The organism is Limimaricola pyoseonensis (genome assembly GCF_900102015.1).
GTDB classification, from domain to species: Bacteria; Pseudomonadota; Alphaproteobacteria; order Rhodobacterales; family Rhodobacteraceae; genus Limimaricola; species Limimaricola pyoseonensis.
Genome location: NZ_FNAT01000007.1, coordinates 53,769 through 109,187, shown reverse-complemented (window position 1 = coordinate 109,187; position 55,419 = coordinate 53,769). Strand labels below are relative to the sequence as shown.

The following is a 55,419-nucleotide window of genomic DNA, read 5'->3' as shown; positions in this document are numbered from 1 at the left end:
ATACCTGCTCTTTCCCCATTGCGAGAGCCGCGGCGTGGAAGAGCTGTGCCGCTTCGTGGAGGGCGAGCGCCGGGCGGTGGTCGGCGGCTGCATCGTCGATCTCTACCCCGCCGACGTGGCCGCCCACCCCGACGGCGTCGCCCCCGGCGCCGCCTGCTTCGACCGGATCGGCTATGTCGCCATGCCGCGCCATGACGAGGCCGGGCAACAGCTGCCGCGGCAGGTCCGGATCCTCGGCGGGCTGCGCCGACGCTTCGCGGAACACGCCGACCCCGCGCGGCACGACCTGGCCCGGCCGATGCTGCTGCGGGTCGCGCCGGGGATGCGGCGCGACCCGGACGGGCGCTTCGCGCCGCCCGAATACGACACGATCGAGGGGCCGTGGCACCGCTCGCCCACGGCGGCGCTGGCCTCGTTCCGCGCCGCCAAGGCGCTCAGGCGCAACCCGGCCTCCCGCGCCGCGGCGACGCGGTTGCGCTGGGCCGGCTCGGCCCGGTTCGACGGCACGTCGCGCCAGTTGCTGGAAGCCGGGCTGATGGAGCCCGGTCAGTGGGTCTAGGCCCGGCCGTAGGCCTCGGCGATGGCGATCTGCAGCGCCGCCGCCGGGTCGCGATGCGCCCAGGACACCAGCTGGAAGGCCGGGTAGAAGCGTTCGCAGGCGGTGAAGGCCGCCTCGATCATCCGGTCGACCTGCTCGGGCCCGGCCACCTGCCCGCCGGCCAGCGCCAGCCCGTAGCGATAGGCCATCACCCGCCGGTCGTCCCACCACACGAAGCCGCCGACCCAGAGCCGGTCGTTGATCCGGTTGATCAGGTCGAGGATCTGCGGCAGCCGCGGCTCTGGCGGGTCCATCTCGAAGCAGCAGGCCAGCCGCAGCGTCTCGTCCGCCGGCTGCCAGGCCAGCGTCGCGCGATAGTCGCGCCACTGCCCGGTCAGGCCCAGCGCGATCTGGTCCTCGTCGACCCGTTCGACCTCCCAGTCGCGCAGGTCCGCCACCCGCTCGACCAGATCGATCGGATGGATCTCGTCGGCGTCGAGATACTGCTCTGAGAATGCCATTGCCGGCCTCGTGTGCTTGCTGTCATGGGCCGCGACGCGGTGGCGGCCCTTGCGTCATCGGGAGCCCTTCCGGCCCGCGATCTCGTGGGGTATATGATGAGTCTTGGCCGAGTCGCTGTAAAGCGCGCAGTTGGGGATAAGTGTCCCGATTCGGCCCCGGAACGAATCGCTTCCCGAATTTCTTGTGGATAACCGAATCGGTGCTGCCGCCGCGTGGCCCGTTGCCACGGCCCCGCCGCTGCGGCAGCCTCCCGCGCAAATCACGGGAGACATCATGAACACCGATCTACTCAAGCGCCTCTGCGAGACCCCCGGCGTGCCGGGGCACGAGCACCGGGTCCGCGACCTCGTCCTCAAGGAGATCGAGGGGCTGTTCGACCATGTCGAGACCGACCCGATGGGCAGCCTGATCTGCCGCCGCGACGCCGCCACGGACGGCGCGCCGAAGATCATGCTGCTGTGCCACATGGACGAGATCGGCTTCCTCGTCAGCCATGTCGACGAGAAGGGCTTTCTCTGGCTGCAGCCGGTCGGCGGCTTCGACCCGCGCAACCTGTTCTCGCGCCGCGTGCTGGTCTGCACCGACGAAGGCGACATCAAGGGCGTGATGAACCCCGGCGGCAAGCCGCTGCACATCTCCAAGCCCGAGGACCGCAAGAAGGTGCCCGACGTGGGCGAGTTCTTCGTCGACACCGGGCTCGGCCCGAAGGCCGCCGAGATGGTGAAGATCGGCGACATGGTGGTGATGGACGAGCCGTTCCTCGAGATGGGCGAGAAGTTCGTCTCCAAGGCGCTCGACAACCGCGTCGCCTGCTGGCTCGGCATCGAGGCGATCCGCCAGCTGGCCGACAAAGGCCGCGGCGCCGAGATCCACGTGGTCTTCACCACGCAGGAGGAGGTCGGCCTGCGCGGCGCGCGCACCGCCGCCTACAAGGTGCGCCCCGACATCGGCATCGGCGTCGACACCACGCTCGCCTGCGACACGCCCGGCGTGCCGGACAAGGACCGCACCACCCAGCAGGGCAAGGGCTTCGGCCTGCATGTGCGCGACAGCAGCTTCATCGCCGATCGCGGCCTCGTCGCCGATCTCGAGAAGCTCGCGCAGGACAGGGGCATCCCGTTCCAGCGCACCATGCTGGCCGCCGGCGGCCAGGACGGCGCGGCCGCGCAGCAGGCGGCGGCCGGCGCCCGCGCCGTGGGCGTGGTCGTGGGCACCCGCTACATCCACACCGTGACCGAGATGGTCGACCGCACCGATCTCGAGGCCGCGCGCGACATCCTCGCCGCCTATCTCGAGAGCTTCTCGGCCTGACACGCGAAGGGGCGGCCCGCCGGGCCGCCCCTTTCACGCTCGGCTCTTCGCCCGGGCTCAGTTCGAGGTCTTGGTCTCCAGCGCCTCGATCCGCGCCTTCAGCGCCTCGTTCTCCTCGCGCGCCTTCTGCGCCATGGCGCGCACCGCGTCGAACTCCTCGCGGGTGACGAGGTCGCGGTCGGCCAGCCAGCGGTCGAGCATCGACCGCATGGCGTTGTTGGCCTCGTCCTTCGCGCCCTGGGCCACGCCCATCGCGTTGGTCATCAGCTGCGACAGGTCGTCGAAGATCTTGTTCCGGGACTGCATTGCGGGCCTCCGCTGGCATAACGCTTTGTCCCTATATGGGCGGGCCGGCCCGGCGCGACAAGCCGCGCATCGCGGCGCCCCGGCCCGGCGGCTCGATTGACTCCGCCCGCGCGCGGCCGCAGACAAACCGCCATGAACGGCATTCCCTTTCCCGAGATCTCGCCCGAGATCTTCTCGGTCTCGATCGGCGGCTTCGACTTCGCGCTGCGCTGGTACGCCATGGCCTACATCGTGGGCATCATCCTCGGCTGGCGCCTCGCCGTCGCGGCGCTGAGACGCCCGCGGCTCTGGCCCGCCGACACGCCCGCCATGACGCCGCCGCAGCTCGAGAACCTGCTGAGCTGGATCATCCTCGGCATCATCGGCGGCGGCCGGCTGGGCTACGTGCTGTTCTACCAGCCGGGCCACTACCTGACCCATCCCTGGGAGATCCCGATCCTGTGGCAGGGCGGCATGTCCTTCCATGGCGGCTTCATCGGCGTGGTGCTGGCCATTCTGATCTTCGCGCGCCGCCACGCGCTGCCGCTCGGCGGCGCGGCCGATACCATCGCGCTGGCCACGCCCCCTGCCCTGCTGCTCGGCCGCATCGCCAACTTCATCAACGCCGAGCTCTGGGGCCGGCCGACCGACCTGCCCTGGGGCGTGATTTTCCCCGGCGCGGCCGCGCAGGACTGCCCCGGCATCGAGGGGCTCTGCGCGCGCCACCCCTCGCAGCTCTACGAGGCCGGGATCGAAGGGCTGTTCCTCCTGGTGCTGTTCGTGCTGATGGCCTTCCGCTGGGGCGCGCTGAAGCGGCCATGGCTGCTCTCGGGCACCTTCTTCCTCGTCTACGGCATCGGCCGCTTCCTGGTGGAGTTCGTGCGCCAGCCCGACGCGCAGTTCGTGACCCCCGGCAACCCTCTCGGCCTCGCGCTGCACATCGACGGCTGGGGCCTGACCATGGGGCAGCTCCTGTCGCTGCCGATGATCCTTGCCGGGCTCGCGGTGGTGCTCTGGGCGCGGCGGCGCCGCGTCGGGGTGCCGGCATGAGCGCGCTGCACGACATCCTGCTGCGCCGGATCGCCGCCACCGGCCCGATCAGCATCGCCGAATACATGACCGAATGCCTGCTGCATCCCGAGCACGGCTACTACACCACGCGCGACCCGCTGGGCGCCGCGGGCGATTTCGTCACCGCGCCCGAGATCAGCCAGATGTTCGGCGAGCTGGTCGGGCTGTGCATCGCCCAGGCCTGGATCGACCAGGGCCGGCCGGACCCCTTCGTGCTGGCCGAGCTCGGCCCCGGCCGCGGCACGCTGATGACCGACCTTCTGCGCGCGACCCGCGCGGTGCCGGGCTTCCACGCCGCCGCGCGGCTGCATCTGGTCGAGGTCTCGCCGGCGCTGCGCGCCGTGCAGGCCGAGGCGTTGCCGGAGGCGCGCGGCTGGCATGACCGGCTCGACCAGCTGCCCGAGGACGGCCCGCTGTTCCTCGTCGCCAACGAGTTCTTCGACGCGCTGCCGATCCGGCAGTTCCTGCGCGAAGGCGCGGGCTGGCGCGAGCGCGTGATCGCGCGCGACGGCGACCGGCTGGGCTTCGGCCTGACCGCGCCCGCGCCGCTGGCCGAGCTCGCGCACCGGCTGGACGACACCAGCGACGGCGACATGGTCGAGACCTGCCCGGCCCTGCCGGCGCTGGCGGGCGAGATCGGCCGGCGCATCGCCGCGCAGGGCGGCGCGGCGCTGGTCGTCGACTACGGCGCCGCCGACGCCACGGGCGACAGCTTCCAGGCGGTGCAGGGCCACCGCAAGGTCGACCCGCTCGAGGCGCCGGGCTCGGCCGACCTCACCGCGCATGTCGACTTCGGCGCCCTGGCGCGGGCGGCGGCGCCGGCGGCCTGTGCCGGGCCGGTGGCGCAGGGCGTCTTTCTCGAGCGGCTCGGCATCACGCCCCGGGCGCGGGCGCTGGCGCGCGGGCTCGAGGGTGCGGCGCTCGAGACGCATGTCGCCGCGCATCGCCGCTTGACCCATCCGGGCGAAATGGGCGACCTGTTCAAGGTGGCCGCGCTGCATCCGCGCGGCACCCCGCCACCACCCGGGATGGACCCGTGAACGCCGCGACGCCGCTCGACATCATCACCTCTGACAGCCTCGCCGAGCTGCGGCACGGCTTTTTCGGCCGCGCCGGCGGCGCGTCGTCGGGGGTCTTCGCCGGGCTGAACTGCGGGCTCGGCAGCTCGGACCAGATCGAGGCGGTGCGGATCAACCGCAGCCGCGTCGCCGCCGCGATGGGCGTGACGCCCGACACGCTGGTCGGCGTGCACCAAGTGCATTCCGCCGACGTGGTCGCCGTCGACGGCCCGCAGGACCGGGTCCGGGCCGACGCCATGGTCACCGCGACGCCCGGCCTCGCGCTGTCGATCCTGACCGCCGACTGCCAGCCGGTGCTCTTCGCCGACACCGGCGCCGGGGTGATCGGCGCAGCCCATGCCGGCTGGAAGGGCGCGCTGAACGGCGTGCTCGAGGCCACGGTCGAAGCGATGATCGATCTCGGCGCGCGGCGCGAGGCGATCCACGCGGCGATCGGCCCGACCATCAGCCAGCGCTGCTACGAGGTCGGCCCGGAGCTGCTCGAGGCCTTCATGGCCGAAGACCCCGAAGCCGCGCGCCACTTCGCGCAGGGCGAAGGCGACCGGCTGCTCTTCGACCTGCCCGGCTTCGGCCTCAGGCGGCTGCGCGGCTGCGGCATCGCCTCGGCCGAATGGACCCGCCACTGCACCTATTCGGACCCGGCCCGCTTCTTCAGCTACCGCCGCTCCACCCATGCGCGCGAGGCCGATTACGGCCGGCTAATCGCCGCAATCCGGCTCTGAGCCCGCCCCGGGCCGGGCCAGAAGCGGTCCTTTTCTCGCCCCCTTCGCCCGACATGCTGCCCTTGTCACGACAAGGAGACCGTCATGTTCAGGTTCATCCTGAAGATGTTGCGCGGCGTGCCGGCAGGCCCCGTCGCGCTACCGCCGCTGCCGTTCGAGGCGCGCCGTCCGCGCCGCCCCGTCGCCTGAACCGAAGGGCCCGACCGGGCCCGCCCTGACCCTCGCGCTCGCAGCGGCCGGTGGGGGCCGGCCGGGAGCGCCAAGACCGGATGTCGATCACATGGCCACACCCGTCTTTCCCCGCACCTCATCGGTGGCGCCGCCCGGCCTTCCGCAGCCGGAGGACGGCCGCGCGCCGCCGCCCGACTCGGTGGAGGCCCGCCTCGCCCCGCGTCCGGTCGGCGCGCCGCCGCGCCCCCGGCCGAGCCTCATGCGCCGGATCGAGATCCTCTGCGTCTGCCCCCGCCACCCGGGCGACATCATCGAACGCAGCGACACCGTGCCCGCCCTGCCGGTCTTCGAGGATGCCGTCTCGGCGATCGCCCGCGGCGCGCTCCTGCCGACCGATCGCGGCCTCGTCGCGATCGAGGATCTCTGGCCCGGCGACAAGGTGAAGACCGCGACGCAGGGCTTTCGCACGCTGCTGTGGCGCGGCTCGACGACCATCGTCGCCGGCGTGCGCGGCCAGGCCCCCGAGATGGGTCGGCTGACGCGGATCTCGGCCGACGCGCTGGGCATCGCCCGGCCGATGCACGACCTGCTGCTCGGCCCGGCCGCGCGGCTGGTGCGGCGCGGCGCGGCGATCGAGCGGATCACCGGGCACCGCGCCGCGGCGATCCCGGCGCATGACCTGCTCGACGGCTTGGGCGTGGTCGAGGTGACCCCGCCCTCGGGCGTGCAGGTCTTCCACCTCGGGTTCGAGCGCCAGCAGCGGCTGGTGGTCAACGGCGTCGAGATGGAAAGCTACCACCCCGGCCCGGCGCAGCTGGCACAGCTCGACGGCGAGACGCGCAGCCTGTTCCTCGCCTGCTTCCCGCACCTGTCGCGGATCGAGGATTTCGGCCCGCCGGCGCTGCCGCGTCTTAGGCTGTCGGATCTGGAGATGGTGGCCTGATGAGGGCCTAGACCCGCGCGCTCAGGCGCGGCGCGACAGCCGCTCCTCAAGCACGTCGAAGGGCACGCCCGGCTCTTCCTTGCCGTTGCGGATCACCAGGCTGGTCTTGACGCTGGCGACGTTCGGCGCCGAGGTCAGCTCACCGGTCAGGAAGCTCTGGAAGCCGCGCAGGTCGGGCGCCACGCATTTCAGGATGAAGTCGACCTCGCCGTTGAGCATGTGGCACTCGCGCACCAGCGGCCAGTCGCGGCAGCGCTGCTCGAAGGCGGTGAGCTCGGCCTCGGTCTGGCTGACGAGGCGCACCATCACGAAGACCGCGACGTCGAAGCCCAGCTCGCGCGCATCGACATCGGCGTGGTAGCCGCGGATGTAGCCCTGCTCCTCGAGCGTGCGCACCCGGCGCAGGCAGGGCGGCGCCGAGATCCCGACCCGGCGGGCCAGCTCCACATTCGTCATCCGCCCGTCGCCCTGCAGCTCGGCCAGGATCTTCCTGTCGATCTCGTCTAGCTTGGTCCCCGGCATGTCCCACTCCTGAATCTTGCGCGACCCCTACGTCACCGAGACGGCTTGCGCAACGATCTTGCACGTCCGCGCAACATCGTGACCAACCGGCATGGTTTCAAGGGAACGGTAGACCGCCCTGCGCGACCGTCATGGCCGGGCTGCGGGGGTTTGCACCGTCAGGCGCAGGGGCTATATGCAGCCGACTTCAGGCTTGCAAGGGGGTGTCCCATGACCACGGAGCGCGAAACCAGGGTGCTGATCATCGGCTCGGGCCCCGCGGGCTACACGGCGGCGGTCTATGCCAGCCGGGCGATGCTCAAGCCGATCCTGGTGCAGGGTCTCGAGCCGGGCGGCCAGCTCACCACCACCACCGATGTCGAGAACTGGCCCGGCGACGCCACCGTGCAGGGCCCCGACCTGATGGTGCGCATGGAGGGCCATGCCCGCGAGATGGGCGCCGAGGTGATCACCGACATCATCACCGATCTCGACCTCTCGAAGCGGCCCTTCACCGCCAAGGGCGACAGCGGCACGGTCTACAAGGCCGACGCGGTGATCCTCGCCACCGGCGCGCGGGCGAAATGGCTCGGCCTGCCCTCCGAGGAGGCCTTCAAGGGCTTCGGCGTCTCGGCCTGCGCCACCTGCGACGGCTTCTTCTACCGCGGTCAGGAGATCGTCGTGGTCGGCGGCGGCAACACCGCCGTGGAAGAGGCGCTGTTCCTGACCAACTTCGCCTCCAAGGTCACGCTGATCCACCGCCGTGACGAGCTGCGCGCCGAGATGGTGCTGCAGAAGCGCCTCTTCGATCACCCGAAGATCGAGACGCTGTGGTTCCACCAGCTCGAGGAAGTGGTCGGCGAGGACAGCCCCAAGGGCGTGACCGGCGTGCGCGCCAAGAACGTCAAGACCGGCGAGATCACCGAGATCCCGGCCAAGGGCGTGTTCATCGCCATCGGCCACGCGCCGGCCTCGGAGCTGGTCAAGGACCAGCTCGAGACCCATCACGGCGGCTACGTGAAGGTCGAGCCGGGCACCACCCGCACCTCGGTGCCGGGCGTCTTCGCGGCGGGCGACCTGACCGACCACGTCTACCGCCAGGCCGTGACCTCGGCCGGCATGGGCTGCATGGCCGCGCTCGACGCCGAGCGCTTCCTCGCCGAGGCGGGCGACGCGCCCGAGGTCGAGGGCCACGCCAAGGACGAAACGCTGCCGCTGGGCTACGGCGCGCCCGAGACCGAAGGCGTACAATGAGTTTCCGGGCGGCGGACCTCCGGCTCCGCCGCCCGAAGCGCCCGTCTCCGGCGCGTCCTGCCCGAGGGCGCCGACCCGCTCGGCGCGGCCGAGCATCCCGTGGGCCGGTTTCACCACGGTGGCCAGCGAGCCCTCTCCGCCTCGCTGAGCGCCGAAGGCATCGACGTGGCCCCTACCTCCTATCTGCGTGATGCCACGACCTGCGCGTTAATCCGCCCGACCCGGCGGTGCGCCATGTCGAGAACCGCGCCGCCCTTCACCGGGCCCGCAGCAGGCCCGCGAGCGGAGCCGCGGCGCGCAAGGTGCCGAATCTCACCCATCTCCGCTGTTGGGACGGGGCCCGCCCGATGGCGCCATGCTCGTCCCGTTCGGGCGGCCGACCCCGTGGTGCGCGGCGCGCGGCCGAGGGGTGTTCCACGGCGATCGGCACCCGGCGCATGATCGTTCTGCCTCGGCGCCCGAAACCGGAAACTTGTCCGTTTCACCCGCATCGCTCTTGATCCGTTGCGAACGCACGGTCTACGAGCGCTAGGAACAGTTCATTTTCCGGCCCCCGGAGTTGCGTCATGATGGCCCCCAATCTCGCCCCGATCCCCGAGCTCTACGTCTCCTACGACTCGGCCCAGAAGCTGAAGCTCGAGGCCGGCAACCTCGTCTCGCACGATCTGACCCAGCGGCAGACCTGCGATCTCGAGCTCCTGATGAATGGCGGGTTCAACCCGCTCAAGGGCTTCCTGTCGGAGGAGGACTACGACAGCGTGGTCGACACCATGCGCCTCGCCGACGGCCAGCTCTGGCCGATGCCGGTGACGCTCGACGTCTCGGAAAGCTTCGCCGAGCGGGTCGAGATCGGCCAGGACATCGCGCTGCGCGACCAGGAGGGCGTGATCCTCGCCACCATGACCGTCACCGACAAGTGGGTGCCGAACAAGTCGCGCGAGGCCGAGAAGGTGTTCGGCGCCGACGACCAGGCCCACCCGGCGGTGAACCAGCTGCACAACCACACCGGCAAGGTCTATCTCGGCGGCCCGGTGACCGGCATCCAGCAGCCGGTGCATTACGACTTCAAGGCGCGGCGCGACACGCCCAACGAGCTGCGCGCCTATTTCCGCAAGATGGGCTGGCAGCGCATCGTCGCCTTCCAGACCCGCAACCCGCTGCACCGCGCGCACCAGGAGCTGACCTTCCGCGCCGCCAAGGAGGCGCAGGCCAACCTGCTGATCCACCCGGTGGTGGGCATGACCAAGCCGGGCGACGTCGACCACTTCACCCGGGTGCGCTGCTACGAGGCGGTGCTCGACAAGTACCCCTCCTCGACCACGCATCTGTCGCTTCTGAACCTCGCGATGCGCATGGGCGGCCCGCGCGAGGCGCTGTGGCACGCGATCATCCGCAAGAACCACGGCCTGACCCACTTCATCGTCGGCCGCGACCATGCCGGCCCTGGCAAGAACAGCCAGGGCGAGGATTTCTACGGCCCCTACGACGCGCAGGAGCTGGTGCGCCAGCACCAGGAGGAGGTCGGCATCGAGATGGTCGACTTCAAGCACATGGTCTACGTGCAGGAGAAGGCGCAGTACTACCCGATCGACGAGGTGCCCGAGGGCGCGACCGTCTTGAACATTTCGGGCACCGAGCTGCGCCGCCGCCTGGCCGAGGGGCTGGAGATCCCCGAGTGGTTCTCCTTCCCCGAGGTGGTGCGCGAGCTGCGCCGCACCAAGCCGCCGCGCGCCAAGCAGGGCTTCACGGTGTTCTTCACCGGGCTGTCGGGCTCGGGCAAGTCGACCATCGCCAACGCGCTGATGGTCAAGCTGATGGAGATGGGCGGGCGGCCGGTCTCGCTTCTGGATGGCGACATCGTGCGCAAGAACCTCTCGAGCGAGCTGGGCTTCTCGAAGGAGCACCGCGACCTCAACATCCGCCGCATCGGCTTCGTGGCGAGCGAGATCACCAAGAACGGCGGCATCGCGATCTGCGCGCCGATCGCGCCCTACGCCACCACTCGCCGCGCGGTGCGCGAGGACGTCGAGAACCACGGCGCCTTCGTCGAGGTGCATGTCGCGACCTCGCTCGAGGAATGCGAGCGGCGTGACCGCAAGGGGCTCTACAAGCTGGCGCGCGAGGGCAAGATCAAGGAGTTCACCGGCATCTCCGACCCCTACGACGTGCCCGAGACGCCCGAGCTCCGGGTCGAGACCGAGGGCACCGATGTCGACAACTGCGCGCATCAGGTGATCCTGAAGCTCGAGCAGATGGGACTGATCGCCGGCTGACCCGGCCATTCATGAGAACGCGAAAGGCGCGCCCCCTGGGGCGCGCCTTTTTCGTTGCGGTCAGTGGGTCAGAGCAGCAGCTCGCCCCGCATCAGCATATGCCCCGTGCCCGAGACCCGGACGCCCTCGATCGCACCGGGCGGGCCCAGCACCTCGACCTCGGCCTGCCCCGGCCGGCCCATCCAGTGCCCCTGCTCCGCGGTGTAGCGCGGCGCGTCGATCAGCCCGCGCGCCCACAGATAGGCCGCCGTCGCGCCGGTGGCCGAGCCGGTGAACGGATCCTCGGGCGGGCTCGGCGGCGCCAGGAGCAGCCGCGAGAAGGTCCGCCCGGCTGAGGTCGCGCCTTCGAGCGTGACGAGGAAGGGCTCCATCACGTCGGCGTCGGGCTCGCCGCCCAGATGCGCGCGGAACCGGCCGAGCGCGTCGACGTCGAGCCGCGCCCGGCGCAGCGCGTCGTGATCCCTGAGCACGGTGATGCAGAAGGGCAGCCCGGTCGAGACCACCTGCGGCGGCGCGACGATGTCGCCGGGGTCGAGGCCGATGGTGGCGGCGACCAGGTCCGGCGGCACCTCCGGCCCGAAGCGCGGCGCGACCTGCGTCATGCCGATCAGCGGCAGGCCGGCCGACCGGGTCAGCGTGATCGGGATGATCCCGGCCTGCGTCTCGAGCGTCAGCCCGTCGCCCTCGATCAGCCCGCGCGACAGCATCGCCGCGACGGTGGCGATGGTCGGATGCCCGGCGAAGGGGATCTCGCGGCTGGCAAGGAAGTAGCGCACCCGCATGTCGGCCCGCTCCGACGGGCCGGTGAAGGTGCATTCGACGAGCGAGGTCTCGCGCACGAAGGCGCGGCAGGTCTCGGCGTCGAGATGCGCGGCGTCATGGACGACCGCGCATCCGTTGCCCCCGAAGGGCCGGTCGGCGAAGGCGTCGACCCAGTCGAAGGCGAGCGGGGTCAATGCAGCGTCAGCGGCTGCATGTCGTGCTGGCGCGCCAGCGTGAAGGCAAGGTCGCGATCGGCCACCAGCGCCAGCTGCTGGCCCTCGCTGTCATGCACCGCGAAGAGCACGTCGAGGCCCTCGGCCTGCTCTTGCACCTCGTCGGGCAGGTCGGCCACGGCGACGGGCTTGACGTAGACCAGGTTGCTTTCGTCGGCGGTCAGCTTGGGATGGCGGAACTGGGTGTTCATTTTCCACTCCTCTTGATGCGGATCGTCTGCACGACGCTGTCGGCGGGCTGACGGGAAAGGTCGATGTGCAGGAGGCCGTTCTCCATCACCGCTTCGCCAACCTCGACGCCGTCGGCGAGCACGAAGCTGCGCTGGAACTGGCGCGCGGCGATGCCGCGATGCAGAAAGACCCGCTCCTGGGCCGCCTCGGACTGGCGGCCGCGCACCACGAGCTGGTTGTCCTCGACCGTGATCGACAGGTCGTCCTCGGCGAAGCCGGCGACCGCCAGCGTGATCCGGTAGGAGCGCTCGGACGTCTGTTCGATGTTGTAGGGTGGATATCCGTCTCCCGACGCCTTCGCGGTGCGTTCGACCAGCCGCTCCAGCTGTTCGAAGCCCAGAAGGAAGGGGTGCGTCCCCAATGTCGACTTCGTCATGCGACACGTCCTTTCACAAGCGACCGTCCGTCAGCGGCCCCGGCATCGGCAGCCGCTTGATTTCAATATGGGAGGCGGAATTCCGCCTTGCAAGTGGCGGGGCTAGGCGGCGGAGGGTACAGCGAATATGCTGTCGAAAAGACCTGGGGCCCGGCCATGAACCAATCCGCGAAGATGGAGGAGATCGAGGTGCTCCGCGTGGAGCTCGAGGTGCTCAAGCGCGAGCACCGCGATCTCGACGAGGCGATCCACGCGCTCGAGGAGCGCGGCGGCACCGACATGCTGCGCCTGCGCCGCCTGAAGAAGCAGAAGCTGCAGCTCAAGGACCGAATCGCCCGGATCGAGGACCGGATCTTTCCCGACATCATCGCCTGAGCCGCGCTTGCCGTTGCGGCCGCCCCCTGCCCCGGTGTAACCCGCCCCCAAGACAGCGAAGGGGAGCGGCATGGATCCGAAGGTCGGCATCATCATGGGCAGCCAGTCGGACTGGGCGACGATGCGCGAGGCGGCGCAGATGCTCGACGAGCTGGGCGTCGCCTTCGAGACGAAGATCGTCTCGGCGCATCGGACACCCGACCGGCTCTGGGACTACGGCAAGACCGCCGTGGAGCGGGGCCTGCAGGTGATCATCGCCGGCGCCGGCGGCGCGGCGCATCTGCCGGGCATGATGGCCTCGAAGACCCGCGTGCCGGTGATCGGCGTGCCGGTGCAGACCAGGGCGCTGTCGGGCGTCGATTCGCTCTACTCGATCCTGCAGATGCCGCGCGGCTTTCCGGTCGCCACCATGGCGATCGGATCGGCGGGCGCGGCCAATGCCGGGCTGATGGCGGCGGGCATCCTCGCGCTGCAGGACGAAGGCCTCGCGCAGCGGCTCGACGACTGGCGCGCCGCGCTCTCGACCTCGATCCCCGAGGAGCCCACCGATGACTGACGCGCTCCGCCCCGGCCAAACCATCGGCATCCTCGGCGGCGGCCAGCTCGGCCGCATGCTCGCCGTCGCGGCCTCCCGCCTCGGGCTGCATTGCCACGTCTACGACCCCGCCGAGGGCGGCCCGGCCGCCGAGGTCGCGGCGCGCGCCACCTGCGCGGCCTGGGACGACGAGGCGGCGCTGCGCGCCTTTGCCGAGGCCGTCGACGTCGTCACCTACGAGTTCGAGAACGTGCCAGCGGAATCGCTCGACCTGATCGAAGCGATCGTGCCGATCCGCCCGAACCGCCGCGCGCTCGCCGTGAGCCAGGACCGGCTCGACGAGAAGGATTTCCTGCGCGATCTCGGCCTCGCCACCGCGCCCTACGCCACCGTCGACGACGCCGCCTCGCTCGACGCCGCGCTGGAGCGGATCGGCACGCCCGCGATCCTAAAGACCCGCCGCTTCGGCTATGACGGCAAGGGGCAGGCGCGGATCATGGCCGCAAGCGACGCCGCCGCCGCGCTGGCCGAGATGAACGGCGCGCCGGCGATCCTCGAGGGTTTCGTGGAGTTCAGCCACGAAGTGAGCGTGATCGGCGCGCGCGGGACGGGCGGCGCGGTGGCCTGCTTCGATCCGGGCGAGAACCGGCACGAGGGCGGCATCCTGCGCGAGACCACCGTGCCGGCGCGGCTCTCGGCCGCGCAGCGCACCGACGCGGTGCTCCTGGCGGCGAAGATCCTGACCGAGCTCGACTATGTCGGCGTGCTGGGGGTGGAGCTCTTCGTCACCGCCTCCGGTCTCGTGGTGAACGAGATCGCTCCGCGTGTGCACAATTCCGGCCACTGGACGCAGGATGGCTGCCTGATCGACCAGTTCGAGCAGCACATCCGCGCCGTGGCCGGCTGGCCGCTGGGCGACGGCGCGCGGCATTCGGACGTGGTGATGGAGAACCTGATCGGCGACGACGTCGACCGCATCCCCGAGATCGCGGGCACGCAGGCTGCGATCCATCTCTACGGCAAGGCCGAGGCGCGGGCGGGCCGCAAGATGGGCCACGTCAACCGGCTGACCGGGCCGGCGCGCTAGAGCATCTCGCGCAGGGCGGCGTCGAGGCCGCCCATGCCGCGCGGCGTCCAGCCCAGGCCCCGCACCCTGTCGCAGCGCATGGCGCTGACCCGCGCGGCGTCGGCCCGTTCGGGCAGCACCCCGCCCCGACCGGTGATCCGGGCCACGCGTTCCAGCAGATCGCGCCGGTCGAGCACGATGTCGGAAGCGTTGAAGCTGCGTAGCGCGAGCGCGTCCTCCGGCACTTCAAGCAGCAGCGCCACGGCGGCGGCGAGGTCGTCGCCGTGCAGCTCCGTCGCCACGCGCGGCGCGACGTCCTCGCCCGCCGCGAAGGCCGCGAACAGGCCCTGCCATTTGTGCGCCTGCCCCGGCGCGGGCGGGCCGTAGATGCCGGTGGCGCGCAGGCTCGCGGTGGCGAAGCCGGGCCGGGCCAAGGCGGCCAGCCCCTGCTCGACCGCCCACTTCATCTCGCCATAGAGCGTGTCGGGGCGCGGCGGCAGATCCTCGGCCAGTTCGGTACCCGGCGGGTAGTCGCCATAGACCGCGCGCGAGGACAGGAACACGGCGCGTGTGACACCCGCCGCCCGTGCCGCCTCGAACAGCCGCAGCGAGCCGTCGCGATTGCGCCCGAGAAACCCCTCAGGATCGTCCCCCTCGCCGCCACGATAGCGCCCCGGCGCGTGGCTGAAGGCGGCATGCACCAGCGCCTCGCAGCCCGAGAGCGGCGCGGCCTCGCCCAGCCGCCAATCGTGATGCTCGGCCCCCGGCACCGCCGTGCGGCCCAGCGCCACGACCGCGTGGCCGCGCGCGTGCAGGCCGCGCAGCAGGAATTGCCCGACCAGCCCCGAGGCTCCGGTCAGAGCGACCCTCATGTCGGGTCCGGCAGGTCCAACAGCTCCGGCACCGGCCCTTCGCCGGCGAATGCCTTCCACAGCTCGATCAGCGGCCTGAGCCGGTCGGCCTTGGCGTGGTCCTGCCACGGCTTCTCGTACTGGTAGTGCAGCACCTTGATCTGCTCCCAGCTCCACAGCTCGGGCAGGTTCAGCCAGACATATTGCAGCGTGTTGTAGGTCACCGGCAGGCCGTGCCAGTCGGGGAAGAACGCCTGCAGGAAGGTCTGGTCGGTGCGCCGCCAGAAGGCGCCGGGCCGGTCGAGCCGGGCCAGCATGGCGTCAAAAGTGGCCGGGTCGGGCCGCGCGGTGAAGACGCCGGAATTCATGCGATGGAAGTCGGCGAGGCTCTCGTAGACGTTCGGCGCGGCGCAGAACTCCGGGTAGTCGAACAGCGTGTCGATGTTGCGCAAGACCAGCGTGTCGGCGTCGAGGAACACCACCCGGTCATAGTCGGTCAGCTGCCACAGCCGCAGCTTGGCGAAGTTGTCGAGCGGGGTGTGAAAGGCCGGCTTCTCGCCCTTGGTGAAGGGCGCGGCCCCGTGCAGCGCCTCGCGCGCATGTGCGGCGGCGAAAGCGTCGGAGACCGGCAGCAGATCGGTCGCCACCAGCCGCGCGCCGCGCGCGCGCAGCGGCGCGAGCGAAGCTTCCCCCACCCCGCCGGTGTGCAGCACCACGAGGTCGGCCTGCGCCGCCGAGAGTCGCAGCGAGCGCAGGAGCGCCTTCGCCCCGAGCGCGAAATCGGCATTGGTGACGAGGGTGACGTAGGCCCGGCGGCTTCGCGCCGGGCCCTCGGGGCGCAGGCCCTCGGTCACGAGATGCGGCGCAGCGCGCGGCCCTCGGGGTCGCGCTCCACCCGCCGGGCGAGGTCGCGGGTCCAGGCCGAGACGGCCGGCACGCGGCTACGGTCGATCCGGTGCGCATATTTGCGCGCCACCTCGACCACCTCGTCCAAGAGGCCTTCCCGCAGGGTGATCGGTTCGAGGCCAAGCGCGAGAAACTGCTCGTTCTTCACCACGAGCTCGTTCTCCTCGGCTTCCTTGCGGGGGTTCGGCAGGTAGGCGATCTTGGCGCCGGTCTGCTTCGCCACCAGCTCGGCGAGGTCGCGCACCCGGTGCGTCTCGGTCATCTGGTTGAAGATCCGCACCCGCTCGCCGCGCTTGGGCGCATCCTGCAGCGCCAGCTCGATGCAGCGCACCGAATCCTGGATGTGGATGAAGGCGCGGGTCTGGCCGCCGCTGCCGTGCACGGTGAGCGGATGGCCGATCGCCGCCTGAATCAGGAAGCGGTTCAGCACCGTGCCGTAATCGCCGTCGTAGTCGAAGCGGTTGATCAGCTGCTCGTGCCGCCGGGTCTGGTCGGTATGGGTGCCCCAGACGATGCCCTGGTGCAGGTCGGTGATCCTGAGCCCGTCGTTCTGGGCGTAGAACTGGAACAGGATCTGATCGAGCGACTTGGTCATGTGGTAGACCGAGCCGGGCCGGGTCGGATACAGGATCTCCTGCTCGACTTTCTCGCCCGACAGCGTCTCGACATCGACGTTCAGGTAGCCCTCGGGGATCGCCGCACCGACGCTGGAATAGCCGTAGACGCCCATGGTGCCGAGGTGCACGAGATGCGCGTCGATCCCGGTCTCGACCAGCGCGGCGAGCAAGTTGTGCGTGGCGTTGGTGTTGTTGTTGACCGTGTAGACCTTGTGGCGGTCGGACTTCATCGAATAGGGCGCGGCGCGCTGCTCGGCGAAGTGGATCACCGCGTCGGGGCGCTCCTCGGCGAGCCACTGCTTCAGCCGCTCGTATTCCTTGGCGAGGTCGAGCAGGTGGAAGTTCAGCCGGCGCCCCGTCACCTCGTGCCAGATCCGGCAGCGCTCCTGGATCGAATCCATCGGGGTGAGCGACTGCACGCCCAGCTCGGTGTCGATCCAGCGCCGCGACAGGTTGTCGACGATGTGGATCTCGTGGCCCTGCTCGGACAGGTGCAGACAGGTCGGCCAGCCGACGAAACCGTCGCCGCCGAGGATCGCGATCTTCATGGGTCCTCCCCCGTTTCCGCTCATGCCGTTTGACTGCCACGTCCGCACGACGCGCGCATGACGGCCCGCTCCGCGGCGGAGTAAGGCATGGCGCGCGACCGAGCGCCAGCCCCGCGCGACGCAGCGGCAAGCGCCCGCCGAAGGCGGGCGACCGGAGGGGTCTGGCCGAACGGGCCGCCCGCATGGCGCGGCCCGTGCAGGCGGAGGACGCGGCGGCCCCGGCCAGTGCCGGGACCGCCTGCGCCTCACGGGCGGCCGGCGCGGCTCACTTGCGGCGCGCCGATGTCAGCACCCCGACCAGCGCGGTCGCGGCGAGGCCGACCGTCGCGGCGGCGGCAGCGGTGCGCCAATGCGGCGGCAGCGGGCGATAGACGTCGGCGATCCGCGCCAGCACCGCCATCGGCGGCGCGGCCTTCCACAGATCGGCCTCGGCCCGCGCGCCCGAGCGGCGCGTCACCTCGCGCATCACGCCGATCCCGGCGGCCATCGGCTTGAGCCGGGCGTGGCTCTCGCGCTTCTTCGGCAGCCGGCCGCGCGACACCGCCTCGAGCGCGTCCTCGAGCGGGTCGTCATCGCCGGCCCAGAGGCCCCGATAGACGATGGTGCCGTCCTGATCGGTGAGCCAGACCGCGTTCGGCTTGAGGTCGAGCTGACGGTGCAGCGTGCCCGAGACGTCGTCCACCGCGACCGACCAGGGCAGCCTGTCGCGGCGCTTGAGCGCGCGGGCATTGGCGATCTTGGTGTCCATGTCGCGCGGCTGGCCGTAGCGTTCGCCCGGATGCGCCTCGCGGACATGCAGCATGACGAAGACGATGCGGCCGCCATAGCGGCGATGCAGCTTCTTCAGAAGCGGGTTCGAGGCCGCCGTCATCGGGCAGGTGTAGGAGCCGGTGATCAGCAGGATCGGCCGGTTGCTGGTGATCGAATGGCTGCGGATGCGCCCGCCCGAGGCCTCGGGCAGGTCGAAGCCGGGCAGCCGGTCGCCCGGGCCGGGCGTTCCGGCGCTGAAGGCCATGTCCCTGCGCAGGGTCGAGGCCTCGACGTGGTCGTAGCTGTAGTCGTCGGTCACGGTCATGAGCGGTCTCCCGGTTCGGGTTGCGTCCTTGTCGGGGACACAACCCGCGAAAGGCTCAGCCGTTCGATTTGCGCGCCTCGAGCGCGCGGTTGAGATCGATCACCGCGCCGATCAGCCCGGCATGGGCGAAGGCCTGCGGGATATTGCCGAGCATCTCGCCGGTCCGCGGGTCGGCCTCCTCGGAGAACAGGCCCAGATCGTTGCCCTGCGCGATGCCGGCCTCGATGATCTCGCGCGCGCGCTCCAGTTCGCCGCGCATTACCCAGTACTGCGCCACCCAGAATCCGGCGGCGACGAAGACCCCTTCGGCCCGGCCGTCGGCCTCCTGCAGGCGGCGCCAGTAGAGCTTGCCGTCCGGGCTCCAGTCGCGCTCGAGTGCCGTCATGGTGGCGATCATCTCGGGCGTGTCGGCGGCGCAGTAGTCCCAGACCGGGAACAGCGCGGCGGTGACGTCGACCTCGTCCGAGCCGGCATGGACGGCATAGGCCCCCTCAGGCGTCAGGCAGTGGGCCGCCACCCAGTCGCGGATCTCGCGCGCGGCATCGCCCCAGCGCTTCGCTTCGTCGGCATCGCCGTAGGCGGCGGCCGATTCCAGCGCGCAGGCCGCGACCACCTTGCCGGAGGTGTAGTGCAGCCTTTCCCCCTCCTCCCAGATGCCGTGATCGGGCTCCTGCCAGCAGCCGGTGAGGAAGTTGCAGATGTCCTGCACCACGTCCCAATGCGCGCGCTCGTCCTGCTTGCCCTCGCGGTAGAGCAGCTTGGCGGCAAGCGCGACATTGGCGAAGGCGTCGAGTTGCAGCTGGTCGGCCGCGCCGTTGCCGATGCGCACCGGGCGCGCGCCGTTCCAGCCGGCCAGCGGCAGCTCGGTCTCGGGCGGCGCGGTCTGGCTGTCGAGATCGGTGAACACGGCCATCGGGTAATGCTCCGAGGTGCCGGTCGAGCGGCAGATGAAGCGCAGGTAGCGCTCGCCCTCGCCGTCGCTCTTGCACAGCCTGAGCAGCGCCGAGACGATCATCCCCGCGTCGCGCAGCCAGACATAGCGGTAGTCCCAGTTGCGCGGCCCTTCCGGCACCTCTGGCAGAGAGGTGGTGACGGCGGCGACGGTGCCGCTGGATTCCTCGTGGGTGCAGAGCCGGATCGCGCGCAGCGCCTCGTCGATCTCCGTCTTGAAGACGCCTTGGTAATCCACCGCCTCGTCGAAGGTCTTCCAGTAGGCGAGGCTGTTTTCGCGCCAGCCGTCGATCGCCGCGCGGTCGGGCGGCGGCAGCGGGCCGTCCGACAGCAGCATCCAGCCCGCCTCGCCGGCGGGCAGCTCCATCACCGCCGCGTCGCCCTCGATCCTGAGCGGGTGCGAGCCGTGCAGCGCCATCTGCTCGATCATCACCGCCTCGCCCGAGCGCGACAGCTGCGCCGCGTGGCGGCCGTAATCGGGGCGCGGATGCAGCACCAGCCGGACCGGCACGGGCGACGGGCCGATCTCGCGCAGCAGCACGCCCACCGGCGCATCGGGGCCCGAGGTCATCCAGTCGAGCAGCGTGACGCGCCCCGCGTCGTGCTCGAGCGTCGTCTCCAGCATGCCGCTGCCGTCGAGGTAGCGGCGCGGCCCGGGCCGCGCGCCTTCGACCTCGACCCGCCATTCGCCGCCATCGGGGTCGAGCAGGCCCGCGAGCAGGCTCGGCCCGTCGAAGCGGCAGGGGCAGTACCACAGGATGCGGCCCATGCGGTCGAGAACGGCGGCGCTGCGGCGGTCGCCGATCACGCCGAGGTCGCGGATCGGCACGGTGTTGCTCGCCGGGGTCCCGCCCGGCCTGTCGGTCTGCCTCTCGGGGCGGGGTCTGGTCATGCGGGCTCTCCTTCGCCGGACCAACCGGGGGCGTCGGGGGCGGTTCCTGTGCGCGACGCGCGGTCGCGGGGGCCGGTCATATGGCCGGCGTCAGACCGGAACGTCGGTGGTGTTCTTGATCTCGCGCAGCGTCACGCTGGTCGAGATCGACAGCACGTGCGGCAGCTGCACCAGAGCGTTCTTCACCGTGCTCTCGTAATGCTTGATCGACTTGGCCAGCACCTTGAGCAGGTAGTCGTGGTCGCCCGAGACCGAGTAGCACATGACGACCTCCGCGATCCGGCCCACCGCCGCCTCGAACTCCTCGAGATGGGCGCGGGAATGGCCGTTCATCCGCACCGCGCAGAACACGATGATCTCGAAGCCCGCGGCCACCGGGTCGACGATGTGGCGGCGTTCCTCGATCACCCCGGCCTCGCGCATCCGCGCCAGCCGCCGCCAGCAGGGGGTGTGCGACAGGCCCAGCCGGTCGCCGACCTCGCGCAGCGTCAGCTCCGGCTCGGCCTGCAGAAGCCGCAGCAGCCGCCGGTCGGTCTCGTCCAGTTCGATCGCCTCGCCCATCTCGCCCCATCCGCGCCTGCGCCGGACATCCTTGGGCGCGGGCGCGGCGGGGTCAATGGGCTGCGCGGTCACGTCCAGCGGGCGGGGCGCTTCTCGAGGAAGGCCGAGATGCCCTCCTCCGCCTCCTCGCTCTCCCAGGCGTCGGCGAGGCGCTCGATCGTCGCGGCGATCACCTCGTCGTCGATGCGCGGCCCGAGCGCGCGGGCCAGCGCCTTGGAGCGGCCGACCGCGCCGGGCGCGATCTTGAGATAGGGCGCGACCTCGGCCTCGACCGCGGCGTCGAGATCCTCCGCCGCCACGGCGCGGGCGACGATGCCCAGCCGCTCGGCCTCGGCGGCGTCGAACAGCCGCGCCGACATGAAGACCTGCCGCGCCCGCCCCTCGCCCATCCGTGCCAGCACGTAAGGAGAAATCGTCGCCGGGATGATGCCGAGCTTGGTCTCGGTGAAGCCGAAGCGCGTGCCGTGCGCGGCGATCGCCACGTCGCAGATGCAGGCCATGCCGACGCCGCCGCCATAGGCGCCGCCATGGATCTTCCCAATCAGCGGCCGCGGCATGGTGTTGAGCGCGCCGAGCATGTTGGCGAGGCGCTTCGCCTCGGCCATGCGCCCGGCCCGGTCGGCCGCGATCTGCGCCTTCATCCAGTTCAGGTCGCCGCCGGCGCAGAACACGTCGCCCGCGCCCCGCAGCACCACCGCGCGCGCCTGCGCGCCCTCATGCGAGGCGAGATGCGTCAGCTCGTCCATCATCCGCGCCGAGAGCGCGTTTTTCCGCTCTGGCGCGTTCAGCGTGACGGTGAGCACGCCGCGATCGTCGGTCGAAAGCTCCAGCGTTTCGTATGTCATGCGCGCAGCTCCTTGGCGAAGCCCGCCGTCTCGGCCAGCCGCTTCATGTCGAGCCCGGTGTCGAAGCCCCGCTCCTGCAGCATCAGCGCCAGCCCCTCGGTCGCGACGTTGCCCGCGGCACCCGGCGCGAAGGGGCAGCCGCCCAAGCCCCCGATGCTGGCGTCGAACACCCGCAGGCCCCGGTCGAGGCAGACCGCGACATTGTCGAGCGCCCGGCCCGAGGTGTCGTGGAAATGGCCCGCGAGCTTTTCCGACGGCACCCGCTGCAGAACCGCGTCCAGCATGGCGTCGGTGTCCTCGGGCAGCGCCCGGCCCAGCGTCTCGCCGAGGCTGATCTCGTAGCAGCCCATCTCGAGAAGCCGCGCGGCGACATCGGCCACCGCCTCGGGCTCGACCTTGCCGTCATAGGGGCAGTGCGTGACGCAGGAGACGTAGCCGCGCACCGGCAGGCCGGCTCCTTGCGCGGCCTCCATCACGGGCAGGAACCGCTCCATGCTCTCGGCGATGGAGCAGCCGATATTGGCCTGGCTGAACCCTTCCGAGGCCGAACCGAACACCGCGACCTCCTCGGCCCGCGCGTCGCGCGCGGCCTCGAAGCCGCGCAGGTTCGGGGTCAGCGCGGCGTAGCGGATGTTTGGATTGCGGGCGATGCCGGCCAGCACCTCGGCCGCGTCGGCCATCTGCGGCACGCGCTTGGGGTTCACGAAGCTCGTCACCTCGATCCGGCGGAAGCCGCAGGCCGAAAGCCTGTCGACCAGCTCGATCTTGGCCGCGGCTGGGATCACCTTGCTCTCGTTCTGCAGCCCGTCGCGCGGGCCGACCTCGACGATCTCGACGCGCTCAGTCATCTTGCGGCTCCAGCGTCAGCAGCAGGTCGCCGTCGGAGACCTGCGACCCTTCCTTGGCAAGCACCTCGGCCACCACCCCGTCGCGCGGTGCGGTGAGCGTGTGCTCCATCTTCATCGCCTCGAGGATGGCGAGCGGCTGGCCCTTCTCGACCGTCTGCCCGGCCTCGGCGCGCATCCGTTTAACGAGGCCCGGCATCGGCGCGACGATGCCGTCGCCGCCGCCTGCCGCCTCGGCCGCGGCCAGCGGATCGGGGATCTCGAACACCCAGGCCCGGCCCGCGTCCCAGACGGTGACGCGATGGCCATGCTTCGCCGCCTCGGCGCGGAAGCGGCGGCCGCCGGACGTCACGGCGAGGCCGTTTGCGTCACGTGAAACAGCCGTCTCGCTACCCTCGCGGTGCCAGCTGCCCGGCCCGTCCTTGACCAGCGCCACCTCCAGCGGCTCGCCCTCGTGCAGGAGCGGCACGTGGATCTCGGAGGCGCCCCAGTGGCGGAAGCCCCGAAGCGCGTCCCACGGGTCCTGCGCGGCGGGCGGGTGGTCGAGACCGGCGGCGGCGAGTGCCGCGAGCACCGGCACGTGGGCGGGCATCTCGGCCTTCGCCGTCAGCGCCTCGAGGTCGCGGCCGATCAGCCCGGTGTCCACCTCGCCATTGGCGAAGCCCTCGTGGCGCAAGAGCGCGGCGAGGAAGCCGAGATTGGTGACCGTGCCGCCGACCTGCGTGGCCTCGAGCGCCGCCAGCAGGCGCGCCATCGCCTCCTGCCGCGTCGCGCCATGCGCGATCACCTTGGCGATCATCGGGTCGTAATGCGGGGTGATCGCGTCGCCTTCGCGCACGCCGGCATCGACCCGCACCGCGCCCAGCTCGAAGCGCGCGGCCTCGGGGAAGCGCAGCCGCTCCAGCCGGCCCGTGGCGGGCAGGAAGCCGCGATCGGCGTCCTCGGCGTAGAGCCGCGCCTCGAAGGCGTGGCCGTCGATGCCCAGCTCGTCCTGCTTCAGCGGCAGTTCCTCGCCGCGCGCGACGCGGATCTGCCACTCGACGAGATCGAGCCCGGTGATTGCTTCGGTCACCGGATGCTCGACCTGCAGGCGGGTGTTCATCTCCATGAACCAGAACCCGTCCTCGCGCAGCCCCTCGGAGCCGTCGGCGATGAACTCGATCGTGCCCGCCCCGACATAGCCGATGGCGCGCGCCGCCTCGACCGCGGCCGCGCCCATCGCGGCGCGGACATTGTCGGGCATGCCCGGCGCCGGGGCCTCCTCGATCACCTTCTGGTGCCGCCGCTGCAGCGAGCAGTCGCGTTCGAACAGGTGGACGACGTTGCCGTGGGAATCCGCGAAGACCTGGATCTCGACATGGCGCGGCGAGGTGATGAACTTCTCGACCAGCACGGCGGGGTCGCCGAAGCTCGCCCGGCCCTCGGCCTGCGCCCCTTCGAGCGCGTCGGCGAAATCCGCCGCCCGCTCGACCAGCCGCATCCCCTTGCCGCCGCCGCCCGCGCGGGCCTTGATGAGGACCGGGTAGCCGATCCGCTCGGCCTCCTCGGCCAGCATCTTCGCGTCCTGCCCCTCGCCGTGATAGCCCGGCACGACCGGCACGCCGGCCTCCTCCATCCGCTTCTTGGCGGCGTCCTTGAGGCCCATGGCGCGGATCGCGCTCGCCGGCGGGCCGACGAAGACCAGCCCCGCGGCCTCGACCGCCTCGACGAAATCGGGGTTCTCAGAGAGAAAGCCGTAGCCCGGGTGGATCGCTCCGGCGCCGGTGCGTTTCGCGGCCTCGAGGATGGCGTCGATCTTGAGATAGCTCTCGCCCACCGGCGCCGGGCCGATGCGCACCGCCTCGTCGGCGAGCTTGACATGCACCGCGTTCGCGTCGGCGTCGGAATGCACGGCGACCGTCTTCAGCCCCATCCGGCGCGCGGTGGTGATGACCCGCGCGGCGATCTCGCCGCGGTTGGCGATCAGGATCTTGTCGAACATCAGGCGAAATCCTCCACCAGCCGGAATCTCTCGCAGACCAGCATCATCTCGGGGCTCCAGCCCCCGTTGCGCTCGAAGTAGCGGCGGTGTCCCTCGCGCCAGCCTTCCAGCGTCTCGTTCTCGCCCTCGGCCAGGGCGAACTCGGCATCGACGTCGCAGAAGCGGCGCTGCGTGACCTCGACCGTCTCGATCAGCAGCGCCGGGCTGCCGTCCCAGTTCAGCGCCACGTCGCGGCGGCCGACCGCCGGCAGGGGCTCGCCTGCCTCGAAGTCGCGCAGCGCGCCGCAGGTCGCGGTCTTGGCGCCCGAGCGGACCAGAGCGATCAGCTCGGCGCAAAGTTCGGGCCCGTCGCCGAAGCGGAAGCTCACCAGCTCCGGGTCGCGGGCCTTCAGTTCCTCCATCGTCACCATGCCCGCCTCACATCCGGAAGACGCCGAAGCGCGTGTCGGGGATCGGCGCGTTCAACGCGGCGGAAAGCGACAGCGCCAGCACCTCTCGGGTCTTGCGCGGATCGACCACGCCGTCGTCCCAGAGCCGGGCGCTGGCATAGAGCGGGTGCGCCTGCTCCTCGAACTTCTCGCGCAGCGGCGTCTTGAAGGCGGTCTCCTCCTCGGGCGACCAGGGCTTGCCCTGCCGATCCAGCGCCTCGCCGCGCACCTGCGCCATGACGCCGGCGGCCTGCTCGCCGCCCATCACGCCGATCCGGCTGGCGGGCCAGGTCCACAGGAAGCGGGGGCTGTAGGCGCGGCCGCACATGCCGTAATTGCCCGCCCCGTAGGAGCCGCCGACCAGCATGGTGACCTTCGGCACCTCGGTCGAGGCCACCGCCGTCACCAGCTTGGCGCCGTCCTTGGCGATGCCGCCGGCCTCGTATTTGCGGCCGACCATGAAGCCGGTGATGTTCTGCAGGAAGACCAGCGGGATCTTGCGCTGCGAGCACAGCTCCACGAAATGCGCGCCCTTCACGGCGGCCTCGGAGAACAGCACGCCGTTGTTGGCGATGATGCCCACCGGCATGCCCATGACATGGCCGAAGCCGGTCACCAGCGTCTCGCCGTAGCGCGGCTTGAACTCGTCGAGGCGCGAGCCGTCGAGCACGCGGGCCAGAAGCTCGCGGATGTCGTAGGGGCGGCGCGGATCGGCCGGCACCACGCCGAGGATCTCCTCGGGGTCGAACAGAGGCTCCTCGGCCGCCTGCAACAGCAGGCTGTCGGGCTTGCGGCGGTTCAGCCCCGCCACCGCCTGCCGCGCCAGCGCCAGCGCGTGCGCGTCGTTGTCGGCGAGGTAGTCGGCCACGCCAGAGAGCCGCGTGTGCACGTCGCCGCCGCCCAGCTCCTCGGCGGTCACCACCTCGCCGGTCGCGGCCTTCACCAGCGGCGGGCCGGCGAGGAAGATGGTGCCCTGCTCCTTCACGATGATGGTCACGTCCGACATGGCGGGCACGTAGGCGCCGCCGGCGGTGCAGGAGCCCATCACCACGGCGATCTGCGGGATGCCCTTCCCGCTCATCCGGGCCTGGTTGTAGAAGATCCGCCCGAAATGGTCGCGGTCGGGGAAGACCTCGTCCTGGTTGGGCAGGTTGGCGCCGCCCGAGTCGACGAGGTAGACGCAGGGCAGATGGTTCTGCTCCGCGATCTCCTGCGCGCGCAGGTGCTTCTTGACGGTCATCGGGTAGTAGGTGCCGCCCTTCACGGTGGCGTCGTTGCACACCACCATGACCTCCTGCCCCTCGACCCGGCCGATGCCGGCGATCACGCCCGCACCCGGCGCCGCGCCGTCATAGAGGCCGTGCGCGGCGGTGGCGCCCACCTCAAGGAAGGGGCTGCCGGGATCGAGCAAGCGGGTGACCCGGTCGCGCGGCAGGAGCTTGCCGCGCGAGACGTGGCGGTCGCGGGCCTTCTCGCCGCCGCCGGCGCGGGCGGCCTCGACCGCCTCGCGGACGGTCTCGAGCGCGGCGAGCTGGGCCTCGCGGTTCTCGGCGAACTGTTCGGACGAGGGCGAAATCGCGGAACGCAGCACTCCCATCAGCGCATCCCCGCCCGCAGGTCTTCGGCCGGCGATCGGGGCTCACCCCGATCGCGCCACGTCGCGTCGTCGAACATGTTCTCTCCCTACTCCGCCGCCACCGCTTGCGGGGCGTCCTCCCTGATCGCGGCCCTCAGCGCCTCGCGCCGCGGGGCCGCCTGTTCCATCGCCTTGGCCTTCACCGGGCCGTAGCCGCGGATCTGGTCCGGCAGTTCGAGCAGTTGCAGGATCTCGGCGTCGCGCCCCTTCCCCAGACGCTCCATCGCCAGATCCATGTCCGCCTCGTAGGCGCCGATCAGCGCCCGCTCCGCCCGCCGCTCCTCGCTGCGGCCGAAGACGTCGAGCGGCGTGCCGCGCAGCCGCTTCGCCGCCGCCAGCACCCGGAACGCCTTCAGGACCCAAGGCCCGAACTCGCGCTTCTTCGGCCGGCCTTCGGCGTCGGTGCCGGGCAGGCCCGGCGGCGCGAGGTTGAAGGCGATCTTGTAGTCACCGTCGAACTGCCGGCGCAGGTTCTCCGAGAACTCGGGCCGAGTAAAGAGCCGGGCGACCTCGTATTCGTCCTTGTAGCTCAGCAGCTTGGCATAGTTCTGCGCGACCGCGCGGGCGATCTTGTCGCCCATGGGGTGTGAGGCGGCCGCATTGCGCACCGACGCGACCCGGTCGGTGTAGCGCCGCGCGAGCCTGGCGTTCTGGTAGTCGGTCAGATGCCCGGTGCGGTGCGCGACGAGCTGGTCGAGCGTCATCTGCGCCTGCGGGACATGCGGCGGCTCGTCGGTCTCGCCCATCTCGCGGATCACCCGCTGCGGGTCGGCGGCCATCACCCGGCCCCAGTCGAAGGCGTCGAGGTTGGACTGCACCGCCACGCCGTTCAGGCGCACCGCCTCGGCGATCGCCTCGCGCCCGACCGGGATCAGCCCCTGCTGCCAGGCATAGCCCAGCATCATGATGTTGACCGCGATCTCGTCGCCGCAAAGCTCGCGCGCGACATGGGCGAAGTCGTGGAAATGCTCGGGCGAGCGCACCGTCTTCTCGACCGCGCGCATCACCCCAGCCGAGCGGAAGTCGAAGTCGCGGATGCGCACGAAGTCCGAGGTCGGCGAGAGCTTGGTGTTCATCACCGCGTGGGTGCGCTCCGCGTCGCAGAGCGTGACGCCGTCCTTCGAGGCCGCGACCACGCTGTCGGCGGCCAAGAGCACGTCGGCCGTGCCGGTCGCGATGCGCGGCGCGGTGGCCGGGCGCTCATGGGTCGAGATGCGGATGTGGCTCAGCACCGCCCCGCCCTTCTGCGCGAGGCCCGCCATGTCGAGGATCATCGGCGACAGCCCCTCGAGATGCGCGGCCATGCCCAGAAGCGCGCCGATGGTCAGCACGCCGGTGCCGCCGACGCCGGTGACGGCGACGTTCCACGGCTTGACGATCTGCGGCAGCTGCGGCTCGGGCAGCGTCGAGACGTCCGGCCCTTCGGCCGCCGGGCGCTTGTGCGGCTTGGCGCCGCGCAGCGTCACGAAGGAGGGGCAGAAGCCCTTGAGGCAGGAGAAGTCCTTGTTGCAGGCCGACTGGTTGATCTGCCGCTTGCGCCCCAGCTCGGTCTCCAGCGGCTCGACCGCGATGCAGTTCGACTGCACCGAGCAGTCGCCGCAGCCCTCGCAGACCGCCGGGTCGATATGCACCCGCATGTCCGGGTCCTCGGCCTTGCCGCGCTTGCGGCGGCGGCGCAGCTCGGCGGCGCAGGTCTGGACGTAGACCATGATGGTCACGCCCTCTATCTCGCGCAGCTCCTTCATCACCGCGTCGACCTCGTCGCGGTGGCGGATCTCGGTGCCCGGCGCCAGGTCGGAGGTCGAGTAGTTCTCGGGGTGGTCCGAGAGCAGCACGATCTTCGCGACGTTCTCATGCGCGACCTGATGCGTCACCTGCTCGGGCGAGAGTGGCCCGTCGACCTTCTGGCCGCCGGTCATGGCGACCGCGTCGTTGTAGAGGATCTTGTAGGTAATGTTGGCCTTGGCCGCGACCGACTGGCGGATCGCGAGGTGGCCGGAATGGAAGAAGGTGCCGTCGCCGAGGTTGACGAAGCGGTGCTTCTCCTCGGTGAACTTGCCGATCGCGCTCCACGGCACGCCCTCGGCCCCCATATGGGTGAAGGTCTCGGTGTTGCGGTCCATCCACTGCACCATGTAGTGGCAGCCGATGCCGGCCATCGCCTTCGAGCCCTCGGGCACCTTGGTCGATGTGTTGTGCGGGCAGCCCGGGCAATAATGCGGCAGGCGCGTCACCGGCGCCTCGTGGGCGAGGCCGCGCGCATGGCCGGCCTCGAGCCGCTTCAGCTCGGCCTCGATCCGGTCGTGCAGCCCCTCGGGCAGGTCGATGTGCAGAAGCCGGTCGGCGATGGCGCGGCCGACCGAGCCGACGGTGAGGCCCTGGGAGAGCGACAGGAAGGGGCGGTCCTTCTCGTCGTGCTTGCCGATGATCCGCGGGCGCACGTCGGCGCGCCAGTTGAACAGCTGCTGCTTGATCTGGTTCTCGATGATCTCGCGGCGCTCCTCGACGATCAGCACCTCGTCGAGCCCCTCCGAGAAGTGGCGGATGCCCTCGGGCTCCAGCGGCCAGGGCATGCGCACCTTGTAGAGGCGCAGGCCGATCGCCTTCCACTCGTCGGGCCCGAGGCCCAGCTCGGCCAGCGCCTGGCGCACGTCCTCGTAGGCCTTGCCGGAGGCGACGATGCCGAAGCGGGCGTTGGGCGTGTCGATCGTGACTTGGTCGACCCGGTTGGCGCGGGCGAAGGCGAGCGCGGCGAAGCCCTTGTGCTCCTGCAGCCGCTCGTCCTGCACCAGCGGCGGGTCGGGCCAGCGCAGGTTCAGACCGCCTTCGGGCATGTCGAAATCGGTGGGCAGCAGGAACTGCCGCCGCTCCTGCCCGAGATCGATCACGGTCGAGGTCTCGACCGTCTCGGAGATCACCTTGAAGCCGACCCAGCAGCCCGAATAGCGCGACATGGCGATGCCGAGCAGGCCCAGCTCGAGGAACTCGTGCACCGAGCTGGGATAGAGCATCGGCATCAGCGCCGAGATGAAGGCGTGGTCCGACTGGTGCGGGATCGAGGAGGATTTGCAGGTGTGGTCGTCGCCGGCGATGGCCAGCACGCCGCCATGCGCCGAGGTGCCGGCGGCGTTGGCGTGCTTGAGCACGTCGCCCGAGCGGTCGACGCCCGGCCCCTTGCCGTACCACAGGCCCAGCACGCCGTCCTTCTTCGCGCCCTCGGAGAGCGCGAGCTGCTGGCTGCCCCAGACCGCGGTGGCGGCGAGGTCCTCGTTGACGCCGGGCTGGAACACCACGTCGAGCGGGTCGAGATGCTTGCGCGCGGCCATCAGCTGCTGGTCGTAGCCGCCCAGCGGCGAGCCGCGATATCCCGAGATGAAGGTGCCGGTATTCAGCCCGGCGGCGCGGTCGCGCCGCATCTGGGTCATCGGCAGGCGCACCAGCGCCTGGATACCGGTGAGAAAGACGTGGCCGGTCTCGGCCGTGTACTTGTCGTCGAGCGACACGTTGATCGTCATGCACCCCTCCCCTGGCTTATGACGGGGCCGAGTCTAGACCGGATCGCGCGGAATGCGGTCCCCGTTTTCGAGGGGCTTGCGACACTTCCGCGTGACAAGGTCACGAAAAACCCGGCAAAAACGGAAACGGCGTCACGCCTTTCGGCGGACGCCGCATTCCCCTCGTCAGGCGCCGAGAGCGCCGCCCGGACGGGCGGAACCGGGGCCGCGCGCGGCCCCGGCCGGTGTCAGCCGACGCTGGCGAGCAGGCTGGCGTTTCCGCCCGCCGCGGTGGTGTCGACGCAGACATGCCGCTCGAGGAAGAGCCGCGTCGCGATGTCCTCCTCGGCCAGAAGCGGCACCCGCTTGCCTTCGCGCGCGGCGAGCGCGGCGCGGAACGGGCGCAGGGCCTCCGAGCCGCCGCGCAGCGCCACGGCATCGACGCCGCGCAGGCTCTCGAGCGCCTTCGGGTCGAGCGTGCCGTCGAGGCAGGCCTCGCCCGAAAGACCCGGCGCCACGCCGATGGCGGCGCAGCCGGCCTCGGCCGCGTGCTGCATCTGCATCCGCGCCTCCTCGACCGACGGGCCGAGGCAGAGCACGGTGCCGCGCGGCACCACCGAAAGCCGGTTCGACTCGCCGGTCGGCCCCGGAAGGGTGACGGTGCCCCTGCGATCGGTGGCCGGCGTTGCCGCGTCGAGCAGCGCCTGCACCTTCTCGCTCGGCACCTCGGGCCCGTTCGCCGCCAGCGACGGGATGCGCGTCGGCTCGGTGAATCGCGCGACGTAGCGCGGCCCGCCGGCCTTCGGCCCAGTGCCCGACAGCCCCTCGCCGCCGAAGGGCTGCGAGCCCACGATGGCGCCGATCTGGTTGCGGTTGACGTAGAGGTTGCCGACATGGACGCGGCGCGTCACGTGCTCGACCCGCTCGTCGATCCGGGTGTGCAGGCCGAAGGTCAGCCCGTAGCCGGTGGCGTTGACCGCGTCGATCACGTCGTCGATCTCGTGCGACTTGAAGGTGGCGACATGCAGCACCGGGCCGAAGATCTCGCGCTCGAGCTCCTCGATGCCGTTCAGACGGATCAGCGCCGGGCCGACATAGAAGCCCTTCTCGGGCGTCTCCAGCTGCCACATCAGCCGGCCCTCGGCGCGGGCCTTCTCGACATGGTCGACGATGCCCTTCTCGGCGCGCGCGTCGATCACCGGGCCGACATCGGTGGAGTGCGCCCACGGATCGCCGATGCCCATCTCCTCGGCCGCGCCCTTGAGCATCTCGAGGAACCGCTCGGCGATGTCCTCCTGCAGGTAGAGCATCCGAAGCGCCGAGCAGCGCTGCCCGGCCGACTGGAAGGCCGAGTTGACGATGTCGCGCACCGCCTGCTCGGGCAGGGCGGTGCTGTCGACGATCATCGCGTTCAGGCCGCCGGTCTCGGCGATCAGCGGCGCGGTCGGGTCCATGTTGGCGGCCATGGCGCGGTCAATGCCGATCGCTGTCTCGGTCGAGCCGGTGAAGCACACCCCCGCGATGCGCGGATCCGAGGTGATCGCGGCGCCGACCACGCGGCCCGCGCCGGGCAGAAGCTGCAGCGCCTCGCGCGGCACGCCGGCCTCGTGCATCAGCCGCACGCCCAGCGCCGCCACAAGCGGCGTCGACTCGGCCGGCTTGGCGATCACCGCGTTGCCGGCGGCCAGCGCCGCCGCGACCTGGCCGGTGAAGATCGCCAGCGGGAAGTTCCACGGGCTGATGCAGGCGAAGGTGCCGCGGGCCGGGTCCTTCAGCTCCTCGCCGCGGGCGGCGTAGTAGCGCAGGAAATCGACCGCCTCGCGCAGCTCGGCGATGGCGTCCTTCGGCGTCTTGCCGGCCTCGCGCGCGACCAGGGCGAAGAACTCGTGCGCGTGCTCCTCGTAGAGATCGGCGGCCTTCCTGAGCGCGGCGCCTCGGGTCGAGGCCGGGGCCTGCCAGCGGCGGGCATGGCTGATCGCGGTCTCGACATCGGCCTTGGACGACATCACCACCTCGCCGACCACGTCCGCCGGATCGGCCGGGTTGGTGACGCGCAGCGTCTCCTCGCCCTCGGCCTCGCCGGCGAGGATCGGGCCGGCGGACCAGTGCCCCTCGCGGTAGGCGTTGCGCCCGGCGTCGAACTCGGCCAGCTGGTCCACCGCCGTCAAGTCCCAGCCGCGCGAGTTCTCGCGCTCGGGCTGGAACAGCGCGCGCGGGTCGCGCAGCTCCTTCGGGCGCGGGCCGCCGAGCTTCTCGAACGGGTCGGCCGCGACCACCTCGGGCGGCACGCTCTCGTCGACGATCTGGTTGACGAAGGAGGAGTTGGCGCCGTTCTCGAGCAGCCGCCGCACGAGGTAGGCCAGCAGGTCGCGATGCGCGCCCACCGGCGCGTAGATCCGCAGCCGGGTGCCTTCCTTCTCGATCTGCTTGTCGTGCAGCGCCTCGCCCATGCCGTGCAGGCGCTGGAACTCGAAGTCCTGCCTGCCGCCGGCCATCTCCATCACCGTGGCGACGGAGTGGGCATTGTGGGTGGCGAATTGCGGGTAGATCCGGTCGGTCATGCCCAGCAGCCGCTTGGCGCAGGAGAGCCACGCCACGTCGGTCGCGGCCTTTTCGGTGAAGACCGGGAAGTCGGTCAGGCCCTCGACCTGCGCGCGTTTGATCTCGGTGTCCCAGTAGGCGCCCTTGACCAGCCGCAGCATGATCTTGCGGTCGAGCTTCTCAGACAGGGCGTAGAGCCAGTCGATCACGCCGCCGACGCGGCGGCCGTAGGCCTGCACCACGACGCCGAAGCCGTCCCAGCCGGCCAGCTCCGGGTCCGACAGCACCGCCTCGATGATGTCGAGCGACAGGTCGAGGCGGTCGGCCTCCTCGGCATCGACGTTGAGGCCCATGTTGCCGGCCTTGGCGGCGCGGGCCAGCTCGGTCAGACGCGGCACCAGCTCTTCCATGACCCGCTCGCGCTGGGCCTCCTCGTAGCGCGGATGCAGCGCCGAGAGCTTGACCGAGATGCCGGGGTTGTCGCGGATGTCGGCCGCCGTCGCTTCCTTCGAGATCCGCGCGATGGCGTCGGAGTAGCTCTTCATGAAGCCGGCGGCGTCCTTGGCGGTCAGCGCCGCCTCGCCCAGCATGTCGTAGGAATAGGTCACGCCGGACTTCATCGGCCCGCGCGAACGCTTGATCGCCTCGTCGATGTCGCGGCCGAGCACGAAGGTCTTGCCCATCTCGCGCATCGCGGCATGGGTGGCGGCGCGGATCACCGGCTCGCCCAGCCGCTTGATCGCGCGGCGCAGCACGAGGCCCAGCCCCTCGCCCTTCTCGTCGAGCACCTTGCCGGTCAGCATCAGCGCCCAGGTCGAGGCGTTGACCAGCGGCGAGGCGGCCTTGCCGAGATGCGCGCTCCAGTCCGAGGGCGTGATCTTGTCCTCGATCAGCGCGTCCATGGTGTGCGCGTCGGGCACGCGCAGCAGCGCCTCGGCGAGGCACATCAGCGCGATGCCCTCGCGGGTCGACAGGCCGTACTCGGCGAGGAAGGCCTCCATGATGCCGGGCCGGGTGTCGTTGCGGATCGCGCGGACCAGCTCGGCGCCGCGCCGGGTGGCGGCGGTACGGATCTCGGACGAGATCGGGTCGGCGGCCATGAGATCGGCCAGCACCTCGGCCTCGTCGCGTCGATGATCGGCACGGATGCGGATGCGCAGATCGTCAAGCTCGCTCATGGTGACCCCCTTGAGTTTAAGAATATGACATTCTACTCCTGATCAGCTAAGGCACGTTTCCCGAAGATCGACGGAAAACCCGCCTTTTGCCCGAAATTTGAAGACGTGGCGGGAGGAAAGATGAGCAATTCCGACACCGGCAGCCATCTCGACCGCGTGGATTACCGCATCCTCGCGGAATTGGCAGCAAATGCTCGGCTTCCGGTGACGGAACTGGCCGCGCGGGTCGGCCTGTCGAAATCGCCCTGCCAAGTGCGGCTGAAACGGCTGCAGGAACGGGGCGTGATTCGCGGCTTCCGGACGGTGATCGACCCCGCCAAGCTCGGTCTCGATCACGTCGCCTTCGTCGAGGTGCGGCTGTCGCACACCACCGAGGAGGCGCTGTCGGACTTCAACGCCGCGGTGCGCCGGATCACCGAGGTCGAGCAGTGCCACTTGATCGCCGGCAGCTTCGACTACCTGCTCAAGGTCCGCACCCGCGACATCCGCAGCTACCGCGACGTGCTGGGCTCGAAGATCTCGGCGCTGCCGCATGTGGCGGGCACCTCGACCTATGTCTCGATGCAGCCGATCATCGACGACACGATGTAGCCGGCGGCCCTGCGCCGCCGCCGATCCCGAGGCCGGTCACCCTTTCGTCAGAACGCCGGGCCGCCATTGCCGCGGCCTCGGCGCGGCGCGATGATCCGGCCGCCCCGACCCGTTCCGGAGAAGTCATGCTCGACACCGTCGCCCGCCGTCTGATCGATCCGCCGCTGAACCGGCTGGGGCGCGGCCTCGCCCGCGCCGGCGCGACCGCCGACGGCGTGACGCTGGCCGGCCTCGTGCTCGGCCTCGCGGCGGCGCTTCTGATCGCGCTGGGCGAAAGCCACTGGGCGCTGCTGCCGCTTCTGGCCTCGCGGCTGGCCGATGGGCTCGACGGCGCGGTGGCGCGCGCCACGCGGCGCACCGATTGGGGCGGCTATCTCGACATCGCCTGCGACTTCGCCTTCTACGGCGCGGTGCCGCTGGCCTTCGTGCTGGCCGATCCGGCGGCGAACGGTGTCGCCGGCGCCGTGCTGCTCGCCGCCTTCTACTTCAACGGCACGACCTTTCTCGGCTACGCGATCCTCGCCGAGAAGGCCAAGATCGAGACCCGGGCGCAGGGCGTGAAGTCGCTCTACTACTCGAACGGGCTGCTCGAAGGCACCGAGACGATCGGCTTCTTCGTCCTGATCTGCCTGTTCCCCGGCGGTTTTCCGCCGCTGGCCGCAATATTTGCCGCTTTGTGTTACATCAGCGGCACAGTCCGGATTATTGGAGCACGACGCCTGTTCCGGACCCACGGCCAAACTGGCACCGATTAAGGCAGACCTTCGTTCGAAGGGCTCTGCGGAGCGCACCGCTTCACGGAGCTGCATTATCTTGAGGAGCGCCAGACGTTGACTTCCGTCACCGAGGCAGCCTGGGATGACGCCCAAGCGATCGGTGCTGCCCCGACGGCACCAGCGGCACGGACCGCGATCGCGGCGGAGCAGACGACCGCGCCGCCCGGCCCGGTGACCGGCCCCGTCGCGGCGGTGATCCCAGGGACACGCACCCGCCCCGAAGGCGGAATGACCCTGGCCAAGCGGATGCTCGACGTGACGCTGGCGCTGGTGCTTCTGGCCCTGCTCTGGCCGGTGATGATCGGCCTCGTGCTGCTCCTGCTGGTGGTCGAGGGCCGGCCGATCTTCTTCCTTCACGACCGGATGAGCACGCCCACGCGCAGCTTCAAGCTAGTCAAGTTCCGCACCATGCGCTGCCATGGCGAGGCCGGCGGCGTGACCGGCGGCGACAAGGCGGGCCGGATCTCGCGGCTGCAGCGCCTGCTGCGCCGCAGCCGCGCCGACGAGCTGCCGCAGCTGTGGAACGTGCTCAGGGGCGACATCTCTCTGGTCGGGCCGCGCCCGCCGATGCCCTACTACGTCGAGGCCTTTCCCGCGCTCTATGCCGAGGTGCTGAAGTCCCGGCCCGGGATCACCGGCCTCGCGACGCTGCGCTTTCACGCGCATGAGGAGGCGATCCTCGCCACCTGCACCTCGCCCGAGATCACCGACCACGTCTACCGCCGGCGCTGCGTGCACCGGAAGGCCCGGCTGGACCTGATCTACCAGCGCCGGCGCACCGTCTGGATGGATCTGCGGCTGATCGCGGAGACCGCGCTGAACGTGGTGCGCCCCCGGCGCCGGCGCCGGAAATGGTCCCGGCAGAACCGCCGGGACCGGGCGCTCTAGCAGCGATAGCCGTCGGGGTTGCGCGACTGCCAGTTCCAGTGGCTGGCGACCATTTCGCGCAGCCCGTGCTCGGCCCGCCAGCCCAGATCGCGCGCCGCGCGCGACGGGTCGGCCTGGATCGCGGCGATGTCCCCGGCGCGGCGGGGCGCGATCTCGAAGGGCAGGTCCCGCCCCGCGGCCGCCGAGAACGCCTCGAGCATCTCGCGGACCGAGTAGCCCTGCCCGGTCCCGATGTTGTAGGCCTCCGTCCCCGTCGCCGCGGCGCTGCGCTCCAGCGCGGCGAGATGCGCCCGGGCGAGGTCGACCACGTGGATGTAGTCGCGCACGCCGGTGCCGTCCGGCGTGGGGTAGTCGTCCCCGAAGATCCTCAGCCGCTCCAGCCGGCCGGCCGCGACCTGCGCGATGTAGGGCATGAGGTTGTTCGGGATGCCGGCCGGATCCTCGCCGATCCGCCCCGAGGCATGGGCCCCCACGGGGTTGAAATAGCGCAGCAGCATCACCGACGCCTCGGGCCGCGACGCCGCCCAGTCGCCAAGCACCTGCTCGGCCATCCGCTTGGTGTGCCCGTAGACATTGGTCGGCGACAGCGGGTGATCCTCGGTGCAGGACAGGGCCTGCGGCTCGCCATAGACGGTCGCCGAGGACGAGAAGACGATCCGCCCGCAGCCGGCCGCCTCCATCGCCCGCAGGAGCGACAGCGTGCCGGCGACATTGACGTCGTAGTAGTCGACCGGCCGCTCGGCGCTTTCGCCCACGGCCTTCAGCCCGGCGAAATGGATCACCGCGTCGGGCGCGAACGACTTGGCCAGTTCGGTCAGCCCGGCGGTGTCGCGGATGTCGAGCCGGTGCGCCTCGGCCGGCCGGCCGGCGATCTCGGCCACGCGCCGCAACGCCTCGGCATCGCTGTTGGCGTAGTTGTCGACGCAGGCGACCTCGTGGCCCTGCGCCAGAAGCTCCACGATGGTGTGGCTGCCGATGTAGCCTGCACCGCCCGTCACCAGAACCTTCATCGGCCGCTCCCTTCATGCCTGTTCCCACCCTATTGGCAGGTCCGGCCGGAGGGGCCAAGGGGCGAGCGCCGGATCGGCGCCCGCCAACCGCGCCGCTACTGCAGCGCCTGCTCGGTGATCTCGTGGGTGAAGGCGCCCTCGGGCTCCTGCGAGATGACCGGGTCCGAGCCGCCGGCCAGCAGCGTGTCGACGGTGCGCCGGTAGGCCGCCTCGTCGAGGCTGCCGTCGGAGCCCTCGGTCAGCTTGGCGATCTCGCCCATCATCCGCACCTGGTGCGCCTCGGTCTGCGCGCCGGTCTCGTCGTAGTCGAGCACGATCTGCGCGGCCTCCTCGGGGTTCTCACCGGCCCATTTCCAACCCTGCATCGAGGCACGGACGAAGCGGACCATCTTGTCGACGAAGTCCGGATCCTCGAGGTTCTCCTCGAGCACCCACATCCCGTCCTCGAGCGTGGCCACGCCCTCCTCCTCGTACTTGAAGGTGACGAGTTCGTCCTCGGTGATGCCGGCGTCGAGCACCTGGCCGTACTCGTTGTAGGTCATGGTCGAGATGCAGTCGGCCTGGCGCTGGATCAGCGGGTCGACGTTGAAGCCCTGCTTCAGAACCGTCACCCCGTCATCGCCGCCCTCGGTCGGGATGCCCTCCTGGCTCATCCAGCTCAGGAACGGGTACTCGTTGCCGAAGAACCAGACACCGATGGTCTTGCCGCGGAAATCCTGCGGACCGGTGATGCCGGTGTCCTTCCAGCAGGTCAGCATCAGGCCCGAGCTCGCGAAGGGCTGGGCGATGTTCACCACCGGCAGCCCCTTCTCGCGCGCGGCCAGCGCCGAGGGCATCCAGTTCAGCATCACGTCGGCGCCGCCGCCCGCCAGCACCTGCGGCGGTGCGATGTCGGGCCCGCCGGGCAGGATCTCGACGTCGAGTCCCTCCTCCTCGTAGAAGCCCTGATCGAGCGCGACGTAGTAGCCCGCGAACTGGGCCTGCGTGACCCATTGCAGCTGCAGCCGGACCTCGTCGAGATCCTGCGCCGAGAGCGGCGCGGTGCCCGCCATCAGCGCTCCTGCCGCCGCAGCGGCCATCATCATCCGTTTCATTCTTGGTCGACCTCCGTTGGTGTGGACGGCCCGATTGCGGGCTCTGTTGGTTATCCGCGTTGCGAGGGATGCCAGAAGGTCACCCCCCGCTCGATCAGGGCGACGAGCCCGTAGAAGCCGGTGCCCGCCAGCGCCGCGACGAGGATCGCGGCCCAGACCATGTCGAGCGCGAGCTGGCCCACCGATGTCGTGATCCGGAAGCCGAGCCCGAGCGTCGGAGAGCCGAAGAACTCGGCCACGATGGCGCCGATCAGCGCCAGCGTCGTGCAGATCTTCAGCCCGTTGAACACGAAGGGCATGGCGGCGGGCAGGCGCAGCTTTAAAAGCCCCTGCCAGTAGCCCGCGCCCCAGCTCTTCATCAGGTCGCGCTGCATGGCGGTGGTCTCGGAGAGCCCCGCCACGGTGTTCACCAGCATCGGGAAGAACACCATGACCACCACGACGGCGGCCTTGGACTGCCAGTCGAAGCCGAACCACATGACGAGGATCGGCGCGGTGCCGACGATCGGCAGCGCCGCCATGAAGCTTGCCAGCGGCAGCAGCCCGCGCTTGAGGAAGACGAAGCGGTCGACCGCGATGGCGGTCAGGAAGGCCGCGCCGCAGCCGATCAGGTAGCCCGAGAGCGCGCCGCGCCCGATGGTCTGCACGAAGTCGGCCCAGAGCACCGGCAGGCTGGCGCCGAAGCGCGCGCCGATCTGGCTCGGCGGCGGCAGGATCACCAGCGGCACCTGCAGCGCCCGCACCGCGATCTCCCACAGCACGAGGATGGTGAGGCCGAACAGCAGCGGCACCGCCATGCGCGCCCAGATGCGGTTCGCCAGTGGCCCGGTGGCGAGCCAGACGTTGAGCGCCCAGAGCCCGAGCCAGAGCGCTAGCGCAAGGATCGCCGCGCTCATGCCGCGCCCCCCATGCGCCTGAGCGCCAAGCGCTGCGCACCGCCGATCGCCGCCACCAGAACCGCCGCCAGCGCGGCGGCGAGGAACAGCGCCGCCCAGATCTGCGCGGTCTGGCCGTAATAGCTGCCCGCCAGCATCCGTGCGCCGAGGCCCCCACCCTGCACCGGCAGCTCGCCGACGATGGCGCCGACCAGCGCGGCGGCCACCGCGATCTTCAGCGAGGCGAAGAGATAGGGCATCGAGGCCGGCAGCCGCAGACGCGTCAGCACCTGCCAGCCGCTCGCGTCCCAGGTCCGCATCAGATCGGTCTGCATCGCGTCGGGCGCGCGCAGCCCCTTCACCATGCCGACCACCACCGGGAAGAAGGACAGGTAGGCCGAGATGACGGCCTTGGGCAGCAGCCCCTGCAGCCCGACGGAGTAGAGCACCACCACGATCATCGGCGCCAGCGCCACGATCGGCACGGTCTGGCTGACGATGGCCCAGGGCATCACCGACTTTTCCATGGTCTTCGAATGGACGATGCCGATGGCCAGCAGGATGCCCGCCCCCGCGCCGATCAGGAAACCGAGCGCCGTGGCCGAGAGCGTGATCCAGGCGTGCAGCAGGAGCCCCCGGTTCGACAGGCTGCCCGAGTTCAGCAAGCCGCGCCGCCCCTCGATCTCCTCCATCACCGTGCTCTGCCACAGCTCGCCCGCGACCTGGTGCGGCGCCGGCAGGCGCGGCCGGTCCTGCGCCCAGGTTCCGGAAATCTGGCCGGGATTGGCGAGCACGAGGCCCAGCGCGTTCGCGTCGCGGCGTTCGACGGCGGTGGCGGGCGTGACCGCCGCCCCCGCCCGCTCGGCCTCGGTCAGCACCTCGCGGATGTTCATCGGCACGGCGGCCGCGTACCACAGCGCGAAGACCGCCAGCAGCATGGCGAGGATCGGCCCGGCCCGGATCATTCCGCGACCCCTGCTACTTTTCTCCTCAAACACGCATATCCCGCGGTTTCGACCCGTCCTGCCGTCGAACGGGCAGACCCGTACCGCCATGCGTATTTTAAGAGAAAAGTAACCATCAGGGTGTGTCCTCGGTCTGCGGTACAGGCTGGCGAGCCGATGACCGCGAGAGAAGTAGCCATGCTACGGGCCTCCCGCTCCGAACGGGCGGGAGGCCTTTCCTAGTCCTCATGCCCGGCCCTCAGCCCCTCGCGTACCCGGTGCGCGATCTCGATGAACTCGCGGCTGTCGCGGATGTCGAGCGGGCGCTCGCGCGGCAGCGGGCTGTCGATGACGTCGGTGATCCGGCCCGGGCGCGGGCTCATCACCACGATCTTGGTCGACAGATACACCGCCTCGGGGATCGAATGGGTGACGAAGAGCGTGGTCTTGCCGGTCCGGGCCCAGAGCTTCAGGAGCTCCTCGTTCAACCGGTCGCGCACGATCTCGTCGAGCGCGCCGAAGGGCTCGTCCATCAGCAGGATGTCAGCGTCGAAGGCGAGCGCCCTTGCGATGCTGGCGCGCTGCTGCATGCCGCCCGAAAGCTGCCAGGGATACTTCTTCTCGAAGCCCCCCAGCTCGACCAGTTCCAGCACCTCGCGCACCCGCCGCGCCCGCTCGGCCTTGGCAAAGCCCATGATCTCCAGCGGCAGCGCGATGTTGCCGCCGATGGTGCGCCACGGGTAGAGGCCGGCGGCCTGGAACACGTAGCCATAGGCCCGCGCGCGGCGCGCCTCGTCCGGGCTCAGCCCGTTGACCGAGACCTCGCCGGCCGTAGGCCGCTCCAGCGCGGCGACCACCCGCAGGAAGGTGGTCTTGCCGCAGCCCGAGGGGCCGATGAAGGAGACGAACTCGCCCTTGGCGATGTCGAGGTCCACGCCCTTCAGGGCGTGCACCGGCCCGTCGGCGGTCTCGAAGGTCAGATCGATGCCGCGCGCCGAAATGACCGTCTGCGGGATCGGGGCGTTCATCATCGCCGCACCCTCCACCCCGCGCTCAAACCCCGCTCGCCGGAATGCCCGACCGCTCCACCGGCCGCGGCGCGGTCAGCGCCTTCCACGAGGACAGCGCCCGGTTCACCGCGCCCTGCGGCTCGCGCGCGACGAACTCGCCGTGACCTTCCTGCGCGTGCAGCTCGCCGTCGCGCACTGAGACATGGCCGCGGCTCAGCACGTAGCGCGGCAGGCCCTTCACCTTCTGCCCCTCGAACACGTTGTAGTCGATCGCCGAGGCCTGCGTACCGGCGGTGATCGTCTTTTCCTTCTCGGGGTCCCAGACGACGATGTCGGCGTCGGAGCCGACGAGGATCGCGCCCTTCTTCGGGTAGCAGTTGAGGATCTTGGCGCTGTTGGTCGAGGTCACGGCGACGAATTCGTTCATGGTGATCCGGCCGGTGTTGACGCCATGGGTCCAGAGCATCGGCATCCGGTCCTCGAGCCCGCCGGTGCCGTTCGGGATCTTGGTGAAATCGCCGACGCCGTTGCGCTTCTGCTCGGTGGTGAAGGCGCAGTGGTCGGTCGCCACGACCGAGAGCGTGCCGGAGGCGAGACCGGCCCAGAGGCTGTCCTGGTGCCGCTTGTCGCGGAAGGGCGGCGACATCACCCGGCGCGCGGCGTGGTCCCAGTCGGGATGGGCGTATTCGCTCTCGTCGAGCGTCAGGTGCTGGATCAAGGGCTCGCCCCAGACCCGCTTGCCCAGCATCTTGGCGCGCCGGATCGCCTCGTGCGCCTCCTCGCAGGAGACATGCACGACGTAGAGCGGAACGCCCGCCATGTCGGCGATCATGATGGCGCGGTTCGTGGCCTCGCCCTCGACCGAACTGGGGCGCGAATAGGCATGCGCCTCGGGGCCGGTGTTGCCCTCTGCCAGGAGCTTCGCCTGAAGCTCGGCCACCACGTCGCCGTTCTCGGCATGCACCAGCGGGATCGCCCCCAGCTCGGCGCAGCGGCGGAACGAGGCGAAGAGCTCGTCGTCGTTCACCATCAGCGCGCCCTTGTAGGCCATGAAGTGCTTGAAGGTGGTGATGCCGTGGTCGCGCACGACCGTTTCCATCTCGTCGAAGACCTGCTTGTCCCACCACGTGATCGCCATGTGGTAGGAGTAGTCGCAGGCCGCCTGCCCCGACTTGTTGTGCCAGACCTTCAGCGCGTCGAGCAGGCTCTGGCCCGGGCTCGGCAGCGCGAAGTCGACCACCATGGTGGTGCCACCGGCCAGCGCGGCGCGGGTGCCCGAGCCGAAATCGTCGGTGGAATGCGTGCCCATGAAGGGCATCTCCAGATGCGTGTGCGGGTCGATCCCGCCCGGCATCACGTAGCAGCCGGTGGCGTCCAGCGTCTCGTCGCCGGTCAGCCCCTCGCCGATCGCGGCGATCCGGCCGTCCTCGATGAGCAGGTCCGACTTGTAGGTCAGATCCGCCGTGACGATGGTGCCGTTCCTGATGACCGTCGTGCCCATGCCGTTCCCTCTCCCGTTGGTCCGGCCCCGTTGACCGGGGCGTCGCATAGCCGGGCCGCGCCGGGCGGGCGCGGACCGGGAAAGGGGTGCGGCGGGCCGGTCGGGGGCGGCGGCGCGCGGCGCGGCCGGCATCGCCCCCTCACGGGCCTCAGCTGGCGGGGCGCGGCCCCACCGTGCCGTCGTCGTTTTCGCACAGCGGCGCGCCGCTGGCGTCGCGCACCGGGTAGCCGCTCAGAGGCTCGGTGCGCTCGATCGAGAAGAGGTAGCAGCCGTCGCCGTTCTGGAACACCGCCGAGGGCGGCGTGCCCGGCACCAGCGCCGACAGCACGACCTCGGGCACCTCGACGCCTTCCTGCGCGCCGCTCGCGGTGATCGCGTTGGGCGCGGGCGGCGGGGCCGAGGCGGTCTGCGGCGCGGGCTCGCTGTCGAGCGGCTGCGTGGTCACGCTTTCGGGGCGCGACAGCGCCGCCGGCGGCTCGGGCTGCGGCTCCGGCGCGGGAAAGACGGGGGCCGGCTGCGGCTGCACCGCGACGGTCTGCACGGGCTCGCAGGCGGCGAGTATCGGCAGGGCGGCAAGCAGGGGCAGCAGGCGAAGCGAACGGGACATCGGGGTCTCCTGAGGATCACGGGTTCGGGATACAGCATAGCCGCCCCGCGCCCGGGTCAAGTGCGCGACCCTCATTCGACGATCCCCGCCGTCTCCAGCACGGCATGGAACAGCACGTCGGCGCCCTTCGTCGCCCAGTCCTGGGTGATCTCCTCGGCCTCGTTGTGGCTGAGCCCGTCCTTGCACGGGCACATCACCATCGCCGTCGGCGCCACACGGTTGATCCAGCAGGCGTCGTGCCCGGCGCCCGAGACGATGTCGCGGTGGCTGTAGCCCAGGCGATCGGCCGCGGCCCGCACCGCCGCGACGCAGGTGCCGTCGAAGGTGACGGGATCGAAATGCCCGACCGGCTCGATCTCGATCCCGAGGCCCAGCTCATCGGCGATGCGCTGTGCTTCGGCTTCGACCTCTCCCCGCATCGCGTCGAGCTTGGCCCGCTCGGGCGAGCGGATGTCGACGGTGAACACCGCCCGGCCCGGGATCACGTTGCGCGAGTTCGGGTAGACATTGGCCTGCCCCACCGCGCCCACCGCGTCGGGCTGGTGGTCCATGGCGATGCGGTGCACGGCCTCGGTGATCCGCGCCATGCCGAGACCGGCATTGACGCGCATGGCCATCGGCGTCGAGCCGGTGTGGCTCTCCTTGCCGGTCAGCCGCACCTCGAGCCACCACAGGCCCTGGCCGTGGGTGACGACGCCGATCTCCTTGCCTTCGGCCTCGAGGATCGGGCCCTGCTCGATATGCAGCTCGAAGAAGGCGTGCATCTGGCGCGCGCCGACCTCCTCGTCGCCCTTCCAGCCGATCCGCTCCAGCTCGTCGCCGAAGCGCTTGCCCTCGGCATCCTCGCGCGCATAGGCCCAGTCCAGCTCGTGCTGGCCCGCGAAGACGCCCGAGGCCATCATCGCAGGCGCAAAGCGCGTGCCCTCCTCGTTGGTCCAGTTGGTGACCACGATCGGGTGCTTCGTCCTGATGCCCATGTCGTCGAGCGAGCGGATGATCTCCAGCCCGCCGAGCACGCCCAGAACGCCGTCGTACTTGCCGCCCGTGGGCTGGGTGTCGAGATGGCTGCCGACATAGACCGGCAGCGCGTCCGGGTCGGCGCCCTCGCGGCGGGCGAACATCGTGCCCATCGCGTCGACGCCCATCGTCAGACCGGCCTCCTCGCACCAGCGCTGGAACAGCGCCCGCCCTTCGGCATCCGCGTCGGTCAGGGTCTGGCGGTTGTTGCCGCCCGCCACGCCGGGGCCGATCTTCGCCATCTCCATCAGGCTCGCCCAGAGCCGGTCGCCATCGATCTTCAGGTTCTCTCCGGGCGCAGCCATGCGGGTCTCCTGTCTGGGTCGGCCGGGCGCGGGACGATGCGGTGCGGCGGCCTGCCTTGATTTGACCAGTCGGTCAAAGGAACGCTAACAGAGGCCCGAATCCAGTCAAGGATTTCGCTTCCCCCGACGGCAGATGCCCGAAAAACGGGAGGACCTGCCCCGCGATGGCGCTATTTCCGGCGCGAGACGCATGAGGACCAGATGACCGACGCGCCGCCGCAGACCCGCATCCAGGCCCGCAACCGGGCGATCATCCTCGAAGCCGGGCTCGAGGTCTTCGCCGCGCGCGGCTTCCGCGGCGCGACGCTCGACCGGATCGCGCAGTCGGCCGGGCTGTCGAAGCCGAACCTGCTCTACTACTTCCCCTCCAAGGAGGCGATCCACGTCGCGCTGCTCGAGCAGCTGCTCGACCTGTGGCTGGCGCCCTTGCGCGCGCTCGACCCCGAGGGCGAGCCGCGCCAGGAGATCCTGCGCTACGTCCGCCGCAAGCTCGAGATGAGCCGCGCGCATCCGCGCGAGAGCCGGCTCTTCGCCAACGAGATCCTGCAGGGCGCGCCGCGCGCCCGCCCCGTGCTCGACCGCGAGCTCAAGCAGCTGGTCGACGAGAAGGCGGCGCTGATCGCGCGCTGGTCCGAGGCCGGCCGGATCGGCCCGGTCGACCCGCATCACCTGATCTTCTCGATCTGGGCGCTGACCCAGCACTACGCCGATTTCGACGTGCAGGTGCGGGCGGTGCTCGGCGAGGCCGACCCCTTCGCCCGCGCCGAGGCCTGGCTCACCCGGATGTTCGAGGCGGTGCTGGCGCCGCCCGGCTGACGGCGCCCGGCCCGGAACGGGCCCGCCGGCCTACTCGGCCGCCTGCGCCGCGGGGTTGTTGGGATGCGTGGTCCAGTCGGCATGCTCGGGCGAGACCACGCGGCCGGTGCGCGGATCGGTCGACCCGGCGGCCATCGGCACCATGTCGATGCAGTTCTCGACCGGGCAGACGTCGACGCAGAGGTTGCAGGCCACGCATTCGGCGTCGATCACCTCGAACACCCGGCCCGGCTTCATCGCGATCGCCTGGTGGCTGGTGTCCTCGCAGGCGGCATAGCAGCGGCCGCACTTTATGCAGAGATCCTGGTCGATCCGCGCCTTGGCGACGTAGTTGAGGTTGAGGTTCTTCCAGTCGGTGACGTTCGGCACCGCGCGGCCGACGAAGTCCGACACGTTGCGGTAGCCCTTCTCGTCCATCCAGGTCGAGAGCCCCGCGCACATCTCCTCGACGATGCGGAAGCCGTAGGTCATCGCCGCGGTGCAGACCTGCACCGTGCCGCAGCCCAGCGCCATGAACTCGGCCGCGTCGCGCCAGGTGGTGACGCCGCCGATGCCCGAGATCGGCAGGCCGCGCGTCGCCTCGTGGCGGGCGATCTCCGAGACCATCGACAGCGCGATCGGCTTGACCGCCGGGCCGCAATAGCCGCCATGGCTGCCCTTGCCGTCGATCGAGGGCTCGGGGCTGAAGCTGTCGAGATCGACGCTGGTGATCGAGTTGATCGTGTTGATCAGCGACACCGCGTCGGCGCCGCCGTTGCGCGCCGCCGCCGCCGGCTTGCGGATGTCGGTGATGTTGGGCGTCAGCTTCACGATCACCGGCCGGTCGTAATACTGCTTGCACCAGCGGGTGACCATCTCGATGTATTCGGGCACCTGCCCCACCGCCGAGCCCATGCCGCGCTCGCTCATGCCGTGCGGGCAGCCGAAGTTCAGCTCGATCCCGTCGGCATTGGTCTCGGCCACGCGCGGCAGGATCGCCTTCCAGGCCTCTTCCTCGCAGGGCACCATGATCGAGGCGATCAGGGCGCGGTCCGGGTAGTCCGCCTTGACCCGCGCCATCTCCTCGAGGTTCACCTCGAGCGGCCGGTCGGTGATCAGCTCGATGTTGTTGAGGCCCAGCACCCGCCGGTCGGCGCCGTGGATCACGCCGTAGCGCGGGCCGTTGACGTTGACCACCGGCGGTCCCTCGGCCCCCAGCGTTTTCCAGACCACGCCGCCCCAGCCGGCCTCGAAGGCCCGCCTGACATTGTACTCCTTGTCCGTGGGGGGCGCCGAGGCCAGCCAGAACGGGTTCGGGCTGCGGATGCCCAGGAAGTCGGTGGTCAGGTCGGCCATCTCATCGTCCCTTATCCTGCGGGTGGCGTGGAATGCATCACGATGGTGTTACCCTCGCTGTCGAGGAACATCGCGAAGCGTTCGTTCTCGTTCCAGGGCAACTCTGCGGGCTTGCCGGCAAAGCGCACGCCCGCCGCCTTGAGGCGCTCGATCTCGCCGTCGAGATCGCCGCATTCGAGGTAGAGCACCGGCACCTCGTCGGCGTAGCTCACCTCGTGGCGGCGCGCGAACTGGATCTTGGTGCGGGTCTCCGGTAGCTTCATCATGATCATCCGCCAGTCGTCGTCGAGCTCGGCGTCGAGAGCGACCTCCATGCCGACCACGTCGCGGTAGAACGCGAGCGCGCGGTCCTGGTCGTCGACCGGAAGCGGCAGGATGAAAATGCCGGTGAATGCCATTTGTCTAACCCGTGAGCATGCTGTGGATGTCCTCGGCGGCATCCCGACCCTGCGCCACGGCCGTGACCGTGAGATCGTCGCCACCAAGGGCACAGTCCCCACCGGCCCAGACCTTGTCCAGATTTGTGCGCCCGGAACCCTGCGTCACGATCTTGCCGTGTGCGGTTTCGACGCCCTCAACCGTGCCGAGCGTCTGGCCCACGGCCCTAAACAGCTGGTCGGCCGCGAGGCGGAAGGTCTCGCCGGTGCCGCGCAGCCCCTCCGGGCCGGCCTCGGTGTACTCGAACTCGACCGCTTCGAGACGGTCATCGCCGATCAGCCGCACCGGCATCGCCTCGAACACCAGCCGCACCCCGCGCGAGGCGGCGAGGTCCTGCTCGTAGCAGCTCGCGCCCATCTTCGCGCGCTCGCGGCGGTAGACGATGGTCACCTCCTCGGCCCCGAGCGCCTTGGACTGCACCGCGCAGTCCACCGCCGTCATGCCGCCGCCGATCACCACGACGCGCCGCCCGACCGGGAGCGCGGACAGGTCGCCCGCCTGCCGCAGCTCCGAGATGAAGCCCACCGCGTCGCCCGTGCCCTCGAGCTGCGCGCCCTCGACCTCCAGCGCGTTGACGCCGCCGAGCCCCATGCCGAGGAACACCGCGTCGTAGTCCGAGGTCAGCTCGTCCAGCGTGAAGTCGCGGCCGAGCCAGCGGCCATGGCGGATCTCGATGCCGCCGACGCCGATGATCCAGTCCGCCTCGCGCGCGGCGAAATCATCCACCGTCTTGTAGGCGGCGATGCCGTATTCGTTGAGGCCGCCGGGCTTCGGCGCGCCCTCGAGGATCACCACCTCGTGGCCCTTCAGCGCCAGCCGGTGCGCGCAGGCGAGGCCCGCAGGCCCGGCACCGACCACCGCGACCCGCTTTCCGGTCGCGGCGGCGCGCGCGAAAGGGTGGCCCTGCCGCGACATCAGCTCGTCCGTGGCATGGCGCTGCAGCCGGCCGATCTCGACCGGCCGGCCCTCGGCCGCCTCGCGCACGCAGGCCCCCTCGCACAGCACCTCGGTCGGGCAGACCCGCGCGCACATGCCGCCGAGGATGTTGGCCTCGAAGATCTCGCGCGCCGCCGCGTCGGGCCGGCCGGCGCCGATCTCGCGGATGAAGAGCGGGATGTCGATGCCGGTCGGACAGGCGGTCACGCAGGGCGCGTCATGGCAGAAATAGCAGCGATCCGCGGCCACCTGCGCCTCGTGCGCGCTCATCGGCGGGTGCAGGTCGAGGAAGTTCTCGGCCAGCATGTCGGAAGGAAGGCGCCCGGCGGCGATCCCGGGGGTCGTCGTGGTCGGCATCGGTGGCTCCTGACTTGGCTGCCTCGCTCGGCCCAGCCTGCCACGGTTTGATTTTTTATCAAACGGTAAATTCTGAGCGGTCGCGCCGGCCCTGCCCGCCCGAAGGCCACGGCCGCGGCGGGAAATGACGATCATGGTTAATCGCCCGCCGGCGGGCCGCCGCCCCGCCGCCCCGGGGCAGATGCCGGCAATTCTCCGCATCGCCTTTACCTCGGGTTGACCATGATGCCGGCGCGGCGTTGCGCGGCCCGGGCCGGGGCCGGCACAACCCCCGCATCCCCTGCCCGACCGAAGGAGAGACCGATGCCGTTTTCCACGTTCCGCGCCGGCCTGATCGCCGCCCTGCTCGGCCTGCCGCTCGGCCTGCAGGCCGAACCCGGCCCGCCCGCCGGCGAGGTGCTGCTCACCGTGACCGGCCTGCCCGACGGCACCCCGGCGCGGCTCGACCGCGCGGCGCTCGCGGCCCTGTCCGAGGACGCCTTCACCACGACCACGATCTGGACCGACGGGCCGCAGCGCTTCGAGGGCGTGTCGCTGCACGACCTTCTGGCCGCGCTCGAGGTGACGCCGCCGGCCGAGGCGGTGCTGCGCGTCAGCGCGGTGAACGACTACGCGGTCGACATCCCGCTGTCGGACGCCCGCGACGTCGACGGGCCGATCGTCGCGCATCTGCACAACGGCGCGCCGCTGCCCCGCCGCGGCAACGGCCCGCTCTGGATCGTCTACCCCTACGACGCCGACCCCGACTGGCGCACCGAGGTGGCGTATGCGCGCTCGGTCTGGCAGCTCGACCGGATCGAGCTGGTGGACCCGGCGCGGTGAGCCGCGCCGGCCCTGGTGGCCGTGACGCTGATGCTGCTGGCGCTGGCGCTGGCGTCGCTCGACGTGCTGCGCAAGCTCGATCACCAGGCCACGGCCACCTCGGACAACGTCCAGTGGACGCTGACCCAGGTCGAGGTCGAGTATCGCCGGCTCGAGGCGGCGGTCGCCAAGGCCCGAGCCGAAGGCGGCGCGCCCGCGGCGCTGGCCGAGCTCCGGCGCCGCTTCGACGTGTTCTACGCCCGGATCTCGGCCTTCGACAGCGGCGTGCTGCGCGACGCACTGGCCGACCTGCCGGGCGACGGCTCGCCGCAGCGCATCCGCGCCGCGCTCGACGACGCCGTGCCGCTGATCGACGCCGACGACGCGCGGCTCGCCGCCAGGCTCGAGGCGCTGGGCCGCGACATCGACACCCTCGCCCGGCCGGTGCGCGAGATCGCCGTCGGCGGCATCGACAGCTTCGCCCGGATCACCGACGACTCGCGCCGCGCCGTCACCGCCACGCTGACCCGCACCGCGATCGTCACTCTGGCGCTGGTCGCCGCGCTGCTGGGCATGGTGGTCTGGGCGCTGCGGATGTGGCGCGACGCGCGGCTCCTGGCCGAGGAGGCGCACGAGGCCTCGGCCCGCTACGCGGCGATCCTGTCCTCGTCGCTCGACGCGGTGCTGGCCACCGATGCCGACGGCCGCATCCAGGAGTTCAACCCGGCGGCCGAGAAGCTGTTCGGCCATCCGCGCGACGAGGCGGTGGGTTGCGGCGTGGCCGACCTGCTGGTGCCATCGCATCTGCGCGACAGGGTCTCCGCCGCGATGGCCCGCACCGCCGCGGGCGAGCCCGGCGCGCTGCCGCGCGGCCGCGTCACCGGCCGCGCCCAGCGCCGCGACGGCAGCAGCTTTCCGGTGGAGATGTCGGTCTCGACCGCCCATCGCGGCCGCGACACGATCTTCGTCATCTTCCTGTGCGACATCACCGCGCGGCGCCAGGCCGAGACCGAGCTGCTGCGCGCCCGCGACGACGCGCTGGCCGGCGAGAAGGCCAAGGCCGACCTGCTGATGGTGATGAGCCACGAGATGCGCACGCCGCTGAACGGCCTGCTCGGCACCATGGAGCTGATGCGCGACGGCGCGCTCGACGCCGAACAGCGCGAGCATCTGCGGATCATGGAGACCTCGGGCCGGCTGCTTTTGAGCCACGTCAACGACGTGCTCGACGTCTCGCGCCTCGATGCCGGCAAGGTCGAGCTGCAGCAGGAGATCTTCGAGCTGGGCCAGTTGCTGCACGAGGTGGCCGATGGCCAGCGCGGCCTCGCCGAGGCCAACGGCGACACGCTGGCGGTGGCGCTCGACCCGGCGCTGCCCGGCCACGTGCTGGGCGATTGCGGCCGGCTGCGGCAGATCGTGCTCAACCTCGTCGGCAACGCGGTCAAGTTCACCCGCGACGGCGCCGTCACGGTCGAGGCCGAGGCCGCCGGCCCCGGCCAGGTCGAGATCCGGGTGATCGACACCGGCATCGGCATGAGCGAGGCCGACCTCGCGCGGATCTTCGACGATTTCGTCACGCTCGACACCTCCTACAGCCGCACCTCCGGCGGCACCGGCCTCGGGCTCGGCATCGTGCGCCGGCTGGTGCAGGCGATGGGCGGCGAGATCGGCGCGCAGAGCGCGCCCGGCGAGGGCAGCCTGTTCTGGCTGCGCCTGCCGCTGCCCGAGGCCGCGGCCCCCGGCGCGCGGCCCGCCGCGGCGAACGCCGCGCCGGCGGCCGGCACGGCGCGCCGGGTGCTGGTGGTCGAGGACAACGAGATCAACCGCGTGGTGGTGGGCGAGATGCTGCGCCGCGCCGGCCATTCGGTCCGCTTCGCCCATGACGGCGAGGCCGGCGTGCAGGCCGCGCAGGCCGCGCCGGTGGACGTGATCCTGATGGACATCTCGATGCCGCGCATGGACGGCGTCGCCGCGACCCGCGCCATCCGCGCCGGCGACGGGCCGAACCGGCGCACGCCGATCGTCGCGCTGACCGCCCATGCGCTGCCGGCCGACATCGCGCGCTTCCACGCCGCCGGCATGCGCGAGGTGATCACCAAGCCGCTGAGCCGCGCGGCGCTGGACCGGCTGATGGCGGGGCTCGGGGCCGCCCCCGGGCCGGACGCGCCGCCCGACCCGGCGCCCGCGGCCCTGCCGCTGATCGACACCGCCGCGCGCGACGCCTTCTTCGCCGATCTCGGCCGGCCCCGCGCCGCCGCCCTGCTGGGCGAGTTCCTCGACACCACCGCCGCGAGCATGGCCGAGATCGCCCGGAACGGCAGCGCGCTGCCGCTGCCGCGGCTGGTGACGGAGCTGCACCGCATCGCCAGCGCGGCGGGCCTGTGCGGCGCCAGCGCGCTCTGCGTCGCGCTGCGCGAGCTGGAGACGCTGGGCAAGACCGGCGCCGAGATCGAGCTGCGGGCCGGGCTGCCGGCGCTGCAGGAGCTGTGGCGGCGCACCGAGGCCGAGCTCGCGCCGCTCCGGCGGGACGCGGCCTGACCGCGACGCGCCCTCTTGACCCGGAGAGAGGCGCGGCCCGAGAGTGGGCGCGCCCGGCCCGTCGCGGCCGCCCCTGCCAGCCCCGAGAGGTCGCCCGATGGACAGCCTGATGCAGAACGACCCGGCCCGCGTGATCGAGGCCGACCGCGCCCATGTCTGGCATCACATGATGCAGCACCGGCAGCTCGAGACCACCGACCCGCGCATCATCGTCGAGGGGCGCGGCATGCGGGTCTGGGACATCACCGGCAAGGAGCATCTCGACGCCACCTCCGGCGGCGTCTGGACCGTCAATGTCGGCTACGGCCGCGAGCGGATCGCCGACGCGGTGCGCGACCACCTCGTGAAGATGTGCTACTTCGCCGGCTCGCAGGGCACGGTGCCGGGCGCGCGCTTCGCCGAGGCGCTGACGGAAAAGATGCCGGGGCTGTCCCGCGTCTACTTCGCCAATTCGGGCTCCGAGGCCAACGAGAAGGCCTTCAAGATGGTGCGCCAGATCGCGCACAAGCATCACGGCGGCCGCAAGTCGAAGATCCTCTACCGCGAGCGCGACTACCACGGCACGACGCTGGCCTGCCTCTCGGCCGGCGGCCAGCTCGAGCGCAACGCGCAATACGGCCCCTTCGCGCCGGGCTTCGTCATGGTGCCGCACTGCCTCGAATACCGCGCGCAGGACGAATTCGCCGGCAGCGATTACGGCGTGCGCGCGGCCGAGGCGATCGAGGAGGTGATCCTGCGCGAGGGCCCCGACACCGTGGGCGCGCTCTGCCTCGAGCCGATCACCGCAGGCGGCGGCATCATCGTGCCGCCGCGCGGCTACTGGGAGAAGGTGCAGGAGATCTGCCGCAAATACGACGTGCTGCTGCATATCGACGAGGTGGTCTGCGGCATGGGCCGCACCGGCACATGGTTCGGCTACCAGCAGTTCGGCGTGAAGCCCGACATCGTCACCATGGCCAAGGGCGTGGCCTCGGGCTACGCCGCCATTTCCTGCTGCGTGACCACCGAGGCGGTGTTCGAGCGGTTCAAGGACGCCTCCGACCCGATGGCGCATTTCCGCGACATCTCGACCTTCGGGGGCTGCACCTCGGGCCCGGTGGCGGCGCTCGAGAACCTGCGCATCCTCGAGGAGGAGGAGCTGCCCGACAACTCGACCCGGATGGGCGTCTACCTGCAGGAGGGGCTGTTTGCGCTGATGGAGAAGCACCGCGTGATCGGCGACGTGCGCGGCATGGGCCTCTTCGCCGGGGCCGAGCTGGTGGCCGACCGCGACACGCGCGAGCCGGTCTCGGAAAAGCAGGTCGGCGCGGTGGTGGCCGACTGCCTGAAGCAGGGCGTGCTGATCGGCGCGTCGAACCGCTCGGTGCCGGGGCTGAACAACGTGCTGCTCTTCGCGCCCGCGCTGATCGCCGAGGAGGACGACATCGACGAGATCCTCGAGGCCGTCGACGGCGCGCTGGGCCGGGTCTTCGGCTGAGCCGCCCGCCCGGCCGTCGCGCTTGACCGACTCGCCCCGCGGGTCGTCTCATGACGGGACGCCGGGGCGGGCCCGCCCCGGCCTGACCGGAGGTTGCCGCCATGTCCCGTTTCCTCGTGCACATCCACACCGGCCCCGCCGATCCCAACAAGGTCACGCTCGGCTGTCTCGTGGCGCTGACGGCGGCGAAGAAGGGCCACGAGGTGACGTTGTTTCTGGCCGGCGACGGCGTCCACCTGCTCGCGGCGTCCCACCGCGCCGGGGTCGAGGGCCAGGGCACGGGTCGGCTGTCCGAGCATCTGGGCGCGCTGGCCGAGGCCGGCGCGCGCTTCCGGGTGTCGGGCCTGTCGGCCAAGGCGCGCGGCTATGACGAGCGCCTGCTCGACGGCCTGCCGGCCGAGTTCGCGACGCCCGACATGCTCGTCGATCTCGCCGAGACGGCCGACACGGTGCTCTGCTACTAGGTCCAGAATGTGAGACCGGCCCGGCATCGGCCGCACCGCCCCTTCAATTCCCGCCCGCGCGGTGTCAGTCTTCCGCCACCGCGGAAACAGCAGCGAGAGACAAGGCATGACGGGCGGAGAGGCGATCCATCCCGACCTGAAGGAGGCGTCGGTCTTCGTGACCGGCGGCGCGAGCGGCATCGGCGCCGCGCTGGTCGAGGGCTTCCTGCGGCAGGGTGCGCGCGTGGCCTTCTTCGACCGCGCCGACGCCACCGAGACCGTCGCGGCGATGGAGGCGCGCACCGGCAACCGGCCGCTCTTCGTGCAGGGCGACGTGACCGACACCCCGGCGCTGATGGCCGCGATCGACACCGCCGCCACCACCCACGGCCCGGTGACGGTGCTGGTCTCGAACGCCGCGGACGACACGCGTTACGACGCGCAGGCGTTGACCGAGGCGGAATGGGACGACTGCCTGGCGCTCAACCTCAAGCCCTATTTCTTCGCCGCCCAGAAGGTGGCGCCGATGATGGAGGCCGCCGGCGGCGGCGCCATCGTCAACATGTCGTCGGGCAGCTACCTGATGGGCGTGGCGCGGCTGGCCCCCTACGTCGCCTCGAATGCCGGGATCATGGGTCTGACCCGCAGCCTCGCGCGCGAATGGGGCGGGCGCGGCATCCGCGTCAATGCCATCGCGCCGGGCTGGGTGATGACCGAGCGCCAGAAGGCGCTCTGGGCCACGCCCGAGGCGCAGGAGCGCCACCGCGCCCAGCAATGCCTGCCCGAGCTGATGCAGGCCGAGGACCTCGTGGGCGGCGTGCTGTTCTTCGCCTCGAAGGCCTCGCGGATGGTGACCAGCCAGATGCTGGTGATCGACGCCGGCGTCAGCGTGACCGGATGAGCCGGCCCGACTGGATCGCGCTCGACTGGGGCACCACGCATCTGCGCGGCTGGGGCATGACCGCCTCCGGTTCGGTGATCGAGGAGCGCCATTCCGAGGACGGCATGGGCCGGCTCGGCCCGGACGGCTTCGAGCCCGCCTTGCGCGCGCTCTGCGGCGACTGGCTGGAGGGCGGCCCGGTGCCGGTGATCGCCTGCGGCATGGTCGGCGCCCGGCAGGGCTGGGCCGAGGCGGCCTATGCCCGCGTGCCCTGCGCGCCGCTCTCGACCCCCTTCACCCGCGCGCCGGGCGATCTCGAGGTGGCGATCATCCCCGGCCTTTCGCAGTCGGAGCCGGCCGACGTGATGCGCGGCGAGGAAACCCAGGTCGCGGGCTTCCTCGCGCTCAACCCCGGCTGGGACGGCGTGCTGTGCATGCCGGGCAGCCATTCGAAATGGGCGCATCTCAGCGCCGGCGAGGTGGTGAGCTTCCGCAGCTTCATGACCGGCGAGCTTTTCTCGGCGCTCTCGAACCACAGCGTGCTGCGCCACTCGGTCGGCGGCACCGACTGGGACGACGCCGCCTTCGATGACGCCGTCTCCGAGACGCTGTCGCGGCCCGAGCGGCTCGCCGCCGGGCTGTTCGGCATCCGCGCCGCGGGGCTCCTGCACGGCCAGGGATCGGGCACCGCCCGCGCCCGGCTCTCGGGGCTGCTGATCGGGGCGGAGCTGGCCGCCGCCAAGCCCTACTGGCTCGGCCAGCAGATCGGCGTGATCGGCGCGGGGCCGCTGGCGCGTCTCTACGTCCGCGCGCTCGCCGCGCAGGGCGCGCCGGCCGCGCAGGCCAACGCCACCGCCGTCACCCTCGCGGGCCTCACCGCCGCCTGGAAGCTCAGGAGCCAGACATGACCCGACCGTTGATCGCCATCCTGCGCGGGATCACCCCCGCCGACGCCGTGCCCGTCGCCGAAGCGCTGATCGAGGCCGGGATCACCGTGATCGAGGTGCCGCTGAACTCGCCCGATCCGCTCGACAGCATCGCCGCCATGGCCTCGGCCTGCGCCGGGCGCGCCACCATCGGCGCGGGCACCGTGCTCACCGCCGATCAGGTCGCCGAGGTGCGCGCCGCGGGCGGCACGCTGATCGTCTCGCCCAACATGGACCCGGAGGTGATCCGCGCCACG

The 55,419-nt window shown here is 71.0% G+C and carries 52 protein-coding genes (2 of these 52 running past the window's edge); 22 read left to right on the top strand and 30 right to left on the bottom strand.

Annotated features, from left to right (window positions below; translation table 11 throughout):
• Positions 1-559 carry the 3' portion of a hypothetical protein gene (locus BLT43_RS14480; protein ID WP_090113958.1) on the top strand. 296 nt of this gene lie to the left of the window's left edge, so the window shows 559 of its 855 coding nt (coding positions 297-855); the start codon falls outside the window, past its left edge; it ends in the stop codon at positions 557-559.
• On the opposite strand, the gene BLT43_RS14475 is transcribed toward BLT43_RS14480, so the two are convergent.
• Positions 556-1,059 carry a type III secretion system chaperone family protein gene (locus BLT43_RS14475; protein ID WP_090113956.1) on the bottom strand — a complete coding sequence of 168 codons (504 nt, stop codon included), beginning with the start codon at positions 1,057-1,059 and terminating at the stop codon, positions 556-558. The genes BLT43_RS14480 and BLT43_RS14475 overlap by 4 nt on opposite strands.
• A 274-nt stretch (positions 1,060-1,333) precedes the next feature.
• Here BLT43_RS14475 and BLT43_RS14470 point away from each other — a divergent pair, with 274 nt between their 5' ends.
• The gene (locus BLT43_RS14470) at positions 1,334-2,371 is read left to right on the top strand and encodes a M42 family metallopeptidase (protein ID WP_090113954.1); all 1,038 of its coding nucleotides are present in this window, start codon (positions 1,334-1,336) and stop codon (positions 2,369-2,371) included.
• Positions 2,372-2,428: 57 nt separating this feature from the next.
• On the opposite strand, the gene BLT43_RS14465 is transcribed toward BLT43_RS14470, so the two are convergent.
• Positions 2,429-2,677: an accessory factor UbiK family protein gene (locus tag BLT43_RS14465; RefSeq protein WP_090113952.1), complete on the bottom strand. Its 249-nt coding sequence runs from the start codon at positions 2,675-2,677 to the stop codon at positions 2,429-2,431.
• Between the two features lie 132 nt (positions 2,678-2,809).
• On the opposite strand from BLT43_RS14465, the gene lgt reads away from it, so the two are divergent.
• The 4 genes from lgt to BLT43_RS14445 all read left to right on the top strand — a co-directional run bounded on the left by lgt (position 2,810) and on the right by BLT43_RS14445 (position 6,642).
• The gene (gene lgt / locus BLT43_RS14460) at positions 2,810-3,706 is read left to right on the top strand and encodes a prolipoprotein diacylglyceryl transferase (RefSeq protein WP_090113951.1); all 897 of its coding nucleotides are present in this window, start codon (positions 2,810-2,812) and stop codon (positions 3,704-3,706) included.
• Complete coding sequence (locus BLT43_RS14455; RefSeq protein ID WP_090113950.1) at positions 3,703-4,767, top strand: class I SAM-dependent methyltransferase; 1,065 nt, start codon at positions 3,703-3,705, stop codon at positions 4,765-4,767. Before lgt ends, BLT43_RS14455 begins: the two co-directional genes overlap by 4 nt.
• Positions 4,764-5,528, top strand: coding sequence for a peptidoglycan editing factor PgeF (gene pgeF, locus BLT43_RS14450; protein WP_090113949.1), 765 nt, complete (start codon positions 4,764-4,766; stop codon positions 5,526-5,528). The genes BLT43_RS14455 and pgeF overlap by 4 nt, the downstream gene beginning before the upstream one ends.
• Before the next feature lie 280 nt (positions 5,529-5,808).
• The gene (locus BLT43_RS14445; RefSeq protein WP_242652304.1) at positions 5,809-6,642 is read left to right on the top strand and encodes a Hint domain-containing protein; all 834 of its coding nucleotides are present in this window, start codon (positions 5,809-5,811) and stop codon (positions 6,640-6,642) included.
• Between the two features lie 21 nt (positions 6,643-6,663).
• On the opposite strand, the gene BLT43_RS14440 is transcribed toward BLT43_RS14445, so the two are convergent.
• The gene (locus BLT43_RS14440) at positions 6,664-7,164 is read right to left on the bottom strand and encodes an Lrp/AsnC family transcriptional regulator (RefSeq protein ID WP_090113948.1); all 501 of its coding nucleotides are present in this window, start codon (positions 7,162-7,164) and stop codon (positions 6,664-6,666) included.
• Positions 7,165-7,374: 210 nt separating this feature from the next.
• On the opposite strand from BLT43_RS14440, the gene trxB reads away from it, so the two are divergent.
• Together trxB and BLT43_RS14430 are read left to right on the top strand one after the other, a co-directional pair.
• Complete coding sequence (gene trxB, locus BLT43_RS14435; protein WP_090113947.1) at positions 7,375-8,397, top strand: thioredoxin-disulfide reductase; 1,023 nt, start codon at positions 7,375-7,377, stop codon at positions 8,395-8,397.
• Between the two features lie 566 nt (positions 8,398-8,963).
• Positions 8,964-10,670, top strand: coding sequence for a bifunctional sulfate adenylyltransferase/adenylylsulfate kinase (locus BLT43_RS14430; RefSeq protein ID WP_090113946.1), 1,707 nt, complete (start codon positions 8,964-8,966; stop codon positions 10,668-10,670).
• Positions 10,671-10,738: 68 nt separating this feature from the next.
• Here the strand turns inward: BLT43_RS14430 and BLT43_RS14425 are convergent, their stop codons facing one another.
• Genes BLT43_RS14425 through BLT43_RS14415 form a run of 3 tightly spaced genes read right to left on the bottom strand, consistent with a single transcriptional unit; the run spans position 10,739 to position 12,272 of the window.
• A complete protein-coding gene (locus tag BLT43_RS14425; RefSeq protein WP_090113945.1) occupies positions 10,739-11,626 on the bottom strand; it encodes a PhzF family phenazine biosynthesis protein in 888 nt (295 codons plus the stop codon).
• Positions 11,623-11,856 carry a DUF1150 family protein gene (locus BLT43_RS14420; protein ID WP_090113944.1) on the bottom strand — a complete coding sequence of 78 codons (234 nt, stop codon included), beginning with the start codon at positions 11,854-11,856 and terminating at the stop codon, positions 11,623-11,625. The genes BLT43_RS14425 and BLT43_RS14420 overlap by 4 nt, the downstream gene beginning before the upstream one ends.
• Positions 11,853-12,272 (bottom strand): Hsp20 family protein, encoded by a 420-nt coding sequence (locus BLT43_RS14415; protein ID WP_090113942.1) that lies wholly within the window; start codon positions 12,270-12,272, stop codon positions 11,853-11,855. The genes BLT43_RS14420 and BLT43_RS14415 overlap by 4 nt, the downstream gene beginning before the upstream one ends.
• 156 nt (positions 12,273-12,428) lie before the next feature.
• Between BLT43_RS14415 and BLT43_RS14410 the strand changes: the two genes are divergently transcribed.
• The 3 genes from BLT43_RS14410 to BLT43_RS14400 all read left to right on the top strand — a co-directional run bounded on the left by BLT43_RS14410 (position 12,429) and on the right by BLT43_RS14400 (position 14,269).
• The gene (locus BLT43_RS14410; protein ID WP_090113941.1) at positions 12,429-12,647 is read left to right on the top strand and encodes a YdcH family protein; all 219 of its coding nucleotides are present in this window, start codon (positions 12,429-12,431) and stop codon (positions 12,645-12,647) included.
• A gap of 70 nt (positions 12,648-12,717) precedes the next feature.
• Positions 12,718-13,203 carry a 5-(carboxyamino)imidazole ribonucleotide mutase gene (purE, locus tag BLT43_RS14405; protein WP_090113939.1) on the top strand — a complete coding sequence of 162 codons (486 nt, stop codon included), beginning with the start codon at positions 12,718-12,720 and terminating at the stop codon, positions 13,201-13,203.
• A complete protein-coding gene (locus BLT43_RS14400) occupies positions 13,196-14,269 on the top strand; it encodes a 5-(carboxyamino)imidazole ribonucleotide synthase (RefSeq protein WP_090113937.1) in 1,074 nt (357 codons plus the stop codon). Before purE ends, BLT43_RS14400 begins: the two co-directional genes overlap by 8 nt.
• Here BLT43_RS14400 and BLT43_RS14395 read toward each other — a convergent pair.
• From BLT43_RS14395 to putA, 13 genes are all read right to left on the bottom strand, one after another.
• A complete protein-coding gene (locus BLT43_RS14395; RefSeq protein ID WP_090113935.1) occupies positions 14,266-15,120 on the bottom strand; it encodes an NAD-dependent epimerase/dehydratase family protein in 855 nt (284 codons plus the stop codon). The genes BLT43_RS14400 and BLT43_RS14395 overlap by 4 nt on opposite strands.
• On the bottom strand, positions 15,117-15,953 hold the full coding sequence (locus BLT43_RS14390) for a glycosyltransferase (RefSeq protein ID WP_165612626.1): 837 nt from the start codon (positions 15,951-15,953) through the stop codon (positions 15,117-15,119). The genes BLT43_RS14395 and BLT43_RS14390 overlap by 4 nt, the downstream gene beginning before the upstream one ends.
• On the bottom strand, positions 15,950-17,170 hold the full coding sequence (locus BLT43_RS14385; RefSeq protein WP_090113934.1) for an NAD-dependent epimerase/dehydratase family protein: 1,221 nt from the start codon (positions 17,168-17,170) through the stop codon (positions 15,950-15,952). Before BLT43_RS14385 ends, BLT43_RS14390 begins: the two co-directional genes overlap by 4 nt.
• A gap of 265 nt (positions 17,171-17,435) precedes the next feature.
• Positions 17,436-18,245, bottom strand: coding sequence for a TlpA family protein disulfide reductase (locus BLT43_RS14380; protein WP_090113932.1), 810 nt, complete (start codon positions 18,243-18,245; stop codon positions 17,436-17,438).
• Positions 18,246-18,300: 55 nt separating this feature from the next.
• Positions 18,301-20,088, bottom strand: coding sequence for a glycoside hydrolase family 15 protein (locus BLT43_RS14375; protein WP_090113930.1), 1,788 nt, complete (start codon positions 20,086-20,088; stop codon positions 18,301-18,303).
• A gap of 90 nt (positions 20,089-20,178) precedes the next feature.
• Complete coding sequence (locus BLT43_RS14370) at positions 20,179-20,649, bottom strand: Lrp/AsnC family transcriptional regulator (protein WP_090113929.1); 471 nt, start codon at positions 20,647-20,649, stop codon at positions 20,179-20,181.
• Between the two features lie 68 nt (positions 20,650-20,717).
• Positions 20,718-21,494, bottom strand: a complete 777-nt coding sequence (locus BLT43_RS14365) for a crotonase/enoyl-CoA hydratase family protein (RefSeq protein ID WP_090113928.1) — start codon at positions 21,492-21,494, stop codon at positions 20,718-20,720.
• Complete coding sequence (locus BLT43_RS14360; protein WP_090113927.1) at positions 21,491-22,342, bottom strand: hydroxymethylglutaryl-CoA lyase; 852 nt, start codon at positions 22,340-22,342, stop codon at positions 21,491-21,493. Before BLT43_RS14360 ends, BLT43_RS14365 begins: the two co-directional genes overlap by 4 nt.
• Positions 22,335-24,320 (bottom strand): acetyl-CoA carboxylase biotin carboxylase subunit, encoded by a 1,986-nt coding sequence (locus tag BLT43_RS14355; RefSeq protein ID WP_090113926.1) that lies wholly within the window; start codon positions 24,318-24,320, stop codon positions 22,335-22,337. The genes BLT43_RS14360 and BLT43_RS14355 overlap by 8 nt, the downstream gene beginning before the upstream one ends.
• Positions 24,320-24,730 (bottom strand): ASCH domain-containing protein, encoded by a 411-nt coding sequence (locus BLT43_RS14350; protein ID WP_090113925.1) that lies wholly within the window; start codon positions 24,728-24,730, stop codon positions 24,320-24,322. Before BLT43_RS14350 ends, BLT43_RS14355 begins: the two co-directional genes overlap by 1 nt.
• 7 nt (positions 24,731-24,737) lie before the next feature.
• A complete protein-coding gene (locus BLT43_RS14345) occupies positions 24,738-26,345 on the bottom strand; it encodes a carboxyl transferase domain-containing protein (protein WP_090113924.1) in 1,608 nt (535 codons plus the stop codon).
• A gap of 86 nt (positions 26,346-26,431) precedes the next feature.
• On the bottom strand, positions 26,432-29,899 hold the full coding sequence (locus BLT43_RS14340; protein ID WP_090113923.1) for an indolepyruvate ferredoxin oxidoreductase family protein: 3,468 nt from the start codon (positions 29,897-29,899) through the stop codon (positions 26,432-26,434).
• Between the two features lie 227 nt (positions 29,900-30,126).
• Entirely contained in the window at positions 30,127-33,597 is a 3,471-nt protein-coding gene (putA, locus tag BLT43_RS14335) for a bifunctional proline dehydrogenase/L-glutamate gamma-semialdehyde dehydrogenase PutA (RefSeq protein WP_090113922.1), read from the bottom strand.
• A 120-nt stretch (positions 33,598-33,717) separates the two neighbouring features.
• Here putA and BLT43_RS14330 point away from each other — a divergent pair, with 120 nt between their 5' ends.
• From BLT43_RS14330 to BLT43_RS14320, 3 genes are all read left to right on the top strand, one after another.
• Positions 33,718-34,188 (top strand): Lrp/AsnC family transcriptional regulator, encoded by a 471-nt coding sequence (locus tag BLT43_RS14330; protein ID WP_090113921.1) that lies wholly within the window; start codon positions 33,718-33,720, stop codon positions 34,186-34,188.
• Positions 34,189-34,313: 125 nt separating this feature from the next.
• Positions 34,314-34,943 carry a CDP-alcohol phosphatidyltransferase family protein gene (locus BLT43_RS14325; protein ID WP_090113920.1) on the top strand — a complete coding sequence of 210 codons (630 nt, stop codon included), beginning with the start codon at positions 34,314-34,316 and terminating at the stop codon, positions 34,941-34,943.
• Between the two features lie 249 nt (positions 34,944-35,192).
• Positions 35,193-35,852, top strand: coding sequence for a sugar transferase (locus BLT43_RS14320; RefSeq protein ID WP_090113918.1), 660 nt, complete (start codon positions 35,193-35,195; stop codon positions 35,850-35,852).
• Here the strand turns inward: BLT43_RS14320 and galE are convergent.
• The 8 genes from galE to BLT43_RS14280 form a co-directional block, all read right to left on the bottom strand.
• Positions 35,849-36,862: a UDP-glucose 4-epimerase GalE gene (gene galE, locus BLT43_RS14315; RefSeq protein WP_090113917.1), complete on the bottom strand. Its 1,014-nt coding sequence runs from the start codon at positions 36,860-36,862 to the stop codon at positions 35,849-35,851. The two genes, BLT43_RS14320 and galE, sit on opposite strands and share 4 nt — an antisense overlap.
• Before the next feature lie 95 nt (positions 36,863-36,957).
• Positions 36,958-37,956: an ABC transporter substrate-binding protein gene (locus BLT43_RS14310; protein WP_090113916.1), complete on the bottom strand. Its 999-nt coding sequence runs from the start codon at positions 37,954-37,956 to the stop codon at positions 36,958-36,960.
• A 50-nt stretch (positions 37,957-38,006) separates the two neighbouring features.
• Positions 38,007-38,852 (bottom strand): ABC transporter permease, encoded by an 846-nt coding sequence (locus tag BLT43_RS14305; RefSeq protein WP_090113915.1) that lies wholly within the window; start codon positions 38,850-38,852, stop codon positions 38,007-38,009.
• Positions 38,849-39,796, bottom strand: coding sequence for an ABC transporter permease (locus tag BLT43_RS14300; RefSeq protein WP_090113914.1), 948 nt, complete (start codon positions 39,794-39,796; stop codon positions 38,849-38,851). Before BLT43_RS14300 ends, BLT43_RS14305 begins: the two co-directional genes overlap by 4 nt.
• A 218-nt stretch (positions 39,797-40,014) precedes the next feature.
• Positions 40,015-40,806, bottom strand: a complete 792-nt coding sequence (locus tag BLT43_RS14295; protein WP_090113913.1) for an ABC transporter ATP-binding protein — start codon at positions 40,804-40,806, stop codon at positions 40,015-40,017.
• 22 nt (positions 40,807-40,828) lie between these two features.
• Positions 40,829-42,286, bottom strand: coding sequence for a dihydropyrimidinase (hydA, locus tag BLT43_RS14290; protein WP_090113912.1), 1,458 nt, complete (start codon positions 42,284-42,286; stop codon positions 40,829-40,831).
• 148 nt (positions 42,287-42,434) lie between these two features.
• Complete coding sequence (locus tag BLT43_RS19175) at positions 42,435-42,893, bottom strand: hypothetical protein (protein ID WP_090113911.1); 459 nt, start codon at positions 42,891-42,893, stop codon at positions 42,435-42,437.
• A 71-nt stretch (positions 42,894-42,964) separates the two neighbouring features.
• Positions 42,965-44,215 (bottom strand): Zn-dependent hydrolase, encoded by a 1,251-nt coding sequence (locus BLT43_RS14280; protein WP_090113910.1) that lies wholly within the window; start codon positions 44,213-44,215, stop codon positions 42,965-42,967.
• Positions 44,216-44,416: 201 nt separating this feature from the next.
• Here BLT43_RS14280 and BLT43_RS14275 point away from each other — a divergent pair, with 201 nt between their 5' ends.
• Positions 44,417-45,031, top strand: coding sequence for a TetR family transcriptional regulator C-terminal domain-containing protein (locus BLT43_RS14275; protein ID WP_090113909.1), 615 nt, complete (start codon positions 44,417-44,419; stop codon positions 45,029-45,031).
• Positions 45,032-45,061: 30 nt separating this feature from the next.
• On the opposite strand, the gene preA is transcribed toward BLT43_RS14275, so the two are convergent.
• From preA to BLT43_RS14260, 3 genes are read right to left on the bottom strand one after another with little or no spacing between them, the layout of a single operon-like run.
• Positions 45,062-46,366, bottom strand: a complete 1,305-nt coding sequence (gene preA / locus BLT43_RS14270; RefSeq protein WP_090113908.1) for an NAD-dependent dihydropyrimidine dehydrogenase subunit PreA — start codon at positions 46,364-46,366, stop codon at positions 45,062-45,064.
• 11 nt (positions 46,367-46,377) lie between these two features.
• Positions 46,378-46,764, bottom strand: a complete 387-nt coding sequence (locus tag BLT43_RS14265; RefSeq protein WP_165612625.1) for a VOC family protein — start codon at positions 46,762-46,764, stop codon at positions 46,378-46,380.
• Positions 46,765-46,768: 4 nt separating this feature from the next.
• Positions 46,769-48,097 (bottom strand): NAD(P)-dependent oxidoreductase, encoded by a 1,329-nt coding sequence (locus tag BLT43_RS14260; protein WP_090113905.1) that lies wholly within the window; start codon positions 48,095-48,097, stop codon positions 46,769-46,771.
• Between the two features lie 303 nt (positions 48,098-48,400).
• Between BLT43_RS14260 and BLT43_RS14255 the strand changes: the two genes are divergently transcribed.
• The 7 genes from BLT43_RS14255 to BLT43_RS14225 all read left to right on the top strand — a co-directional run.
• On the top strand, positions 48,401-48,919 hold the full coding sequence (locus BLT43_RS14255; RefSeq protein ID WP_090113903.1) for a putative pterin-binding protein: 519 nt from the start codon (positions 48,401-48,403) through the stop codon (positions 48,917-48,919).
• A 15-nt stretch (positions 48,920-48,934) separates the two neighbouring features.
• A complete protein-coding gene (locus tag BLT43_RS14250; protein WP_090113901.1) occupies positions 48,935-51,436 on the top strand; it encodes a hybrid sensor histidine kinase/response regulator in 2,502 nt (833 codons plus the stop codon).
• A gap of 97 nt (positions 51,437-51,533) precedes the next feature.
• Complete coding sequence (locus BLT43_RS14245; protein ID WP_090113899.1) at positions 51,534-52,913, top strand: aminotransferase family protein; 1,380 nt, start codon at positions 51,534-51,536, stop codon at positions 52,911-52,913.
• Positions 52,914-53,014: 101 nt separating this feature from the next.
• Positions 53,015-53,377, top strand: coding sequence for a DsrE family protein (locus BLT43_RS14240; RefSeq protein WP_090113897.1), 363 nt, complete (start codon positions 53,015-53,017; stop codon positions 53,375-53,377).
• Positions 53,378-53,483: 106 nt separating this feature from the next.
• Entirely contained in the window at positions 53,484-54,257 is a 774-nt protein-coding gene (locus BLT43_RS14235; RefSeq protein WP_090113895.1) for an SDR family NAD(P)-dependent oxidoreductase, read from the top strand.
• The gene (locus tag BLT43_RS14230) at positions 54,254-55,144 is read left to right on the top strand and encodes a 2-dehydro-3-deoxygalactonokinase (protein WP_090113893.1); all 891 of its coding nucleotides are present in this window, start codon (positions 54,254-54,256) and stop codon (positions 55,142-55,144) included. The genes BLT43_RS14235 and BLT43_RS14230 overlap by 4 nt, the downstream gene beginning before the upstream one ends.
• Positions 55,141-55,419: the 5' portion of a 2-dehydro-3-deoxy-6-phosphogalactonate aldolase gene (locus tag BLT43_RS14225; protein ID WP_090113891.1), read on the top strand. It continues 327 nt past the right edge of the window; only the first 279 of its 606 coding nucleotides appear in the window; it begins with the start codon at positions 55,141-55,143; its stop codon lies beyond the right edge, outside the window. The genes BLT43_RS14230 and BLT43_RS14225 overlap by 4 nt, the downstream gene beginning before the upstream one ends.

Bases quoted from the DNA above. Each gene is read 5' to 3' on its own strand.
- BLT43_RS14475 (WP_090113956.1), bottom strand. From the start codon at position 1,059: ATGGCATTCTCAGAGCAGTATCTCGACGCCGACGAGATCCATCCGATC.
- BLT43_RS14470 (WP_090113954.1), top strand. From the start codon at position 1,334: ATGAACACCGATCTACTCAAGCGCCTCTGCGAGACCCCCGGCGTGCCG.
- BLT43_RS14465 (WP_090113952.1), bottom strand. From the start codon at position 2,677: ATGCAGTCCCGGAACAAGATCTTCGACGACCTGTCGCAGCTGATGACC.
- lgt (WP_090113951.1), top strand. From the start codon at position 2,810: ATGAACGGCATTCCCTTTCCCGAGATCTCGCCCGAGATCTTCTCGGTC.
- BLT43_RS14455 (WP_090113950.1), top strand. From the start codon at position 3,703: ATGAGCGCGCTGCACGACATCCTGCTGCGCCGGATCGCCGCCACCGGC.
- BLT43_RS14445 (WP_242652304.1), top strand. From the start codon at position 5,809: ATGGCCACACCCGTCTTTCCCCGCACCTCATCGGTGGCGCCGCCCGGC.
- BLT43_RS14440 (WP_090113948.1), bottom strand. From the start codon at position 7,164: ATGCCGGGGACCAAGCTAGACGAGATCGACAGGAAGATCCTGGCCGAG.
- trxB (WP_090113947.1), top strand. From the start codon at position 7,375: ATGACCACGGAGCGCGAAACCAGGGTGCTGATCATCGGCTCGGGCCCC.
- BLT43_RS14430 (WP_090113946.1), top strand. From the start codon at position 8,964: ATGATGGCCCCCAATCTCGCCCCGATCCCCGAGCTCTACGTCTCCTAC.
- BLT43_RS14420 (WP_090113944.1), bottom strand. From the start codon at position 11,856: ATGAACACCCAGTTCCGCCATCCCAAGCTGACCGCCGACGAAAGCAAC.
- BLT43_RS14415 (WP_090113942.1), bottom strand. From the start codon at position 12,272: ATGACGAAGTCGACATTGGGGACGCACCCCTTCCTTCTGGGCTTCGAA.
- BLT43_RS14410 (WP_090113941.1), top strand. From the start codon at position 12,429: ATGAACCAATCCGCGAAGATGGAGGAGATCGAGGTGCTCCGCGTGGAG.
- purE (WP_090113939.1), top strand. From the start codon at position 12,718: ATGGATCCGAAGGTCGGCATCATCATGGGCAGCCAGTCGGACTGGGCG.
- BLT43_RS14400 (WP_090113937.1), top strand. From the start codon at position 13,196: ATGACTGACGCGCTCCGCCCCGGCCAAACCATCGGCATCCTCGGCGGC.
- BLT43_RS14395 (WP_090113935.1), bottom strand. From the start codon at position 15,120: ATGAGGGTCGCTCTGACCGGAGCCTCGGGGCTGGTCGGGCAATTCCTG.
- BLT43_RS14385 (WP_090113934.1), bottom strand. From the start codon at position 17,170: ATGAAGATCGCGATCCTCGGCGGCGACGGTTTCGTCGGCTGGCCGACC.
- BLT43_RS14380 (WP_090113932.1), bottom strand. From the start codon at position 18,245: ATGACCGTGACCGACGACTACAGCTACGACCACGTCGAGGCCTCGACC.
- BLT43_RS14375 (WP_090113930.1), bottom strand. From the start codon at position 20,088: ATGACCAGACCCCGCCCCGAGAGGCAGACCGACAGGCCGGGCGGGACC.
- BLT43_RS14370 (WP_090113929.1), bottom strand. From the start codon at position 20,649: ATGGGCGAGGCGATCGAACTGGACGAGACCGACCGGCGGCTGCTGCGG.
- BLT43_RS14365 (WP_090113928.1), bottom strand. From the start codon at position 21,494: ATGACATACGAAACGCTGGAGCTTTCGACCGACGATCGCGGCGTGCTC.
- BLT43_RS14360 (WP_090113927.1), bottom strand. From the start codon at position 22,342: ATGACTGAGCGCGTCGAGATCGTCGAGGTCGGCCCGCGCGACGGGCTG.
- BLT43_RS14355 (WP_090113926.1), bottom strand. From the start codon at position 24,320: ATGTTCGACAAGATCCTGATCGCCAACCGCGGCGAGATCGCCGCGCGG.
- BLT43_RS14350 (WP_090113925.1), bottom strand. From the start codon at position 24,730: ATGGTGACGATGGAGGAACTGAAGGCCCGCGACCCGGAGCTGGTGAGC.
- BLT43_RS14345 (WP_090113924.1), bottom strand. From the start codon at position 26,345: ATGGGAGTGCTGCGTTCCGCGATTTCGCCCTCGTCCGAACAGTTCGCC.
- BLT43_RS14340 (WP_090113923.1), bottom strand. From the start codon at position 29,899: ATGACGATCAACGTGTCGCTCGACGACAAGTACACGGCCGAGACCGGC.
- putA (WP_090113922.1), bottom strand. From the start codon at position 33,597: ATGAGCGAGCTTGACGATCTGCGCATCCGCATCCGTGCCGATCATCGA.
- BLT43_RS14330 (WP_090113921.1), top strand. From the start codon at position 33,718: ATGAGCAATTCCGACACCGGCAGCCATCTCGACCGCGTGGATTACCGC.
- BLT43_RS14325 (WP_090113920.1), top strand. From the start codon at position 34,314: ATGCTCGACACCGTCGCCCGCCGTCTGATCGATCCGCCGCTGAACCGG.
- BLT43_RS14320 (WP_090113918.1), top strand. From the start codon at position 35,193: ATGACCCTGGCCAAGCGGATGCTCGACGTGACGCTGGCGCTGGTGCTT.
- galE (WP_090113917.1), bottom strand. From the start codon at position 36,862: ATGAAGGTTCTGGTGACGGGCGGTGCAGGCTACATCGGCAGCCACACC.
- BLT43_RS14310 (WP_090113916.1), bottom strand. From the start codon at position 37,956: ATGAAACGGATGATGATGGCCGCTGCGGCGGCAGGAGCGCTGATGGCG.
- BLT43_RS14305 (WP_090113915.1), bottom strand. From the start codon at position 38,852: ATGAGCGCGGCGATCCTTGCGCTAGCGCTCTGGCTCGGGCTCTGGGCG.
- BLT43_RS14300 (WP_090113914.1), bottom strand. From the start codon at position 39,796: ATGATCCGGGCCGGGCCGATCCTCGCCATGCTGCTGGCGGTCTTCGCG.
- BLT43_RS14295 (WP_090113913.1), bottom strand. From the start codon at position 40,806: ATGATGAACGCCCCGATCCCGCAGACGGTCATTTCGGCGCGCGGCATC.
- hydA (WP_090113912.1), bottom strand. From the start codon at position 42,286: ATGGGCACGACGGTCATCAGGAACGGCACCATCGTCACGGCGGATCTG.
- BLT43_RS19175 (WP_090113911.1), bottom strand. From the start codon at position 42,893: ATGTCCCGTTCGCTTCGCCTGCTGCCCCTGCTTGCCGCCCTGCCGATA.
- BLT43_RS14280 (WP_090113910.1), bottom strand. From the start codon at position 44,215: ATGGCTGCGCCCGGAGAGAACCTGAAGATCGATGGCGACCGGCTCTGG.
- BLT43_RS14275 (WP_090113909.1), top strand. From the start codon at position 44,417: ATGACCGACGCGCCGCCGCAGACCCGCATCCAGGCCCGCAACCGGGCG.
- preA (WP_090113908.1), bottom strand. From the start codon at position 46,366: ATGGCCGACCTGACCACCGACTTCCTGGGCATCCGCAGCCCGAACCCG.
- BLT43_RS14265 (WP_165612625.1), bottom strand. From the start codon at position 46,764: ATGGCATTCACCGGCATTTTCATCCTGCCGCTTCCGGTCGACGACCAG.
- BLT43_RS14260 (WP_090113905.1), bottom strand. From the start codon at position 48,097: ATGCCGACCACGACGACCCCCGGGATCGCCGCCGGGCGCCTTCCTTCC.
- BLT43_RS14255 (WP_090113903.1), top strand. From the start codon at position 48,401: ATGCCGTTTTCCACGTTCCGCGCCGGCCTGATCGCCGCCCTGCTCGGC.
- BLT43_RS14245 (WP_090113899.1), top strand. From the start codon at position 51,534: ATGGACAGCCTGATGCAGAACGACCCGGCCCGCGTGATCGAGGCCGAC.
- BLT43_RS14240 (WP_090113897.1), top strand. From the start codon at position 53,015: ATGTCCCGTTTCCTCGTGCACATCCACACCGGCCCCGCCGATCCCAAC.
- BLT43_RS14235 (WP_090113895.1), top strand. From the start codon at position 53,484: ATGACGGGCGGAGAGGCGATCCATCCCGACCTGAAGGAGGCGTCGGTC.
- BLT43_RS14230 (WP_090113893.1), top strand. From the start codon at position 54,254: ATGAGCCGGCCCGACTGGATCGCGCTCGACTGGGGCACCACGCATCTG.